Origin of the sequence: Jatrophihabitans lederbergiae, from assembly GCF_031845305.1 — a bacterium.
Taxonomy (GTDB): Bacteria; Actinomycetota; Actinomycetes; order Mycobacteriales; family Jatrophihabitantaceae; genus Jatrophihabitans_A; species Jatrophihabitans_A lederbergiae.
On record NZ_JAVREH010000028.1, the window covers coordinates 1 to 47,201 of the forward strand.

At 68.6% G+C, this 47,201-nt stretch carries 44 protein-coding genes and 3 pseudogenes; 21 read left to right on the forward strand and 26 right to left on the reverse strand.

Translation table 11 applies throughout. The features are described from left to right. Positions 1-367 precede the first annotated feature (367 nt). Entirely contained in the window at positions 368-583 is a 216-nt protein-coding gene (locus RM423_RS16880; protein ID WP_311424215.1) for a hypothetical protein, read from the reverse strand. A 53-nt stretch (positions 584-636) separates the two neighbouring features. Continuing rightward, entirely contained in the window at positions 637-1,293 is a 657-nt protein-coding gene (locus RM423_RS16885) for a response regulator transcription factor (RefSeq protein WP_311424216.1), read from the reverse strand. A 151-nt stretch (positions 1,294-1,444) separates the two neighbouring features. Here RM423_RS16885 and RM423_RS16890 point away from each other — a divergent pair, with 151 nt between their 5' ends. Together RM423_RS16890 and RM423_RS16895 are read left to right on the forward strand one after the other, a co-directional pair. Next, positions 1,445-1,600 (forward strand): DUF6131 family protein, encoded by a 156-nt coding sequence (locus tag RM423_RS16890; protein WP_311424217.1) that lies wholly within the window; start codon positions 1,445-1,447, stop codon positions 1,598-1,600. 163 nt (positions 1,601-1,763) lie between these two features. Then, positions 1,764-1,904, forward strand: coding sequence for a hypothetical protein (locus tag RM423_RS16895; RefSeq protein WP_311424218.1), 141 nt, complete (start codon positions 1,764-1,766; stop codon positions 1,902-1,904). A 249-nt stretch (positions 1,905-2,153) separates the two neighbouring features. Here RM423_RS16895 and RM423_RS16900 read toward each other — a convergent pair whose 3' ends face one another. Then, positions 2,154-3,020 carry a DNA-3-methyladenine glycosylase family protein gene (locus RM423_RS16900; protein ID WP_311424219.1) on the reverse strand — a complete coding sequence of 289 codons (867 nt, stop codon included), beginning with the start codon at positions 3,018-3,020 and terminating at the stop codon, positions 2,154-2,156. 34 nt (positions 3,021-3,054) lie between these two features. Further along, on the reverse strand, positions 3,055-3,426 hold the full coding sequence (locus tag RM423_RS16905) for a VOC family protein (RefSeq protein ID WP_311424220.1): 372 nt from the start codon (positions 3,424-3,426) through the stop codon (positions 3,055-3,057). 63 nt (positions 3,427-3,489) lie between these two features. Between RM423_RS16905 and RM423_RS16910 the strand changes: the two genes are divergently transcribed. Continuing rightward, positions 3,490-3,945, forward strand: coding sequence for a MarR family winged helix-turn-helix transcriptional regulator (locus RM423_RS16910; protein ID WP_311424221.1), 456 nt, complete (start codon positions 3,490-3,492; stop codon positions 3,943-3,945). Positions 3,946-4,222: 277 nt separating this feature from the next. Here RM423_RS16910 and RM423_RS16915 read toward each other — a convergent pair. Together RM423_RS16915 and RM423_RS16920 are read right to left on the reverse strand one after the other, a co-directional pair. Continuing rightward, positions 4,223-4,493 (reverse strand): annotated as a pseudogene (locus RM423_RS16915) (IS1380 family transposase); the annotation flags it as partial. Between the two features lie 41 nt (positions 4,494-4,534). After that, complete coding sequence (locus RM423_RS16920; protein ID WP_311424222.1) at positions 4,535-4,948, reverse strand: winged helix-turn-helix transcriptional regulator; 414 nt, start codon at positions 4,946-4,948, stop codon at positions 4,535-4,537. A 96-nt stretch (positions 4,949-5,044) separates the two neighbouring features. Here RM423_RS16920 and RM423_RS16925 point away from each other — a divergent pair, with 96 nt between their 5' ends. After that, entirely contained in the window at positions 5,045-5,917 is an 873-nt protein-coding gene (locus RM423_RS16925; protein WP_311424223.1) for an alpha/beta fold hydrolase, read from the forward strand. A gap of 38 nt (positions 5,918-5,955) precedes the next feature. On the opposite strand, the gene RM423_RS16930 is transcribed toward RM423_RS16925, so the two are convergent. Next, the gene (locus tag RM423_RS16930; protein ID WP_311424224.1) at positions 5,956-6,609 is read right to left on the reverse strand and encodes a TetR/AcrR family transcriptional regulator; all 654 of its coding nucleotides are present in this window, start codon (positions 6,607-6,609) and stop codon (positions 5,956-5,958) included. A 155-nt stretch (positions 6,610-6,764) separates the two neighbouring features. Between RM423_RS16930 and RM423_RS16935 the strand changes: the two genes are divergently transcribed. From RM423_RS16935 to RM423_RS16950, 5 genes are all read left to right on the forward strand, one after another. After that, positions 6,765-7,103, forward strand: a complete 339-nt coding sequence (locus RM423_RS16935; RefSeq protein ID WP_311424225.1) for a hypothetical protein — start codon at positions 6,765-6,767, stop codon at positions 7,101-7,103. Then, positions 7,031-7,648, forward strand: coding sequence for an alpha/beta fold hydrolase (locus tag RM423_RS25720; RefSeq protein ID WP_396327757.1), 618 nt, complete (start codon positions 7,031-7,033; stop codon positions 7,646-7,648). Before RM423_RS16935 ends, RM423_RS25720 begins: the two co-directional genes overlap by 73 nt. Then, positions 7,645-8,100, forward strand: coding sequence for a cupin domain-containing protein (locus RM423_RS16940; protein WP_396327758.1), 456 nt, complete (start codon positions 7,645-7,647; stop codon positions 8,098-8,100). Before RM423_RS25720 ends, RM423_RS16940 begins: the two co-directional genes overlap by 4 nt. 88 nt (positions 8,101-8,188) lie before the next feature. Continuing rightward, on the forward strand, positions 8,189-8,311 hold the full coding sequence (locus RM423_RS16945) for a hypothetical protein (protein WP_311424227.1): 123 nt from the start codon (positions 8,189-8,191) through the stop codon (positions 8,309-8,311). Next, positions 8,308-8,856, forward strand: a complete 549-nt coding sequence (locus tag RM423_RS16950) for a cupin domain-containing protein (RefSeq protein WP_311424228.1) — start codon at positions 8,308-8,310, stop codon at positions 8,854-8,856. The genes RM423_RS16945 and RM423_RS16950 overlap by 4 nt, the downstream gene beginning before the upstream one ends. A 39-nt stretch (positions 8,857-8,895) precedes the next feature. Here the strand turns inward: RM423_RS16950 and RM423_RS16955 are convergent, their stop codons facing one another. The 8 genes from RM423_RS16955 to RM423_RS16990 form a co-directional block, all read right to left on the reverse strand. Then, positions 8,896-9,183: a hypothetical protein gene (locus tag RM423_RS16955; protein WP_311424229.1), complete on the reverse strand. Its 288-nt coding sequence runs from the start codon at positions 9,181-9,183 to the stop codon at positions 8,896-8,898. After that, positions 9,164-10,078 carry a hypothetical protein gene (locus tag RM423_RS16960; protein WP_311424230.1) on the reverse strand — a complete coding sequence of 305 codons (915 nt, stop codon included), beginning with the start codon at positions 10,076-10,078 and terminating at the stop codon, positions 9,164-9,166. Before RM423_RS16960 ends, RM423_RS16955 begins: the two co-directional genes overlap by 20 nt. Positions 10,079-10,110: 32 nt before the next feature. Continuing rightward, positions 10,111-10,419, reverse strand: coding sequence for a hypothetical protein (locus RM423_RS16965; protein WP_311424231.1), 309 nt, complete (start codon positions 10,417-10,419; stop codon positions 10,111-10,113). Further along, complete coding sequence (locus RM423_RS16970) at positions 10,416-11,384, reverse strand: ABC transporter ATP-binding protein (RefSeq protein WP_311424232.1); 969 nt, start codon at positions 11,382-11,384, stop codon at positions 10,416-10,418. The genes RM423_RS16965 and RM423_RS16970 overlap by 4 nt, the downstream gene beginning before the upstream one ends. Further along, on the reverse strand, positions 11,381-13,390 hold the full coding sequence (locus tag RM423_RS16975; RefSeq protein ID WP_396327759.1) for a dipeptide/oligopeptide/nickel ABC transporter permease/ATP-binding protein: 2,010 nt from the start codon (positions 13,388-13,390) through the stop codon (positions 11,381-11,383). The genes RM423_RS16970 and RM423_RS16975 overlap by 4 nt, the downstream gene beginning before the upstream one ends. A gap of 13 nt (positions 13,391-13,403) precedes the next feature. Further along, a complete protein-coding gene (locus RM423_RS16980; RefSeq protein WP_311424234.1) occupies positions 13,404-14,396 on the reverse strand; it encodes an ABC transporter permease in 993 nt (330 codons plus the stop codon). A gap of 60 nt (positions 14,397-14,456) precedes the next feature. Next, positions 14,457-16,055 (reverse strand): ABC transporter substrate-binding protein, encoded by a 1,599-nt coding sequence (locus RM423_RS16985; protein WP_311424235.1) that lies wholly within the window; start codon positions 16,053-16,055, stop codon positions 14,457-14,459. 130 nt (positions 16,056-16,185) lie between these two features. Further along, positions 16,186-17,574 carry a serine hydrolase domain-containing protein gene (locus tag RM423_RS16990; RefSeq protein WP_311424236.1) on the reverse strand — a complete coding sequence of 463 codons (1,389 nt, stop codon included), beginning with the start codon at positions 17,572-17,574 and terminating at the stop codon, positions 16,186-16,188. Positions 17,575-17,692: 118 nt separating this feature from the next. Between RM423_RS16990 and RM423_RS16995 the strand changes: the two genes are divergently transcribed. The 10 genes from RM423_RS16995 to RM423_RS17040 all read left to right on the forward strand — a co-directional run bounded on the left by RM423_RS16995 (position 17,693) and on the right by RM423_RS17040 (position 30,979). Further along, on the forward strand, positions 17,693-17,851 hold the full coding sequence (locus RM423_RS16995) for a hypothetical protein (protein ID WP_311424237.1): 159 nt from the start codon (positions 17,693-17,695) through the stop codon (positions 17,849-17,851). Beyond that, positions 17,848-19,257 (forward strand): serine hydrolase domain-containing protein, encoded by a 1,410-nt coding sequence (locus RM423_RS17000; RefSeq protein ID WP_311424238.1) that lies wholly within the window; start codon positions 17,848-17,850, stop codon positions 19,255-19,257. Before RM423_RS16995 ends, RM423_RS17000 begins: the two co-directional genes overlap by 4 nt. 67 nt (positions 19,258-19,324) lie before the next feature. Continuing rightward, a complete protein-coding gene (locus RM423_RS17005) occupies positions 19,325-19,468 on the forward strand; it encodes a hypothetical protein (RefSeq protein ID WP_311424239.1) in 144 nt (47 codons plus the stop codon). Beyond that, the gene (locus tag RM423_RS17010) at positions 19,465-20,970 is read left to right on the forward strand and encodes an amidohydrolase family protein (protein WP_311424240.1); all 1,506 of its coding nucleotides are present in this window, start codon (positions 19,465-19,467) and stop codon (positions 20,968-20,970) included. The genes RM423_RS17005 and RM423_RS17010 overlap by 4 nt, the downstream gene beginning before the upstream one ends. A gap of 92 nt (positions 20,971-21,062) precedes the next feature. Continuing rightward, on the forward strand, positions 21,063-24,419 hold the full coding sequence (locus RM423_RS17015; RefSeq protein ID WP_311424241.1) for a serine hydrolase: 3,357 nt from the start codon (positions 21,063-21,065) through the stop codon (positions 24,417-24,419). Position 24,420: 1 nt separating this feature from the next. Then, positions 24,421-25,590, forward strand: coding sequence for a M20 family metallopeptidase (locus RM423_RS17020; RefSeq protein WP_311424242.1), 1,170 nt, complete (start codon positions 24,421-24,423; stop codon positions 25,588-25,590). A 23-nt stretch (positions 25,591-25,613) separates the two neighbouring features. Next, positions 25,614-26,549, forward strand: coding sequence for a GNAT family N-acetyltransferase (locus tag RM423_RS17025; RefSeq protein WP_396327756.1), 936 nt, complete (start codon positions 25,614-25,616; stop codon positions 26,547-26,549). Further along, positions 26,546-27,652: an o-succinylbenzoate synthase gene (gene menC / locus RM423_RS17030; protein ID WP_311424244.1), complete on the forward strand. Its 1,107-nt coding sequence runs from the start codon at positions 26,546-26,548 to the stop codon at positions 27,650-27,652. The genes RM423_RS17025 and menC overlap by 4 nt, the downstream gene beginning before the upstream one ends. A gap of 86 nt (positions 27,653-27,738) precedes the next feature. Then, positions 27,739-29,406 (forward strand): PucR family transcriptional regulator, encoded by a 1,668-nt coding sequence (locus tag RM423_RS17035; RefSeq protein ID WP_311424245.1) that lies wholly within the window; start codon positions 27,739-27,741, stop codon positions 29,404-29,406. A gap of 166 nt (positions 29,407-29,572) precedes the next feature. Further along, positions 29,573-30,979: a serine hydrolase domain-containing protein gene (locus tag RM423_RS17040; RefSeq protein ID WP_311424246.1), complete on the forward strand. Its 1,407-nt coding sequence runs from the start codon at positions 29,573-29,575 to the stop codon at positions 30,977-30,979. A gap of 80 nt (positions 30,980-31,059) precedes the next feature. Here the strand turns inward: RM423_RS17040 and RM423_RS17045 are convergent, their stop codons facing one another. From RM423_RS17045 to RM423_RS17065, 5 genes and pseudogenes are all read right to left on the reverse strand, one after another. After that, positions 31,060-31,680 carry a response regulator gene (locus tag RM423_RS17045; protein WP_311424247.1) on the reverse strand — a complete coding sequence of 207 codons (621 nt, stop codon included), beginning with the start codon at positions 31,678-31,680 and terminating at the stop codon, positions 31,060-31,062. A 442-nt stretch (positions 31,681-32,122) separates the two neighbouring features. Continuing rightward, entirely contained in the window at positions 32,123-32,368 is a 246-nt protein-coding gene (locus RM423_RS17050; RefSeq protein WP_311424248.1) for a DUF2283 domain-containing protein, read from the reverse strand. Between the two features lie 152 nt (positions 32,369-32,520). After that, positions 32,521-33,408 carry an IS110 family RNA-guided transposase gene (locus RM423_RS17055; protein WP_311424249.1) on the reverse strand — a complete coding sequence of 296 codons (888 nt, stop codon included), beginning with the start codon at positions 33,406-33,408 and terminating at the stop codon, positions 32,521-32,523. Between the two features lie 522 nt (positions 33,409-33,930). Beyond that, entirely contained in the window at positions 33,931-34,611 is a 681-nt protein-coding gene (locus RM423_RS17060; RefSeq protein WP_311424250.1) for a DUF6119 family protein, read from the reverse strand. A 67-nt stretch (positions 34,612-34,678) separates the two neighbouring features. Continuing rightward, positions 34,679-35,647, reverse strand: a pseudogene (locus RM423_RS17065) (DUF6119 family protein); the annotation flags it as partial. Between the two features lie 67 nt (positions 35,648-35,714). Between RM423_RS17065 and RM423_RS17070 the strand changes: the two are divergent. Together RM423_RS17070 and RM423_RS17075 are read left to right on the forward strand one after the other, a co-directional pair. Beyond that, positions 35,715-39,830 carry a helix-turn-helix domain-containing protein gene (locus RM423_RS17070; RefSeq protein WP_311424257.1) on the forward strand — a complete coding sequence of 1,372 codons (4,116 nt, stop codon included), beginning with the start codon at positions 35,715-35,717 and terminating at the stop codon, positions 39,828-39,830. Positions 39,831-40,374: 544 nt separating this feature from the next. Beyond that, positions 40,375-41,689, forward strand: a pseudogene (locus RM423_RS17075) (ISL3 family transposase). A gap of 250 nt (positions 41,690-41,939) precedes the next feature. Here the strand turns inward: RM423_RS17075 and RM423_RS17080 are convergent. The 6 genes from RM423_RS17080 to RM423_RS17105 form a co-directional block, all read right to left on the reverse strand. Continuing rightward, on the reverse strand, positions 41,940-42,308 hold the full coding sequence (locus tag RM423_RS17080) for a VOC family protein (protein WP_311424251.1): 369 nt from the start codon (positions 42,306-42,308) through the stop codon (positions 41,940-41,942). Positions 42,309-42,590: 282 nt separating this feature from the next. Beyond that, complete coding sequence (locus RM423_RS17085) at positions 42,591-43,325, reverse strand: phosphotransferase family protein (protein WP_396327760.1); 735 nt, start codon at positions 43,323-43,325, stop codon at positions 42,591-42,593. A gap of 306 nt (positions 43,326-43,631) precedes the next feature. Continuing rightward, positions 43,632-44,885, reverse strand: a complete 1,254-nt coding sequence (locus RM423_RS17090; protein WP_311424253.1) for a tyrosine-type recombinase/integrase — start codon at positions 44,883-44,885, stop codon at positions 43,632-43,634. Positions 44,886-44,959: 74 nt separating this feature from the next. Continuing rightward, complete coding sequence (locus tag RM423_RS17095) at positions 44,960-45,235, reverse strand: helix-turn-helix domain-containing protein (RefSeq protein WP_311424254.1); 276 nt, start codon at positions 45,233-45,235, stop codon at positions 44,960-44,962. Further along, positions 45,232-46,122, reverse strand: a complete 891-nt coding sequence (locus RM423_RS17100; RefSeq protein ID WP_311424255.1) for a DNA cytosine methyltransferase — start codon at positions 46,120-46,122, stop codon at positions 45,232-45,234. Before RM423_RS17100 ends, RM423_RS17095 begins: the two co-directional genes overlap by 4 nt. Then, positions 46,119-46,955 (reverse strand): hypothetical protein, encoded by an 837-nt coding sequence (locus tag RM423_RS17105; RefSeq protein ID WP_311424256.1) that lies wholly within the window; start codon positions 46,953-46,955, stop codon positions 46,119-46,121. Before RM423_RS17105 ends, RM423_RS17100 begins: the two co-directional genes overlap by 4 nt. Between the last annotated feature and the right edge of the window lie 246 nt (positions 46,956-47,201).

The following is a 47,201-nucleotide window of genomic DNA, read 5'->3' on the forward strand; positions in this document are numbered from 1 at the left end:
CTCGACAACCAGAAACACACCGGCACGTGGAACCGGCGCACCGAGCGACCTCGGCCAAACTGTCCTGCCCGCACGGCACAATCGGAAACCACAGAGGCTGCCGCCCCAAGAACGACGATCAACAGGCGCCGCGTGAAAGTTTCGGGTTAGAGCACCAAGTCGCCGAAGGCCGACCGCCTCAGGGCTCGTCAACGCCGCGGATTTCACGCCCTAGGAGCCTTGATGGCGGACGTCGGCTGCCGATTGTGTGGCCATGCCGAGCACGAACGACCAACCCGCTGCGCCGCCACGTCCGAAGAGCCGATCGTCGTCGCTGTGGGACAACACCAAGTCAAGGTGACAACCGGGACGTCGTCTCAAACGCTCGTCATATCGGCGCTTGACGACGCTCCCAGACCCTGTTCCGGTTCAAGAGGGGTGGATCGACGCCGGCATCGTCATCGAGATGGGTCTCAACGCTTTCCCCGGCCACGTCACTCAGGACCGCGCCAAGCTCATAAAGAGCGCCGTCCACGTCGATTACGTCAGTAGGCAGTAGCCGTGACAGTTTCGCATCGCGACCTTCCGGCAGCGGCGTGTACACCCGCCGACCTCGACCGCAACGTAGTCCCTTTCGGTGACCGCGGACCCTCGTGGTCAGCTGCGCCAGTGCTGGATGCGGTCATGGTCGGGGGTGAAGCCGTGGTTGACTCCCCAGAGGACGGCCTGGGTACGACTGGCAACGTCGATCTTGCGGTAGATCGCGCGGATGTAGGACTTCACGGTGTTGGGGCTCAGGAACGTCAACGCCGCAACGTCGGCATTGCTCTTTCCCTGGGTGATCAGGGCGAGGATCTCTGCCTCGCGGTCGGTGAGGCCTTCACCGCGCCCGGGCCAGTCCAGTCCCGGTGCGCTGCGCGTACGGGGTGCCTCGCTGACGACGGTCTCACCGGCGTGCACGGCTTCCAGGGCCGTGACGAGGTCCCGGGCGGGGAGCGTCTTGGACAGGTAGCCGTGTGCTCCTTTGTGCAGTGCGGTGTCGATCAAATCGGGATGGAAGTTCCAGGTGTAGATCACGACGCGGCGCGCCCGGGGGTTGTCGACCAATACCGAGATCTCGCCGCGATCAGACTCGGGCTGGGCGAAGGAGTCGTATAACGCAATGTCGACGACGTCGGCGACGGCTTCGTTGGTGTCGATCTCAGCGATGACGATCCGATCGCGGTAGGGCGAGAGCATGTGCGCAACACCGACAAGCACCACGTCGTAGTCATCGACCAGAGCGACCGTGATCGGGCGGTTCGTCGGGGGCATGCACGGAACGATAACCCCCTTAGGGGTGTGCCGCACCCGCCGTAGGGGTGGTTGAGTGAGCCCTGTTCGAGGTCACCATCTCGGGGCCGCCACGGAACACCATGGCGTCGTACTCCTGGCTCGTACGCCAGACTCACTGAAAGGCACTCTCATGATCATCCTCGGCATTGTGCTGCTGATCATTGGCTTTGTCGCCAAGATCGCGATCCTGTGGACCATCGGGATCGTGGTCCTGGTCATCGGTCTCATCCTGATGGCGTTGGGAGCAGCAGGCCGCGAGGTCGGTGGCCGCAGACACTATTTCTGATCCGGGCCTGGCTAGTCAGCGTTCCCGGAGAGAGCCGCCAGCCGGGGCCGTCACCGCCTCACGGGCGAACTCCAGCGGCGTGGGGAGGCTGCCACAGCGTTGTGGCAGCCCTCCCATCCACGTGATCGATCGGCAGGAAGACGCAACTTCACGCCAGATCGGCGTGCACGCTTTCGACCTCACCACGAGCCACAACTCCGGCATGGTCCAAGGAGCCGCCAACAAGATCAAGTTCTTCAAGCGACAGATGTACGGCCGCGCCAACCTCGACCTACTCCGCAAGCACATACTCCTCGCAACATGAGCCGATCACGAAAAGTGCGCCAGAACCCACGCCCCTCGACCTCCCGTGTACCTTCCCGATTTGCAGGACACCTCGTCGGCGGGACGTTTCTGCTCGTCGACCACGCTTCGCTGCCTCCATGGGCAGAACCCGACGACGTCCTGCCCACCCCGCGAGCTGATCAGCGGCACCGCTGCGGGAGGCAGACCGCCGCCCCCTGAGCGGGTCATCACTGCGCGGGGGCGCATTAAAGGCGTTCAGGTGCCGATGTCAGTGGCCGTTCGGTCCGCCGATCTCGTGGGTCCGTTGCTCGCGCAGCGCGCGCAAGTGGACTGCGGCCCACGTGCGGTAGGGACGCCAGGCTTCGGAAACCTCGGCCAGCGTCTGATCCGTGCCGTAACGCTCGACGATCTCAGCTTCCAGGCGCTGCTCGTGGCGTGGCAGGACGTCGGGAGCGTTGGCGCCACGCAGCACCACGAGTTCGGCCGCGAACGGCCCTAGCCCCTTGATCTCCTGGACTGATCGGACCGCGACATCGGGGTCGACGGCTCGCAGTGCGTTTCCGTCAAGGCGCCCGTCGAGCGCGGCGTCGGCGACGGCCTGGAGGTATTCGGTCTTGCGGCCGGGCAGATCGAGGTCCAGAGTGCGGAGAACTTGCGGGGCCGGGAATGCTCCGTGGTCGCCGTGCCGGTCGACGAGGTCGCCCCGGAGGCGGGCGGCTTGCACGATGCGGATGCGCTGGGACAGCACCGACCAGGCCGCGGCCTCGTACGGTGAGTGGAAACCGCACGGACGCAAACCGGGTAGCTGATCCTGCGCGTCGGCGATGACCGGGTCGCGGCGAGCAACGTTGGGCCAACCACGCGCGTCGACGTCCAGGGAGAGGAACCGGCGAACCTGGTCGGCGGCGGCCTTGAGGTCGCCGTCGCCGGCCATGCTGATGGTCGCGAGGTGGTCGCGTTGCGTGACCTGCGCCTCGGCCCGTGACCAGTCGGCCTCCACCCGGAACACGGTGTGGATCCCGTGTCCCGCTCGCTGGTCGGCCAACGCGGAAGGGTTGAAGCCTTCCCAGAACGCTCGGCTGGTGGTGAGGGACCACGGGCCGAGCACCTCCGCCTCGATCGTGTGTCGTCTCATCACGGTGCCGGTCTGATTGGGAGCTGGTGGCGTGTCAGGCCTGGTCGTGGATGGTGATGGCGTAGCCGTCGGGGTCGGTGAAGGTGAAGGTCCTCCCGAACGGGGAGTCGAACGGGGAGACGGTGATGGGGACGCCGCCGGCGGCCAGGCGGTCGTGCAGGGCCTGGGCGTCGTCGGCGTGCAGCCACAGTGCGACGCCGATCCCGGGGTTGGGACGGGCGGCGTCGAGGTCGACCCCGGGCAACGGTTCCCGGACTGCCAACGAGGCCGGCTTGGTGTCGAACACGACCGCACCGGGCGGGGACATGGGTGTGCGCTTGAGTCCCAGGCGCGTCTCGTAGAACGCGGACGCCCGGTCGAGGTCGCGCACCTGCAGGGCGATAAAGGTCGGTCCGGTCACGGTCATGTGAGGCTCCTCTTGTTTGGTGTCAGTGTATTGACATCCCAGAGTATGTGTCAGAATGTTGACATGAGTCAAGCAGGAACCGTCGGCCCCGTGGACGAGGCGGTGGGATACGTGCTCAAACAGGCCGCCACCGCCCTGCGCGCGGCGATGGACACGGTGTTGCGCCCGCTGGAGCTGACGGTTCCGCAGTACTCCTGCCTCGAAGTGCTCGACCAGCGGCCGGGATTGTCCAGTTCGGAGTTGGCCCGGGCCACCTTTGTCAGCCGGCAGTCCATGAACCTGGTACTGCAGTCCCTGCAGCAACGCGGCCTGCTCGCCCGGGCTGCCGTCGCCACTCACGGCAAGGCACTGCCCACCGAACTCACCGAGGCCGGGCGCGTGCAGTTGCAGGCGGCCAGCACCGCGGTCCGCGCCATCGAAAAGCAGATGCTCGCCCCCCTGGCACCGGACGCTCAACAACGGTTACTTGCCGACCTCGCCGCCTGCACCGCCGCGCTCACCGGGAGATCCCGGGCGTGACTGCGCCAGCAGATGGTGGTACGGACTCGGACCCTGCTCGCGTTTCACGCCCGGAGAAGACGCTACCTAATTGCCGGACGGGTGCGGTGAGGCAACTCGGCGAAGGTGTGTCTGAGTTCGCTCATCGCCGCCCGGAAGGTTTTCGGTAGGTCGAGCTGGTCAGGTTCACTGATCCAGCGTGCGAAGGCGACCTTGAAGACGGCTAGTCCTGTCTCGGCGGCCAGGCTCGCGGCCGGGTCGGGGATGCCGCGCCCGCGCAGCGCGTCGGCCATGGCCGCAGCGAGCTCAGCGTGTGCGGGGTTGGCGCTGAACTTGCCGGAGGGTAGGTGCGCGAGCGTGGAGTTCTTCAGGTCGGCGTGAACTTGCTCGATGATCGCGTGGCCACGGTGGGTGTTGTCGGCGGCCACGGTATCGAGTCGCTCGGGTGGCTGGTGGTGAAGAAGGCGTGGAAAGCGCCAGGTGTCGAACAGCGTCGCCTGGCCGGTCGTGGCTTTCGGGTTGAGGTCGGGGATGCCTCGCACGACCAGCCGTCCGGGCACCTGGTTGGCTTTCTTCTTCCTCGCCGCTTGTGCCGCGGCGGCCGGCGCTGCTAGCTGTTGGCCCGAGCGTCATCCCATAGGGCGGCCGCCTGGTCCACTTCGCCCATGTGTTCCTCTGCCCACGCACGCACCGCGGCCAGGGGCATATCTAGGGACAGGCCGAGTTCGGTGAGCCGGTAATGGACACGCGGGGGAACGGCTGCCTCCACCCGACGCGCTACCAAACCGTCCCGCGCCAGCGCCTGCAGCGTGCCCGACAGCATCTTCTGCGAGACCCCTGGCATCCGCCGCCGGAGTTCGGCAAAGCGAACCTCATCCGGAGCTGCCGTTGCAAGCACCTTGATCGCCATGGAGGTCCACTTGCTGCCGATGCGATCCAGCAGTTGCCGGGTGGGACACGTCGGGTCGAACAGGTCCCCGCGTGCTGCTGGCCTCGCCAAGGTACGCGCACCGGAGGGGGTCACCGCGACCTCACCACCTTCCCCTGAAGTGCCGTCTTCCGGAGCACCGGTTTAGTTCCTAACGTAGACCACGTAACGAATTGATACTAGGAGGCCGCCATGGCATCACAACCGTCGCCAACACACGTCGAGATCCAGCGCGTTGCCGCAAACGGCATTCACATCAACGTCGCTACCGCCGGGACCGGCCCCGCCGTGCTGCTGCTACACGGGTGGCCGCACACCTGGCAGCTCTGGACGGGTCTCATCCCGCACTTAGCGCCGCATTTCCGCGTCATCGCACCTGACCTGCGCGGCCTGGGCGGAAGTACCCATGCGACCGAGGGTTATGACGCGGTCACATTGGCCGCGGACGCGGCCGCCCTGCTCGACGCCGTGGGCGAGGAGCAGGCCTCCATCGTGGCAATCGATGCAGGCGTACCGGTGGCATCCGCACTCGCGCTGGACCAACCTGCCCGGATCGAGCGCCTAGTGCTGATGGAGGCACTCCTGCCCGGACTGCCGGGAGCCGAGGCTCTTTTTGCAAACGGCCCGCCATGGTGGTTCGGCTTCCACGCCACGCCGGGCTTGGCCGAGACGGTCTTGGTCGGGCACGAACCCGAATACATCGACTGGTTTCTCAACGAAGGCACCCTCGGCCACGAGATCGAAGACACCATCCGCCACGCATTCCAGGCCGCCTACACCGGCAGCGAATCGCTGCGCTGCGGATTCGAGTACTACCGGGCCACCGCCACGAACGCCGCGCAGCTGCAATCTGCCACCCGTGCCCGACGCCTCACTATGCCGACCATGGCTATCGGCGCGGCGACTGTCGGAGATGCTCTGCACCGTCAGCTGGAACCGATCGCGGACCATCTGACCAGCCGCGTGATGAGCGATTGCGGCCATATCATCCCCCTCCACCGGCCGCAGGCCCTGATCGACCTGCTCATGCCGTTTCTTACAGTCGCCATCGGACTCGCGGTGTGAACCCTCCTGACACGCGGCGACCGCGCGCGGCACGCGGGTTAGCGCCGGGGGTGGGGCGCGGGTTCGCGGTACTCCTCGTCAGCGGCTTCGACCACCGCTTGGGTCAGGGTCCTGGCGGTGGTCACGGCGCTGGTGATGGCGTCGTCGGGAGCCAGCTCGCACAGGTCGGTGAGGGTGAACAGGGCCTCGGCGCTCATGACGACGGCAAGGTCTCGGCGCAGCTGGGCCAGGGCTTGAGCCAGGGCTGGGGCTTCGGTACGTGCGAGGGTGTCGGCCAGGGGGGCCAGGGCGTGGTCGATCAGCCCGAAGCGTCGCCCTGGGCGCGCGGCGGCGTTCTGCGGCCTGGTGATGGATGCGGAGATGATCGAACGCACCGCGCCCTGGTAGTGCAGCACCTCGCGTAGGAGGAAGTCGGTGGCGAAGGCGACCCGCTCGACCACATCACGACTGTCGGCGACCGGCTGCAGGGCCTTCTGCGCGGAAGGCCACAGGTCGATGACTGCTTCGCGCAGAAGGGAGACAACGTCAGGGAAGTAGCGGTAGGCGGTGGCCTCCGACACGCGCGCGGCGCCGGCCACCGAGGACATCGTGACTTCAGCGCCGGCGCGGATGAGGTCACGAGCGCCCTCCACGATCGCTGCCCGCGTGCGTTCCTTCTGGTTCAGCCGCCCTACTGCGGCGTACGTGGTCACCAGCACATCATCTCCCGGTTCCCGCCCCTTAGCAAGAGGGGTCTCTCTTCGTGAGACTTGACTGGCACGATGCGATTCATCTCTACTAAGGTTTGGGGGACCGAGAGCAGCACTGAGACGGGGCGCCCCGGTCCCACCCCGCGAGGAGACCCGCCATGACCAGCACCCCAGCGACGACCACGCCTACGACGACCACGCGCACCCTCAGAACGGGTGACCTGGCGGGCATCGGCCCGGTGCCGGTGACCTTCACCGAGCGCGGCCGGGGCCGCCCGGTCCTGCTCCTGCATGGCGGGGCCGGTCCGCGGTCCGTCACCGGCTTCGCCGACCTGCTGGCGCTGCGCAAGGGGCTGCGGGCCATCGTCCCCACCCCGGCTTCGACGGGACTGTCCGCCCGGAGGGCCTTGACGGCATCCGCGCCCTGGCCGCGGTCTACACCGCGCTGCTGGAGGAGCTGGACCTGCACGAGGTCACCGTCATCGGCAACTCCATAGGCGGCTGGATCGCCGCCGAGATCGCCCTGACCGGCTCACCCCGCCTCGGCAGCGCGGTGCTCCTGGACGCTGCCGGGCTGGACGTGCCCGACCACCCGATCGCGGACTTCTTCTCCCTGAGCATGGCCCAGATCGCCGAGCTCAGCTACCACGACCCCGACGCCTTCCGCATCGACCCCACGACGTTCTCCCCCGACCAGCAGGCCGTCATGGCCGCAAACGGCGCCGCCCTGGCCCTGTACGCGGGCACGACCATGACCGACCCCCACCTGCGAGCGCGCCTGGCAGCGATCAGCGTGCGACCCTGGTGCTGTGGGGCGACGCCGACCGCATCATCGATGTCGAGGTCGGGCGCGCCTACGCCGCCGCCATACCAGGCGCGCGGTTCGAGCTCCTGCAGGCCACCGGGCACCTGCCCCAACTGGAAACTCCCGAGCAGGTGCTCGCCTCCCTCACCGCCTTCACGGCCTCCCTCCCCTCAGCCGTCGCCGGCCTGCCGCCGGCTCCCGGGGCTGAGGAACCGCGAGCAGAGGAAGCCACCATGACCGACGTCAAGATCACCGGGCCGGACGGCGGTGAGGTGGCACTGTCCGGACCCACACGCCTGCGGATCCTGGAGGACGGCAGCACCACTGAGCACCGCCTGGGCGTAGCGGAGATCGTCATCGCCCCCCACACAGACGGCCCGCCCCAGCACCGCCACGCCCAACACGACGAGGGGTTCTACGTCGTCTCCGGCATCGCCCGCTTCACCGTGGGAGCAGACAGCTACGAAGTGGGCGCCGGCACGTTCGTGATGGTCCCGCCCGGGGCGCCCCACACCTTTGCCAACCCCAGCGACGAGACCACCGTGCTGCTGAACACCTTCACCCCCGACAGGTACGTGCAGTACTTCCGCGACCTGCACGACATGATCGCCGCCGGCCGGCCCCTCAACCGGCAAACCATCGGCGAGGTGATGTCGCGCTACGCCACCGAGGTGGTCGGCGACTCCTGACCCCGCCGGCGCCGCAGGCGACTCCTGACCCCGCCTGCGCCACCGGCGTCGCCGCGCTGAAAGCCGAGGTCGCCAAGGGCCTCCAGCGGTGATGGGCACCACCTGCGTCCCCGAGCACGCCGAGCAGGCGCACCGGCTGCTCCAGGACGACGAGAACCTCGGCCGCGTCGCCCTCGTGATCAACCACGACCACCCCCAGGAGGACTCATGACCACACCCGCGAACACCCCGCCGGCCACCACCGGGGTAGCGCTGCCCCCCGGTGCCGGACGCCGCATCGTGGGAGGCGGCCTGGACGCGACAGTCAAGGTCGGCAGCGACCGGGAGCCCTTCGCCTCGACATTCGAGGTCGTCGTGCCGCCCGGCTACGACGTCGGCGCGCACGTGCACCACCACGGCGAGGAGGTCTTCTACGTCCTGCAGGGGCGCCTGGACGTGCTGGCCTTCGAGCCGGTCGACCGCAGCATGCCCGACTGGCACGAGTGGGAGTCCGCCGACGGCCAGCGCTACCTGTCCGGCGGCCCGGGCGCCTTCCTTCACGTCCCGCCGGGCGTCCCCCACGCCTTCGCCAACACCAGCGGCGCCACCACCCGCGTATTTTTCCAGTCCTCGGTCCCCGGCGGGCACGACAACTACTTCGACGAGCTCGCCGAGGTCCTGCGCGCGGGCGCAGGGCACCCGGACCCCGCAGCGGTCACCGACCTGCGCCGCCGCTACGACATCGAGCAGCTCACCAGCCTGCGCGCCCCGGGCTGACCCGGCCGGCGTCCCGGCGCCGCCCCTCGACCGTCGGCATCAGCGGCCGACGTGGCGATCGAGGGAGCAGTAGACCTCGGCGTCGTCGACGCCGGGGCGCCGGCAGCACGTCGCGTCCGGGCTGACCGAGCACCGCCCGGTGGCCGTGGTGCCGGTCTGGGAGGTACACCAGTACGTCCCGTGCGGGGAGTTGGTGTACTGCTGGAACTCGGTGGTGCGGTCGGTGGAGTCGAGGAGGGCCCGCGCGGCACGCCGGTTGCCACTCGACGGCCCCGAGGGCGTCGGCGCAGCTCTACTCCGGTGAGCTTCATCCCGCGCCTCCTTCACCTAGCGGCCGGGTCGTGTCCCGACAGACGACGTACCAGCCGGCCCGGTCGAACCCGGTGATCCGGGCGCCGCCGGCCATGAGACCGCCCAGGGCCTCCCGCATAGCCACCCGCCATTCCTTCGCCAGGCCAGGCTCGGCGGATCTGATGGCCTCGATGTCGGAGGGCACGGCAACCAGCGAGGTCAGCGCGTCGAGCGACCCCGGCACCGGTGTTCCCAGCGCGGATACGCCGAGCGCGAGGACGGCACCTCGGGCCTGCTCGGCCACGGCATCGCTGGGCCGGCTGTGCCCCGCGCAGGCCGCGGCCACCTCGGGTGCGGCCAGCTCCCAGTGCACCAGCAGCCGGTCACTGTCGTCGGAGCCGTTGATGCCGTCGCGCATGCCGCCGTAGAAGTTCGGCAGGTACTCGACCGGCCCGGCGCCGAGCTTGACGACGTTGAACCAGGCGTTGCGGGCCACGAGCGGGTCGAAGGTCCACCCGATTGTCGACACGCCGCGGCGCAGCGCCCAGGCCCGCTGGTGCAGCTTCAGCGCGAAACCGATGTGACGGCGGCGCGCCGTTTCGGAGACGCCGGCGATGTGGCTGTGCATCGCGCCGTCGGCGGGAGCGGAGAAGAAGCCGACGCAGGCACCGACCAGGGCGGTCCCGTCGAAGGCGCCGACGACGTAGTTGCCGGTCTTGGCGAAGGCGCGCAGTAGCTCGGTGGTGATCGGCGCCCCCGCGTCCCGACGCCGCCAGATGCCGTCGTACAGCCGGCCGACGGCGTCGAGGTCCGTGACCTCGGCGATCTCCCGGATGGCGACGCCGGCGGAGCGCGCGGCGGCAGCGGCGGCCTCTACCGCCGGGTCCACGCACTCGGCGACATCGGGGGGAGTGACATTGGAGTTGGTCACGTCGCTCCTCGTGAAACGCTCCGGTCCACCAGTCATGGTCGCCGGGCACCAGAAGGCGGGGCCGCGTTGGTCGCGGTGGACGGCTGTGGCTCGCGCAGCACGTCCGCCATCAGCGCCGCAAGCAGCGCGGCGCGCCCGCCGAGATCCGCCACGAGCACGTGTTCGTCGTCGGCGTGCGCCCCGCCGCCGGTGGCTCCGAGGCCGTCCAGGGCCGGCGCGCCGATCCCAGCGGTGAAGTTGCCGTCGGACGCCCCGCCGACGGCCGCGCGCGCCAGTGGCGGGAGCCCTGGGGCGCTGGCCAGCCCGAGAGAGTTCTGCATCCGCTCGCACAACGCGGTCATAGCTTCAGGCCACGTCCTTCGGGGGCGAAATGGCAGGCCGCGGCGTGCCGGTGGTCGGCTGACGGCTCGGTCGTGCGGCAGATGTCGCGCTCGGGGTGGACGAGCGGACCGATCGGGCACCGCGGGTGGTACCGGCAGCCGGGGGGCGGGGCGTGCGGATCGGCCGGCTCGGCCGCCGCTACGACTGCCAGAGCGGGGTTGCCTCCGGCCGCGGAGAACCTGGCTTCGTCCGTCCCCGGTATGGCGGCGAGCAGGTCACGGGTGTAGGGGTGCTGGGGATCGGTGAGCACCTGCGCGGCGGGACCGTGCTCGACGATCCGTCCGAGGTACATGACGGCGATCGTGCTGGCCACGTACCTGACCACCGCGAGGTTGTGCGAGATGAACAGCATCGACATGCCGAGCTCACGTTGCAGGGTGCGGACCAGATTGAGCACGGTGCCCTGGATCGAGACGTCGAGGGCTGAGGTGATCTCATCGGCGATCACGACGTCGGGGCGGCCGGCCAGCGCCCGGGCCAGCGCCACCCGCTGACGCTGCCCGCCGGACAGGTGCATCGGGTAGGAACCGGCGCGCCCCGGGTCGAGCTCCACCATCTCCAGCAGGCGGGTGACCTCCCGGCGGCGAGCGGTGGACGGGGAGCCGCGCGGGATCGCCTCGGCGATGCTGTCCCCGATCGTCATCCGCGGGTCGAGGGACGAGTACGGGTCCTGGAAGACCATCTGGAGGGGACGGTGGCCGGTCCGCTGCCGCAGCGGCTCGCCGTCGAGCAGAATGCGGCCGCTGTGCAGCGGCGTGAGCCCAACCGCGGCACGGGCCAGCGTCGACTTGCCCGACCCCGACTCCCCCACCAGCCCGACGACGGAGCCGTCGGGCACCGTCAGGTTCACCCCGTCGGCGGCGGTCATGCCGCGCCGACGGGATCCGTAGCGGATCGTGACGTCCTCGAAGCGCAGCTCGCTCATGACGGTTCACCCGCGCCGATGATGTCCCGTGCCATGGCCTTCTCCTGCCAATCGTCGGGGATCGGCTCACCCGCGTGCCAGCAGGCGACCCGCCGCCCGGCCTCGTCAGCGACCAGCGCGGGATCCTCGCGGATGCACCGCTCGCCGGCCAGCGGGCAGCGGGGCGCGTAGGGGCAGCCGACCGGCTGGTGCGCCGGGTCCACCGGGCGGCCGGGGATCACCGGCAGCGGCCGGTTCAGGTCGACGTGCATGTCCGGGACGGCGGCGACGAGGGCCCGCGTGTAAGGGTGGCGGGCCGCGGTGGACAGCTCCGCCGCCGGGACGTCTTCCACGATGCGTCCGGCATACATCACCAGCACCCGGTCGCAGACCTGCCGGACCACTGCGACGTCGTGGCTGATCAGCAGCAACGCGACGTTGTCCGCGGCCCTGATCGACTGCAGGAGCTCCAGCACCTGCCGTTGCACGGTGACGTCGAGTGCGGTAGTGGGCTCGTCGGCGATGATCAGCGCCGGGTCGCCCATCAGACCCATTCCGATCATGGCGCGCTGCCGCATCCCGCCGGAGAACTCGTGTGGGTACTGCCGGACGCGCCGCTCGGCGGCCGGCACCCGCACGGCGCGCAGCCGGTCGACGGCGCGGGCCAGCGCCTGCTGACGGGTCATGCCCTGGTGCTGCCGGGCGACCTCGGCGAGCTGATGCCCGATCCGCCGGGTCGGGTTGAACGAGGTCATCGGGTCCTGGAACACCATGGCGAACGACGTGCCCAGAAGCTGGCGGTGCGCCCGTGCCGTGCCGGCCAGCAGGTCGGTGCCGAGGAACTCCAGCCGGTCGGCCGCGACGTGACCGGGCTCCTCGATCAGTCGGGCGACCGCCAGCGCCGTCAACGACTTGCCGGAACCGGACTCGCCGACGACCCCGACCGCCTCGCCGCGGCGGACGGCGAAGCTTACGGCGCGCACCGGCCGCACCGGACCGTCGGCGCCGGGGAAGGTCACCGACAGGTTCTCGACGGCGAGCACGGCGTTCGGGGCCTCCTCCCGGTCCTGTGCAGGGATACCTTCGTCCGGCGTCGCGGCGGCGGGCTGTTCGGCATCCGTGCCAGCGCTGAGTAGCGGTATGCGGCCGATCGTGCCGGTCAGGCCGATGCCCTTGGCCACCGATTCACCGAAGAGGTTGAAGGTCAGCCCGGCGACGACGATCGCGACACCGGGGGCGAGCGCCGCTGCCGGGTGGAGGTAGATGCCGCTGAGCCCGTCCTGCAGCAGGCGCCCCCAGTCGTAGCTCGGTGCCTGCACACCGAGGCCGAGGAAGGACAGGCCTGCGAAGGACAGCAGGGCGCCGCCGGCGCCGATCGTCGCGTTCACCACGAGCGGCTCGCCGATGTTGGGCAGCACATGGCGCAGCAGCAGCCGGACGCGGTTGACGCCGGCGATGCGGGCCGCGGCGACGAAGTCCCGCTCGGCGATGCCGGCGGCCAGCGTCTGGGAGAGCCGCGCGAAGGTGGGTGCGCCGGCGAAGCCGATCGCGAGCACAGCCCCGGTCCTCCCGATCCCGAAGATCACCGCGAAGAACAGGGCCAGCAGCAATCCGGGAAAGGCCACCGCGATGTTGACCACTGCGGTCACCAGCCGGCCGGCCCGACGGCCGACCAACAGGGGGGCTGTGCCCAGGATCAGCCCTACGACCACCGCGATCGCGGTTGCCAGCAGGGCCAGCCCGATGGACAGGCGGGTCGCGACCAGAACCCGGAAGAACAGGTCGCGGCCCAGGTTGTCGGTGCCGACCCAGTGTGCACTGGACGTACCCTCCAGGACGTGGTTGGTGTCGACGGCGTTCGCCTGGTGCGTCCAGAACAGTGGCGCGAGAATCGCCAGCAGCAGTACGCCGACCAGCAGTACGCCGGCGCTCGCCCCCACTGGCGTGTGCAGCACCGCGAGCCAGCGGCCCCGGCGCCGGCGCGGGCGCGGGTCCGCGGACGAGGGCTGCGCAGTCGGCGTCATCATTTCGGCCATGGGGTCAGCTCTCTCGGATGACGGAACGCGGATCGAGCAGCGCCAGCGCCACGTCGACGGCCAGGTTAATGATCAGTACCCCTGCGCCGTAGACCAGCACCACGCCTTGGACGACGGGGTAATCCTTGGCCAGGATGGACTGGACGATCGTGCTGCCCAGGCCGGGCCACGCGAACACCGTCTCCACCAACACCGTTCCGGCGACCAGCGCGCTCAGCAGCAATCCGCCAAGGGTGATGACAGCGGTGAGCGCGTTGGGCAGCGCGTGCCGAAGATAGATCTTCGGCGCGGGAAGCCGCTTGGCCCGCGCGGTACGGACGTAGTCGGCTTGCAGCACCGAGAGCATCTCCACGCGCATGATCCGGGCCAGCGCCGCCGCGGGGCCGATGGCCAGCGACAGGACCGGCAGGATGTAGGACTCGGCGCCTGACCGTCCGGCCACCGGCAGCAGGCCCAGGCTGACGCCGAACACGTACACCAGTCCGACACCGAGCAGGAACTCCGGGATCGACCCGAGAACCACGCTCGTGCCGGAGAACGCCAGCTCTGCCCGGCGGGCGCGACCGCCGCGGGTCACGACGCCCATGACGACGCCGAGTGGAACAGCGAGGGCGATGGCGACCAGGAAGGCCAGCACCGCCAGCTCGACGGTTGCCGACAGCCGCTGCCCGATCACCTGGGACACCGGCAGCTGGGAGGTCACCGACGTCCCGAGGTCGCCGGTGAACACTCCGCGCAGGTAGTGCCAGTACTGGACCCATATCGGGTCGTTCAGGCCGAGCTCGGCCCGGCGCGCTGCCACCAATGCCGCCGGTGCGGTCGGGCCCAGGGCGGCCCGGACCGGGTCGCCGGGGATCAGGTGGATCATCAGGAAGGACGCGGTGATCAGCACCCAGACCGAGATCACGAACTGACCGGAGCGGCGGGCCGCGAACCGCACCCAAGGGTTGTCGACCAGTCCGGTGAACACGCTAGGTGACGCGGTCAGGCTCGACACTGCCAGCAGCTCCCTTCCCTGACGCCATTGCTCTGGCTCTCCGCTCGTCCGGTCCGGCGCTCAGCCGGCCAGCATCCGAATGCTGGTCGGGACGACGGCGGTCTGGCCTGAGTCGAACCGGGCATTCTTGCCGAAGGTGCTGATCACCCGGTTGGCGAAAGGAATCACGTCGGCGTCCTTGATCAGGTTCGACTCGGCCGCGAGCCACGTGCTGCAGCCCTCCGTGCCCTGCATGGTCATCGCCTTGGCCACCCCGGCCTGGTAGGCGGCGTTGGCGATGTGTCCGAAGTTGCTCCCGGCGGGAGCGGCCGGGCCCGACAGGAAGGGCACCAGCTGGTCCGGGCTGTTCACGTTGAGCTGCAGCCAGGCCACGTCCCAGTTCCCGCTGCCTCCTATTACGGTCTGCAGGATCTGCGTGTCGTCTTGGCCTTGCATAGTCACCGTGGCGCCCAGCTGCTTCCACGTGGACGTGGCAAGCTCGGCCGCGGCCGAGCCGCCGGATCCGTAGGCCGTGTCGTAGAGGAAGGTGAGGTGCAGCGGGGTTCCGTTCTTGGTTCGGGTGCCGTTGGGGCCGGCCTTCCACCCGGCGTCGTCGAGGGTCTGCTTGGCCTTGTCCAGACCGTGCGGAGGCAGCGCGCTGCTGATCGAGTCGCCGGGGCAGGCGACCGGAGGCGCTGCCGCGAACGTGGTGCCCGGCCTGCCGCTGTTGGAGGTGAGCACCTTCTCCAACTGGGTGAGGTCGACGGCCTGGGTCAGGGCCTTGCGGACCGCCGCGTCGGCGCCGGGCCGGCTGGTCGCGTGGTTGAACCACATCTCGCCGAGCAACGAGTCTTCCTGCGCGGCGAAAAGGTTGGCCCCCTTCAGCCGCTGGGCGTCCGGGCCGATGACGCTGGCCGCGTTCAGCCCCCCGGACAGCAGCAGGTTGGCCGCGGTGGTCTCGTTGGACACGATCTTGACGACAACCGTGTCGGGCATCCCCGGGGTCGCGGTGGTCGCGCCACCCGGGCCCCAGGTGTAGCCGGTGCGCTTGGCAAAGGTGATGTGGTCGCCGGCGACGTCCTCCTTCAGCGTGTACGGACCGGTCCCGCGGGTCTGGTGTGCCAGCACCGATCGGTTGGTCATGCCGGTCTTGCAGACCATCGGCACGTTCGACAGCCCCTGCAGCACGAACGGAGCCGGGGACGCCAGCGTCAGAGTCACCGTCGAGCCGCTCGCGCTGGCCTTGACGCCGGCCGGCAGGAACACACCGAGGAACGGGCTCTTGTTCTTCGGGGCGGCTATGTAGTTGAGGTTGGCCACAGCGTCGTCGGCGGTGAACGGGGTGCCGTCGGAACAGGTGATCTTGTCGCGCAGCGTCAGGGTCACCTGATGACCCGTTGCCTTCCAGGTATCTGCGAGGCCGCTGGACAACTTGCCATTTAGGTCGACGTTCGTCAGCGAGTCGTAGGCGAAGTGGCTGACCTGGAACAGACCCGTCGACGCGGAGGCCTGCGGGTCGAGGTTCCCCGGGTCGGCGGTGAGCGCCATGGTGAACGTGCCACCGTTGACCACCTTGCCGCCACCGGTGGCTTTCCCGCCGTTACTTTTCCCGCCGCATCCGGCGAGCACGGTCGCGGCGACGCAGACGCAGACGCCGGCGATGGTCGTGGTGAGCCTCATCGTGTGTGTCCTCTCCCTGGAAAGGGGCTTTGCGAGAAGGGTGCCGCCTGGTGGGCCCCCGGTGTTGGTGGAGTACGGACGAGGTTGCCCCGTCATCTCCGTGGATCGGACTACGTTGTCCGCCGGGCCGTTACCCGTCAGCGCGGGGCATCGCCCGGCCGACGTGCAGGTAGCGGGCGCGGCCGGCCCCGTCGTCGCCGACGAAGACGTGCGGCAGATGCATCCCGTGATCCGCTTTCAGCGGGATCAACGTGTCGTCGGCGAAGTGGACGAGCTCCTTGCAGTCGCCTTGCTCACCGAGCTCAGCGAAGACGTCCTTGGGCCGTGTCTCCACCCAGATTCGGCCGTCGTCGTCCTGTGTGACCCTCAGGTCGGCAACCCGGCTGGAGAAGACCCCGACGTAGCGGGACCCGTCGATGCGCGGCGGGTCGGCCGGCGGCACGGGGGGCGCGGGCAGGTCGACGCCGGCGAGCTCAGCGAGCGCGTGTCCGACGACGTCGCGGTACAGCGCGTACGCATCACCGCCGTTCGTCAGCAACGCCACCGCCACCCTCCGCTCGGGAACCAGGCGCAGGAAGGCGGCTTGGCCGAGCGTGTTGCCGTCGTGCCCGATGACCACGGCGCCCGGCGCGTCGAACAGCTCCCAGCCCAGACCCCACGCGTTCCCCAGCACGCGCAGGTCGGGCAACTCGACCTGCCATTCCTGCATCGCCTTGATGGTGCCCGGACCGAGCACGGTGCTGGCACCGGAGCCCGTTCCCGCGTTCATATGCAGCTGACCGAACGTCAGCAGGTCCCGTGCCCGCATCGCCAGCCGGGAGCCCGCCGGCGCGTTGGAGCGGGCCAGCGCCCAGATGGGCGCGGGTTCCTGGTCGGCCTCGGGCGCCAGCCGCATGTGCCCAACGGCCGCACGGAACATGATCGCCTCAGCGGGACCGGTGGCCGCGTGGGTGAGCCCGAGCGGGGCGAACAGGTGCTCGCGCAGACAGTCGTCGTACGGCTTACCGCGGAGCACCTCGACGAGCCGGCCGAGTAGACAGTAGCCGGCGTTGTTGTAGGAGAACAGGTCGCCCGGCGGAAACAGTTGCGGTACGTCGCCGAGCTGGGTGACGTACTTCTCGAGGCAGTCCTCGCCCGTGCCGGTGTCGGTGAAAATGTCGCCCTCGAAGCCCGCGGTGTGGCTCAGCAGCTGGCGCACCGTGATCGCCCTCGCCGCGGCCTCGTCGGCCAGGCAGAACTCCGGCAGATGGCGACGCAGCGGCGCGTCGAGGTCGATCCGCCCCTCCTCGACCAGCTGCATCACCAGGGTCGCGGTCCACACTTTGGTGATCGAGCCGATCTGGAAGACGGAGTCCGCGGTCGCCGCCACGCCGGTCGCCGAGCTCAGGAGTCCGGCCGCCGCGTCGATCACCTCGGTACCCGCACAGACCGCGACGGCCGCGGCCGGCACGTCGTGTGTGGAGAGCAGCACCGGCAGCCGGTCGTTGAGCCACGCTCCGAGCTCATCCAGCTTCGTCATGGAGGAAAAGGTAGTGACGGCGGTCGCCGCGGTGTTCGTAGTTTCCGCCAGTGCTGGCCGGGTTCTTTCGTCCGTACGGACGGAGATTCCCTCCGAACCCGACGGCATGCTTTCACCCATGATCCGACCGCTGGCGCTCGACGACATCGCACCACTGCAGCTGCCGAGCGAGCCGACCCTCTCACCCGACGGGCGCCAGGTCATCTACGTGGGGCGCACGGTTGACGGCGGCGAGGTCGAGCGGCCCGCATCCTCGACTGGACGGAGCAGCACGTGACCGCGACGACCGCACGACCTCGCATCGACCAGGATCACTGGCAACAGCGCCTCGGCGAGCTCGCCGAGCGGCATCAGGTAGTGGGCGCCACCCTGGCGATCCTTCGCCTCGGGAACGGCTCCGCAGACGACGAGCTGATCGAGGCCGCCACCGGCGTGCTGAACAAGGCCACCGGCGTCGAGGTGACCACCGACTCGGTCTTCCAGATCGGCTCGATCACCAAAGTGTGGACCGCGACCCTGGTGATGCAGCTGGTCGAGGAGGGGCGGATCGACCTCGACGCCCCGCTGATCGAGGTGCTGCCCGAGCTGCAGCTCAGTGACCCCGACGTCGCCAAGCAGGTGACCATGCGGCACCTGCTGACGCACACCAGCGGCATCGACGGTGACATCTTTACCGACACCGGTCGCGGCGACGACTGTCTGGAAAAGTACGTTTCCGCGCTCGCCGACGCCCCGCAGAACCATCCGCTCGGCGCCACGTTCTCCTATTGCAACTCCGGGTTCTCCCTCGCCGGGCGGGTGATCGAGGTGCTCACCGGGAAGACCTGGGACGCCGTGCTGCGCGAGCGGATCATCGAACCGCTGGAGTTGACGCATACCTCCACGCTGCCGGAGGAGGCGATCCTGCACCGCGCCGCCGTGGGACACATCTCCCCCGACCCAGAGCAGGAGTCGCACTCGGTGAAGTCGTGGGTGATGCCCCGCTCGGTCGGCCCCGCCGGGCTGATCAACGCCACCGCTCGCGATCTCACCTCGTTTGCCCGATTGCATCTGCGCGGCGGGCTGACTCCCGGTGGTACGGCGGTGCTGTCGGCGGCATCGACTGCCGACATGCAGGCCGAGCACGCCGACCTGCCCGACAAGTACTCCCTCGGCGACTCGTGGGGCCTGGGCTGGATCCGGTTCGACTGGAATGCCGAGCGCCTCTACGGTCACGACGGCTCCACGTTCGGGCAGAACGCCTTCCTGCGGGTGCTGCCCTCGCAGGGCCTCGCCGTCGCACTGCTGACCAACGGCGGGCACGCGGGCGACCTTTACCGCGACCTGTACCGGGAGGTCTTCGCTGAGCTGGCCGACGTCACCGTGGCTGATCAGCTGGAGCCGCCCGAGCAGGCGCCAGAGGTGGAGCTCGCCCGCTACGTCGGCAGCTACGAGCGCAGCTCGGTCACCACCGAAGTCTTCGAGCGCGGCGGCGGACTCGTCATGCGGGTGATCCCGACCGGTGCGATCGCCGAGGCCTCCGGCGCGACCACTCGGGAGCTCGAGCTGCACCCGGTCGAGCAGGGCTTGTTCGCCGCCCGGCCGCCGGATCAGGAGAGCTGGATGGCGGTGACCTTCTACTCGCTGGCCGACGGCAGTGCTTACGTCCACTACGGCGCGCGCGCCAACCCGAAGCGGAGCTGACATCTCAGCGACGCTGGCGACCTGTCCCGGAAGATGTTCGACGACGGCGGCCGCCGAGCAGCAGCGGGTGGCGACGCTGGACGGCCTGGGGGCAGTGGGCGGCCGGCTGCGCCCCACCAACAAGCATGTGCTCCGCGCCGAGCCGCCGCACGCCGTGCGGGCCGGACTGATCGACGCCGCGCTGCGCGCGCCCGAGGGGAGCCCGTCATGACCGCGTCCTCCCTTGGGACACAGTGCGATTTGGCGCTCATCGGTGCGCGGGTGATCGACCCGGAAACCGCGTTGGACGCGGTGCGTGCGGTCGGGATCACCGACGGCACAATCGTGTCGGTCGGCGAGACCGCCCCTCCGGCGCGGGTCACCTGGAACGTCGCCGGCACCGTCCTGGCCCCCGGGTTCATCGACCTGCACAGCCACGCCCAGACTATTACCGGGCTGCGGTTGCAGGCGCTCGACGGGGTCACCACAGCGCTGGAGCTGGAGGCCGGAGTCCTCCCGGTGGCCGCCTCCTACGCCGCAGCGGAGGCCGAGGGCCGGCCGGTCAACTTCGGGTTCTCCGCCGGCTGGGTCCACGCCCGGATGCAGGTCCTCGACGGCGTGGAACTGCATCCGGACAGCCGTGGCGGATTGGCTGCCTTCGCCGCCCACCAGCGCCACCCGAGGTGGCGCGGGCCGGCCGACGACCGGGAGGTGGCCAGGATCCTCGGCACCCTCGAGGAGGCGGTCGGCGAAGGCGCGCTGGGAATCGGCGTCCTGGTCGGCTACGCCCCCGATAGCGGGCGGGCCGAATACTTCCGATTGGCCGCGCTCGCGCAGCGGCTGGGGGTACCGACCTTCACCCACACCCGTTACATCTCCACCGAGGAGCCGAACACCTCCCTGGAGGGTGCGCTGGAGGTGATCGCGGCCGCCGCCGGAACCGGCGCGCACATGCACATGTGCCACGTGAACAGCACTTCGAACCGGATGATCGACGAGGTCGCCGACGCCGTGACCGCTGCCCGCGCGCAGGGCGTGCGGGTGACCACCGAGGCGTATCCGTACGGCGCGGGCTCCACGGTGATCGGCGCCGCGTTCCTCGCGCCGGAAGTGTTGCACCGGATGGGCATCACTCCGCGATCCCTCACCTACCTGGCCACCCGCGAGCGGATCTCCGATGCCGACCGGCTGCGGGAACTGCGGGCGACCGACCCGGGCGGGCTGGTCGTCGTGCACTTTCTCGACGAGCAGGAGCCGGCGGAACTCGCCATCCTGGAGCGGTCGTTCCTACTCGCCGAGACCGCGATCGCCACCGACGCCATGGCCCCGATCGAGCCCGGCGGCGCGGTCGCGGCCGACCGGTGGCCGCTGCCGACCGGACTGGTCGCCCATCCCAGGACGGCCGGGTCCTACGCCCGGACACTGCGCTGGCTGGTCCGGGAGCGGGGCCTGCTCACACTGACCGAGGCCATCCGCCGCTCGTCGCTCCTGCCGGCACAGATCCTCACCGCCGCAGTCCCGGCCATGCGGCGCAAGGGACGGGTCCAGGTAGGTGCCGACGCAGACCTCGTGATCTTCGACCCCGCCACGGTGACCGACCATGCGACGTACACCGATCTCATGCCGTCGACAGGCTTCCGCCACGTGTTGGTGGGCGGCACTCCCGTGGTCCGCGACGGCGAGGTCGTCCCGAACGCGCTCCCCGGGCGGCCCGTGCGCAGCGGTGACGTATGAGGCTGTCGCCCGCCACCGAACGCCCGCGTCAGCGCAACCGGCGCACACTCCATCCCCAGCCCTATTAAAAGCCCTATTACCAGGAGCCAGTCGTGACCAGACGTATGCGCATCGATGATCTGACCGATCTCGCGCGGCCGGAGCAGCCGTCGCTGTCGCCTGACGGCGCGCAGATCGCGTACGTGCTCCGCACCAGCGACCTGGACACCGATCGATCCGTGCGCAACCTGTGGCAGGTTCGGACCGCCGACGGTGTGGCCCGGCAACTCAGCCGCGGTGGCTCCGACTCGTCGCCGAGGTGGTCTCCGGACGGGACGCAGCTGGCATTCGTCCGTGCCGAGGACGGCCTCGGGCAGCTGTGGCGATTGCCGGCCGGCGGCGGTGAGCCCGAGCAGCTGACGACGTTGCCGCTCGGGGCCGGCACGCCGGTATGGAGTCCCGACGGAAGGAGGATCGCCTTCGGCGCGCCGGTCGACCTCGCCGCCGTACCGGGCGAGGACGACGCGGCCCGAGCCCGGCGGTCGAGCGCCCCGATCGTCACGGACCGGCTGGACTACCAGGCCGACGGAGCCGGCCTGCTGCGGACGATGCGCACGCAGCTGCACGTCCTCGATCTCGAGACGAAGCAGTGCCGCCAGGTGACCGAGGGGGACTGGCACGCCGGGGACCCGACGTGGTCACCGGACGGTGCGAAGCTGGCCTTTGCCGCAGCAATGGATGCGCGCGCCGACCTGACCTTCCGGGCACCGGTGTACGTCCTGGATGTGCACGACCCCAAGGCGACGCCGGTGCCGGTCGGCTTGGCCGACGGAGCGGCCGGCCCGGCCGTCTGGACCGCGGACGGTGCCGACCTGCTCGTCGTCGGCTACCGCGGCGCGCCGGTCGGCCACGCCGGCCTGTTGCGGGTCGCGGTCGACGGTGGCGCCGTCACCGACCTGGCCGCGTCGCTGGACCGCAATGTGATGCCCGGCGGTCCGGGCTACCCGGGGGCGGTGCCGGTGCTGGTCGACGGCGGTCGCACCGTGCTGTTCTGCGTCCGGGACCAGGGGTGCACCCACCTGTACGCGGTCGCCGTCGACGGTGGTGAGCCGCGACTGGTGCTCGGCGGAGACGGGCGCAACGTGTCGGGTTTGGCCGTGGCCGGGACGACGGCCGCAATCGTGCTGAGCACGCCGACCTCGTTCGGGGAGATCGTCACGGTGGACCTCGAATCGGGCGCCGAGACCGTGCGTACCGCCCATGGCGCGAACCACGCGGAGACCGAGTTGTACCCGCGGACCGAGCGCACGTTCAGGATCTCCGACGGCACCGCCGTGCAGGGCTGGCTGATCCGCGACCCGGATGCGGACTCGGCTCAGCCGCTGCTGCTCGATATTCACGGCGGCCCGCACAACGCGTGGAACGGCGCGGCGGATGACGCTCACCTCTATCACCAGGAGCTTGCCGCCCGTGGCTGGTCGGTACTGTTGCTGAACCCGCGCGGCAGTGACGGCTACGGCGAGAGCTTCTACAACGCCGCGCTGGGCGAATGGGGCCTCGCTGATGCCAAGGACTTCCTCGAACCGTTGGACGAGCTGGTAGCCGAGGGCCTCGCTGACCCGAAACGACTGGCGGTCACCGGGTACAGCTACGGCGGCTTCATGACCTGTTACCTGACCGGTCGTGACAGCCGGTTCGCGGCGGCCGTCGCCGGTGGCGTGGTCAGCGATGTCACGAGCATGGCGGGCACGTCGGACTCCGGGCACTTCCTCGCCGAGTACGAGCTGGGCGGCCTGCCCTGGGTGCAACGGTCGCGCTACGAGTCGATGTCGCCGCTCGCCCAGGTCGAGCAGGTGAAGACGCCGACGCTGATCCTGCACGGCGCTGATGACGTGCGGTGCCCGGTCGGTCAGGCCCAGCAGTGGCATACCGCCTTGCGAGAGCAGGGTGTGCCGACCCGGCTGGTGCTGTACCCGGGGGCGTCGCATCTGTTCATCCTCGACGGCGCGCCGTCGCATCGACTGGACTTCAACCGGCGGGTGGTCGAGTGGGTCGAGCAGTATGCGGGCAGTGTTCGCCGGCCGCATATCGACGCCGCGCACTGGCAGCGCCGGCTTGCGGTACTGGCCGCCCGGCATCGGATTCCCGGTGCCTCGTTGGGAATCCTGCGGGTACATCCCGGCGGCGGCGACGAGCTGACCGAGGCGTCTTTCGGCTTGCTCAACAAGGACACCGGTGTTCAGACGACCGCGGACTCGCTGTTCCAGATCGGCTCGATCAGCAAGGTGTGGACGGCGACGGTCGTGATGCAACTCGTGGACGAGGGGCTGCTGGACCTCGACGCGCCTATCGCCGAGATCCTTCCGGAGCTGCGCCTCGCCGACCCCGACGTCACCAAGCAGGTCACCATGCGGCACCTGCTCACGCATACCAGCGGCATCGACGGTGATGTCTTCACCGACACCGGTCGCGGGGACGACTGCCTGGAGAAGTACGTCGCCCGGCTCGACGAGGTGGCACAGAACCATCCCCTGGGTGCCACCTGGTCCTACTGCAACTCCGGGTTCTCGCTGATTGGACGAGTTGTCGAGAAGCTGACCGGGACGACCTGGGATCAGGCGATGCGCGAGCGGATCTTCGTCCCGCTCGCCCTGGGGCACACCGGGACGCTGCCCGAGGACGTGCTGCTGTACCGCTCAGCCATCGGCCACACCGCGGAAGGGACCGCCGAGCCGGCCAGGGCGCCGGTCTGGGGCCTGCCACGCTCGCTGGGGCCGGCTGGCATCATCAGCTCCACCGCCGCGGACGTCCTGGCCTTCGCACGGCTGCATCTGAACGCAGGGCGAGCCCCGGACGGCAGCCAGGTCCTGAGCGAGACGGCGGCAGCGGCCATGACGGACAAGCACGCGGACCTGCCGGACAAGCACACCCTGGGAGATTCCTGGGGCCTGGGATGGATCCGGTTCCTCTGGAACGGGCATCGCCTCATCGGCCACGACGGCAACACCATCGGCCAGGCCGCGTTCCTGCGGCTGCTGCCCGAGCAGGGGCTCGCGGTCACGTTGCTCACCAACGGGGGGGATGCCCGCGACCTGTATCAGGACCTGTTCCGCGAGATCTTCGCCGAACTGGCCGACGTCGCGATGCCGTTGCCACTGGCGCCGCCCGCGCAGCCACCGAGCGTGGACGTCCATCGGCACGTGGGCACCTACGAGCGAGCCGGCGCGCGGATCGAGGTGCTCGAGCGCGCCGATACCCCGGTGCTGCGGGTGACCGTCACCGGCCCCCTCGCCGAGCTCATGCCCGATACCGTCGAGGAGTTCGACCTGACACCCGTCGACTCGACCGGCGACCTGTTCGCGATTCGCGATCCCGGCGCTCAGACCTGGACACCGGTGACCTTCTACGCGCTGCAGGACGGGCAGCGGTACCTCCATTTCGGCGCGCGGGCTACTCCGAAGGTCGACTGAGATGGCGTTGCCCGCCGTCCTCGACCGGCTGGAATCGATGTTGCCGGGCATGCTGAGCGACCTGGAAACGCTCGTTGCGTGCGAGTCGCCGTCCGCTGACCTGGCCGCGGTGGCGGCCAGCGCGGAGGTCGTGGCCCGGGTCGGCTCCGCCCGGTTGGGTGTGGAGGCCGAACGAATCGTCATAGCCGGACGCACCCACCTGCGGTGGCGAGTGGGCGCCGGGCCGTCGCGGGTCCTGGTGCTCGGCCATCACGACACCGTCTGGCCGATCGGCTCCCTGGCCAGTCATCCGTTCTCGATCATCGACGGGGTGCTGCGCGGGCCCGGCTGCTTCGACATGAAGGCAGGCGTGGTGATGGCCTTCCACGCGATCGCCGCGCTGGCCGACCCGTCCGGCGTCACGCTCCTGATCACGGGGGACGAAGAGGTCGGCTCGCCGACGTCACGTGCGCTCATCGAGGCCGAGGCGGCCGGGTGTGTCGCCGCGTTCGTGCTCGAGGCGTCCGCGGACGGCGGTGCGGTCAAGATCGAACGCAAGGGGGTGTCGCTGTACGAGGTCGGTGTGCGGGGCCGCGCGGCGCACGCCGGGCTCGAGCCGGAGCGCGGCGTGAACGCCACCACCGAGCTGGCGCACCAGATCCTCGCGGTCTGCGCGTTGGCCGACGCCGATCGAGGGACGAGCGTGACACCGACCCTGCTCTCGGCGGGCACCACCTCCAACACTGTTCCGGGCGCGGGGTGCCTCAGCGTCGACGTGCGGGTGCGCCAGGTGGCCGAGCAGCTGCGGGTCGACGCGGCCATGCGCGCGCTGCAACCGGTGGTCGCGGGCGCCCGCATCGAGCTGAGCGGTGGCCCCAACCGTCCGCCGCTGGAGCGCGCCGCCTCCGCCGAGCTGTTCGGGCGCGCCGTGGAGGTGGCCGACCGGCTCGGATTGCCACCGCTCACCAGCGCCTCCGTCGGAGGGGCCTCGGACGGGAACTTCACCGCGGGAGTGGGAACGCCGACGCTGGACGGCCTGGGCGCGGTGGGCGGCGGTGCGCACGCCGACGACGAGCACGTCCTGGTGTCCGAGCTTGCCCCCCGTGCGGCGTTGCTGGCCGCACTGCTGGCCGATGTGCTCACGTCGCGGACCACCAATGCCCACCACACCTCTGGTGCGAACCAACCATGACCGGAACCGGCGGGTGGGCCAGCATGGAGCCTGTGACTGATCTGCATTGCGACGCCGCCGGCACGCCGTTCGGCGCCGACGTGGCTGCCCGAGCTCCCGATGCGGCTGTGCGGGCTGCCGATGCGGCGGCGCGCGCGGCCGGTGTGCAGGTCCGAGAGATCAGCCTGCTCGGCGAACTCGACGCGGTGTACCGGCTGTACGCCGACATCTGGCGGCCGGAACCGAAGAACCCGCCGGTGACCAGCGAACTGCTCCGCGCGTTCAGCAAGGCCGGCAACTACGTGGCGGGCGCCTTCGACGGCGACGCGCTGGTGGGTGCGTGCGTCGGTTTCTTCGGTGCCCCGGCGGACGGGACGCTGCACAGCCACATCGCGGGTGTCCCGGGCGCGGCTCGCGGCCGGAACGTCGGCTTCGCGCTCAAGCTGCACCAGCGGGCGTGGTCGATGGTGCGTGGCGCCTCGACAGTGGCCTGGACGTTCGACCCGCTGGTACGCCGCAATGCCTACTTCAACCTCGTCAAGCTGGCGGCACGACCCGCGGAGTACCTGACCAACTTCTACGGCGGCATGCACGACGCCATCAATGGCGGTGACGACAGCGATCGGCTGTTGGTGCGCTGGCACCTCGACGCCCCGTCCGTGGTCGCGGCCTGCGCCGGCACCTCGACGGCCGCGGACGCCGGCACCGAGCGTGCATCCGGTGCCACGATCGCGCTGGACGTCTCCCCGCTCGGTGGTCCGGTGCTCGGCACGCCGGACTCCCAGACAGTGCTCGTCGGGGTACCCACGGACATCGAAGCACTGCGGCTCAGCGATCCGGGATGCGCCAAGGACTGGCGCATTGCGGTGCGTGAGGTGCTCGGGCACCTCATCGCAGAGGGCGCCCTCGTCACCGGATTCGACCGCGCCGGTTGGTACGTCCTGCACCGGCAGAACACAGCGAGTGGGGACAGTAGATGAAGCTGACAGGCGTCGAGCTCCGACGCATAACCATGCCGCTGGTGGCACCGTTCCGTACCTCGTTCGGAACCCAGACCAGCCGCGATGCCCTGCTGTTGCGCGTCGTCACCGGCAACGCCGAAGGCTGGGGCGAGTGCGTGGCCATGTCGGACCCGCTGTACTCCTCGGAGTACGTCGATGCGGCAGCGGATGTGTTGCGGCGCTACTTCATCCCCACGCTGGCCGCCGCCGACCGCCTCGATGCCCATGCCGTCGCGCCGGCGCTCGCGAAGTTCCGTGGCCATCGGATGGCCAAGGCCGCGCTGGAGATGGGCGTGCTCGACGCTGAGCTGCGGGCCGAGGGCCGCCCCCTGTCGCGCGAACTCGGCGCGGTGCGCGAGCGCGTCCCGTGCGGAGTCTCCGTCGGCATCATGAGCTCGATCCCCGAACTGCTCGACGCGGTGGCGGGCTATCTCGACGCGGGTTACGCGCGCATCAAGCTGAAGATCGAGCCGGGCTGGGATGTGGCCCCGGTGGCTGCGGTGCGAGAGCGCTTCGGCGACGAACTGCTGCTGCAAGTGGACGCGAACACCGCGTACACCGTCGGTGATGCTCGGCACCTGGCCCTGCTCGACCCCTTCGACCTGTTGCTGATCGAGCAGCCGCTGGACGAGGAAGACCTGCTCGGCCATGCCGAGTTGGCTCGACAGATTCGCACCCCGGTCTGCCTGGACGAGTCCATCACGTCGGCGCGCACCGCGGCCGATGCGATCCGGCTGCAAGCCTGCGCGATCGTCAACGTCAAACCGGGGCGGGTGGGCGGTTACCTGGAAGCTCGGCGCATCCACGACGTCTGCGTCGCGCACGGCGTCCCGGTGTGGTGCGGTGGCATGCTCGAGACCGGACTCGGGCGGGCCGCGAACCTGGCGCTGGCCGCGCTGCCCGGCTTCACGCTGCCCGGTGACACCTCCGGATCGGATCGCTACTACCGCACCGACATCACCACTCCGTTCGTCGTACGGGAGGGTCAGCTCGACGTGCCGACCGGGCCCGGGATCGGTGTGGAGCCGCTGGCCGCTGAGCTGGCTGCCGTCACTACCAGCACCGAGTGGCTGCCGCTCTGAGGGATCCATCCGAACGGACCAAGTTCGCTCCCACCCTTGTGACGATCCACCAACTAGGCTGCCTCCGAGACTCCTACGGTCAGGAGGTGCTTGCCTCGGTGAACATCACCCCACGTGCCAGCCTCGGTCGGGTGATCGACGACCTCGGCGCAACCTTGCTCGACCTCGTACACGGCAAATCCGACAGTCGGGAAGACATCGGCGGCATCGTCATCCATGACCCGGTCGATGCTCCCGTCCTGCCGCGGCATGCGCTGGTGCTCGGTGTGGGGCTGCAGGATCCAGCCGAGATCGCCCTGCTGCTCGATGAACTCGGCACGCACGAGGCGGTGGCTCTCGTCCTGCGTGCTCCGGTACCGGTCGATGGCGTGGTCGCCGCCGCCGCCGAAAGCTCGGGGGTCGCCGTGCTCGCACTGACCCGCGGCGCGTCCTGGGCACAGGTCGCGGCGATGCTTCGCGCGCTGCTCGCCGAGGGTGACGTCGGCGTGGACGGACCCGAGACCCTGGGCGGCATGCCCTCCGGCGATCTGTTCGCGCTGGCCAACGCGGTCGCCGCGCTGCTCGACGCCCCGGTCACCATCGAGGACCGGAGCTCGCGGGTGCTGGCCTTCTCCGGCCGGCAGGACGAAGCGGACGCTTCCCGGGTCGAGACCATCCTCGGCCGGCAGGTCCCCGAGCGCTTCTCGCGGTTGCTGACCGAACGCGGAGTGTTCCGCGACCTCTATCGCAACGACGAGCCGTTGTACATCGAACCGATTCCACTCTCTTCGGACGAGTTCACCCTGCCGCGCGTTGCGGTTACGGTCCGCGCCGGCGACGAGGTGCTCGGTTCGATCTGGGCCGCGGTGCGCGAGCCGCTGAGCGAAGAGCGCTCGCAGGCTCTGCGTGAGGCCGCCAAGCTCGTTGCGCTGCACATGCTGCGCATCCGCGCCGGTGCCGACGTCGAGCGCCGGTTGCGCGCTGATCTGGTGAGCACCGCGCTCGAAGGCGGGGGCGGCGCGCGGGAGGCCTTGAATCGGCTCGGGCTCTCCGGTCAGCCGGTTGTGCTGCTGGCGCTGGCAATTCTCGATCGTGCGGACGACGAGCCGTCCATCGACGGCGACACCAGCCTGGCGACCGAGCGACAGCGCCTCGCCGACGCGCTGGCCATGCACCTCAGCGCGGTGCATCCCCGTTGTGCCGCGGCACTGGTCGGCGACGTCGCCTATGGGCTGGTGCCTGTGCAGGGTGACCAGGTCGATGGCGAGGTACGAGCGGTGCGGATCGCCAGGGACTTCATCGACCGCATCGGCGAGCGGGTCAGCGCGGTGGTCGGCGTCGGGCCGGTCGTGTTCGACGCCGCACAGCTCCCGCATGCCCGGTCCAGTGCCGATCGCGTGCTGCGGGTCTTGCGCACGGGGCACCGAGCACAACGGGTAGCTCGGCTGGCCGACGTCCACGTCGAGTCGCTCGTACTCGAACTACGCGACCTCGTCATGTCGCGCGGCGACGAGCCGACAGGCCCCCTTGCCCGGCTGTTCGACTACGACGAGCAGCACCACACGAATCTCGTCGAGACGCTGCGCGCCTGGCTGGATGCCTTCGGCGACGTCGCGGCGGCAGCGGCCTCGGTTTACGTCCATCCCAACACCTTCCGCTACCGGCTACGCCGGCTCGGACAGGTGGGCGGCATCGATCTCAGTGATCCGGATGCGCGGTTCGCGGCCATGCTCCAACTCAAAGTCATCTCGCTGAAGGCTGTGACCGACGGTTAGTAGCCGGGAACCAACTCCGCCGGATGCCTTCTGCGCGACGCACATATCCCGCATCGCGCCCCGGTCCCACCATTGAGCCAGCGCTGAATCGGCGTCGTGGCCACCAGTGCCACCCGGGTCAGCTCGTCGGCTTGTGTGCCGGCGATCGCAACGTCGAGGAGAAGCTGTGACACCACCAGTCCAACAGGATGCGCTCGTGGAGCGGGTGCGGGAATTGGCGACCGAGCTCGAGGTGCCCGGCGTCTCGGTGGGTGTGGTGATCGACGGCGCGGAGCAGTATGCCTACCACGGAGTGACGAGCACGAAGAACCCGTTACCCGTCGATGAAGGCACTCTGTTCCAGTTCGGCTCGACCGCCAAGACGTACACCGCGACGGCGATCATGCTGTTGATGGAGCGCGGCGAGCTGGAGCTCGAAGCGCCGGTGCGCCGTTACCTGCCGGAGTTCGCGCTGCAGGACGAGGACGTCGCGCGCCAGGTCACCGTGCTGCACCTGCTCAACCACACCGCCGGGTGGGAGGGCGACCTGTCCGACAACACCGGCGACGGGGACGACGCGTTGGAGCGCTACGTCGCGCTCATGAAGAACATCCGGCAGGTCGCGCCGTTGGGCGCGACGGTGTCCTACAACAACGCCTCGCTGTCGGTTGCGGGGCGCATCATCGAGAAGATCACCGGCACCACGTACGAGGCCGCCATGCGTGAGCTGGTGCTGTCCCCGCTCGGCATGGACGACACGCTGTTCTTCATGACCGAGATCATGATGCGCCGGTTCGCGGTGGGGCACTCCCAGGAGGATGACGGCACCATCGCGCCGGCCCGCGTGTGGGCCATCCCGCGCGGCAACGCCCCGGCCGGTGGCATGGTCGCTACAGCGGTCGACCAGATCCGTTGGGCCCGGTTTCACTTGGGCGACGGGCGCACACCGGACGGCACCTCACTGCTGAGCGCCGAGTCGCTCAGGCGGATGCAACAGCCCACGGTGTCGATGCCGGGCAGCGCGATCGGTGATCACGTCGGCATCAGCTGGCTGCTGCGCGACGTCGACGGCACGCGGCTGGTCACCCATGGCGGCACGACGGTCGGCCAGCATTCCGAGTTCGTCCTGTCCCCCGAGCATGGTTTCGCCTTCATCTCCATGACCAACTGCGGTCCCAACGGGCCGAAGTTCAACGACGAGCTGCGAAAGTGGGCGCTCGAGCACTACGTGGGCGTCACCGAGCGGGAACCGGAGCCGGTCCGCCTCAGCAACGATGCCCTCGCCCCGTACGTCGGTAGCTACGAAACCATCGTGATCAACTGCGAGGTCGCCATCCAGGACGGTCAGCTGGTAGCGCGTATCAAGGTCAAGCCCGAGATGGCCGAGACGCTTCGCGAAGCGGGGCAGGATCCCGACGAGCCGCAGCCGGACCTGCCGCTCGGAATGCTGTCGGAGGCGGGGGACCGTTACGTCATCACGGACGGGCCGGCCAAGGGCATGAAGGGCTACTTCTCACGCGATGCCGCCGGCAACGTGAACGGTGTCCATCTGGGCGGCCGCCTGGCCACGAAGGCGACGAGCCTGGTGTCCTGAGTAGAACTTCCTGAGTAGGACTTTCCTGAGCTGGACGGTCGCTTCTCCCTCGTGCTCGTCGCCACGGCACGCACGAACCCTCAGCGCGGCGCTGCTCGGTAGCGGTGCACCGGCCTGCCGGTGTTGCCATACTCCAACTCGAGCACGACCAGCCCACGACGTTGTAGGTCAGTGAGGTAGCGCTGGGCGGTCGGCCGGCTGACCCCGACCGTGCTCGCCACCCTGGACGCCGCCATCGGCTCAGCCGAATCGAGAACCACCTGAAGGATCTTGGTCATTGTCGGGGGTAGTCGGAGTCTGGCCGCATCCGATGGTGACGGTCCGCGCAAGAGGTTGTACAGGTTGTCGATTCTCGCCTGGTCGGCCTGGCCACCGCCAGCCGACGATACCTGTTCGCGCCACTGCCGGTACGACTCGAGCTGGTTCCGCAGTTGCGCGAAGCCGAACGGCTTGACGAGGTAGTACACCGCGCCCAGGCCCATCGCCGCTCGAACGGATTCCAGATCGCGCGCGGCCGTGATGAAGATCGTGTCGGGGGGCTGCCCGGCCGCGGTCAGCGAACGCAGCAGGCTGAGACCGTCCTCATCAGGCAGGTAGATGTCCAGGATCAGGAGGTCCGGTCGCTGCTGTTCGATCAGCATGCGCGCATCGGCAGCCGAATGTGCCTCGCCGACGCACTCGAAGCCGTCGATGCGTTCCACGCTGGCAGTGTGGGGGTCAGGGGTTCGAGTCCCCTCAGCTCCACCACTCGATTTAGACCGGTTTAAGCCGGTGTATGCGTCCGGAATCTTGCCTTATGTCTGATTACACATGCGCCCGATTCGTCCGTGTTACTCGCCGGTACTGGAGCGAAACTGGAGCATGGGTTTCTGCCACCTTTCAACAGGGTCAGGAACTCGGCGAAACAGGGTCAGCAATCGGGAGCAGTCGCCGTGATGTCGGCTTGCATCACCGGGGCCGGCAGGACGCCGGTGGCTCGTCCAGCTCGGCAAGATCCAGTCGACTTCGGACCCCTCGCCCTTAGTCGAAGTTCAACCTTGCCGGCGTCGAGGTGTCGAGGCGTTGCGCCGTGGAGCTACGGGGGCCCTGGCACCTTGCCGATCGCGCCTTTGAACCATGGCGCTCGAGAACGGCTCCTCTCTGTCAAGCGGTGGCCGTTGATCTAGCTGTGCTGGTGTCTTCGGCTTGGTCGAGGAGGTCTTGGTGGAGCGTTTGGTCGGCGTCGAGGACCTCGATGCCGACGAGCCGGCCGTCTTTCCAGTCGAGGATTGCTGTCGCGCTGCTGCCTTGCGGGGCGGCTGCGATGACGGTGTCGCGGCCGGCGCCGAGTTCGTCGCCGGTGAGGTGGATGTAGGCGGCGTTGGCGTCTCGGTCGTAGGTGATCCGCACGCCTTGATTCTGCTCGCTTGGTCGGCGAGAAGCTGGCGATAGACGACGTCGGAGAGTCGTCGCTTGAGGCAGCGCAGTGCTTCTTTCGGGGTCTTGCCCTCGAGGCGTTTGTGTTCGTAGTAGCCCCGGCCGGGGCTGTTCGGCTGGCGGATCTAGGTCACGGCCATCATGTGTAGGGCGTGATTGATACGTCGGTTTCCGGCTCGCGAGAGCCGGTGCCGGACTTGCTCTCCGGAGGAGGCGTCGATCGGCGCAGTGCCGTTGTAGGAGGCGAAGTGGTCCTTGGTGGGGAACCGCTCGACGCTGTCAACCTCGGCGAGGATGCGCCCGGCGATGACCGGTCCGACGCCGTAGAGGTCGGCGAGGTGAGAGCCGGTGCTGGCGACGAGATCTTCGATCTGGCCGCGGATCGTCTTCATCTTGGCGTCAAGGGCGCGGATGTCGTCGAGGTGCTGATGGGCAAGGTGCAGGCGGACGAGGGCCACGGGGTCCTCGGGGCGGAGTTTGTCCAGCAGCTGCTGGGCTCTGTTGGCTTTGAGACCGCGGTGGGTGCCGCCCGGGGTGAGCTCGGCGAGCAGGCGATGGAAGCGGCACACGGCCTGGGTGCGCAGCGCGCCGAGTTCGTCGCGGCGGTCTGATAGCAGCCGCAGGCTCGTCAGCGTGCCGTCGGCGCGGACGGCGGCGACGCCGCCGCTGTTCAGCGCCGCCAGGCCGATCGAGACCGCGTCATCGACATCGGTCTTGCGGCCGTGGCCTTGGGAGTAGACCCGCACTCGGGCTGCCAGCTTGGCCGGCACGTCGAGCACGAGCTCGCCGTCGCCGACCAGACGTTGCGCCAGGGACCGGCCGGCGCCGTGGCATCCCTCGACCGCCCACCGCCGTTGCTGCCAGCGCCCGCTGAACTCGCGTAGTTGCCGGTAGCCGGCAGTGGTATTCGCGAACCGCTGAGTGGCGATCATGACCTTGGTGACCGGATCCATCACCGCCGCTGTGTTGCTCGCCTTGTGCGGGTCGACGCTGATCATCACATCGTCATCCACGCTCTCACCTACTGAATCGATCGGACAGGGCTTGGCGAGGAGGGCAATGCAACTACCGGCAGAGCAAACCTCTCTTGAGCCACAACCTCACGGGGTGGACCCGGACGGGCCGCAGGCCGTTCGTGAGCCAGAACGCCACCAGGACGACGGCAGCCGATTCGCGAGCGAGCCCGACCAGGTCCAACGCCTGAGGGTGCTGCTCCCAGGCTCCCAGTGTCGAGTAAAACAAGTTGCCGACTATGCGCGGGCCCGCTCGTCGCCATGACGAAGGCCGCGACGTCGATATGCGCGGTCTGAAGACCAACGATTGCGCGCGTGGGTCATCCCCCTCGACCGAGTACGCGCGGCCATCGCCGTCCGTCCACGGCCGTTTCGGACTCTCTCGCCATTGAATCGGCGCGGCGTTAGCAGGAACAACTGATTCGGATCTCGTTGCGGGCTTGGTGTCGGGGAACGATCGGAATCGCGGCCGAGCGTCGGTCCCCGGAACGCCTAGCGCGCCTACATACACCGCCTCGCTCCTCAGTGCGCGTCGATCTTGCTCAGTGTCACGCGGAAGCCCATTTCCTGTAGCCGAGCGACGACCTCGCGCAGATTTACCTTGCTGAAGAACGGCAACGCATCGACCGGCGCGCGCCCGTTCCATCGTTCGGCGATTGCGTAGGCCACCTCGAACTGCGACGTCTGGATCGGCTGTTCGGTGATGAAGGTGAACCCGGACTTGGTGCCGCGAACCTCGCGGATCTTCTGTTGGGCTGCCCGCCGGAAGTCAACGCTGGACTGGAGAAGTTGGGCCGACACCAGTCCCTGGGCGAAGAGGTGGCTGAGGTCGGCCGAGCCCAAGTGCCGTTTGACGTGGATGAGCTGGCGATCGGTGCTCAACAGGTCGCAGATCTCGATCGCGGTGGTCCGGGCAGGGATGCGGACGGTCTGCTTATCCAGCAGCAGCAGCGCCGGATCGTTGGCGGCGGCGATGTTGTAGTCGCCTTCGACGGTAGTGCGGGTGGTAGGCGTTAGCACTCGACTGGAAGGCGCGATCGCGCTGATCGCACGGTCGAGTTCATCCACGTAGTCGCTGCTGACTCGGTAGAAGTCGCCCTCGTCCAGGACGTAGGTGCAGCCACCGTGCTGGATCTCGGCGACTAGGCACCGCCAGATACCCCACTGGTACGTGCTGTCGCCGTTCTCGTCGACCGCGTGCACCTTCTTCGGGCGGCAGCCACTCGGCGTCGAGTTCGTCGGGGTCGAGCGAGCGGAACAGGCCCGTCAGGTAGTCAAGCAGCCGCAGGTCGGGCCGGATGACCGCCGCGCGGGCTCGGCCCTGGGGACGGTCGAAGTGGAACCGGAACCCGACGACCTGGTCCCAGTCGACGATCTCTGGTGGGGCCAGGGAGACGCGGGTGGTGTCCCCGGCACGCAGATCCGCGACGACCGCCTCCTCGAGCTCCGGCCTGATGATCGGGTCGGTGACTGGTTGCAGGTCATCGATCCAGCTGAACCGGTCATTGTAGTCAACGCGGCGGCTCGCGGTCTCGATGTCGCGGCACAACCGGCCAATCTCGCCGATGGTGATATCAGAACTGAGGGTCACGGAGTCACCGCCACCGACACGGCGGCCCCAGGAGGCGTGATCGGCGGGAAGCCCGTGCGCCTTGCTAACGACATCGCGCAGACGGTTGACGTCGAACACCTCGAAGTCGGCGAGATCGCTGGACTGATCGCGCGAGCGCAGCACGGTCGGGCCTCGACGTTTGCTGTCCACCGCCCGCAGCCGCGCGCTGTCATCCGCCCCGCGCGGGTACATCAGGTTCAGTGACGCCCGCAGCCCGTACCCGCGCTCGTAGGCATCGGCACGCAGCAGATGCCGGCCCATCGGTCCGAACGCGAACGCGAACAACACCGACCGGCGGCGGTAGCGCGGGTCGCGGATTCGGACGACCAGCAGCGCCGAGGGCGACCCGCTGCGGCCGAGCGCGAGATCGGCGAACCCTTGCTGCAGGAACGCCGCCCAGCCCGGCACGTGCGTCTGGGTCGGAGCCGAGTACACGACGGCGGTGAAGCCAGGGCGCCGCAGCGCCGGCGAGCGGACCACACGGCTGGCCGCTTCATCGGCCAGCAGCGTGTCGAAGTCGGACACCACCGCGCCGTCGACGAACGGGCGGATGCGGTAACACGTCAGTGCCGGCATCGCTTTCCCCCGCAACTTCGCATCGTGTCGAAGACTCAAAGCGGTCACCATACCAGTTTGATCTGGTACTACCAGACTTAACTGGTACGATTGGGCAGTGGAATCTTTTGCGGCCCGAGTGGAAGGAGCCCGTGTCCGCCTAGCCCTAAGCCAGGAGGCCTTAGCTGCGCTCGTAGGCGTGAGTCAGCAGACGGTCAGCAACTGGGAGAAGGGAGTCGCCCAGCCGAGGGCGGCAAAACGCGCCAAGTTGGCTGACATCCTCAATCTCGATGCGGATGAGCTTGCCGTTGCCGACTCCGATCAGGTGTCGACGCTGCCGATTGAGGCGGTCACGGCGGTTTCACCCGCTAGTCCGTCGCTCCCGGTTCGCCCCCTCGCGCCGGTCTTGCCATTCAACGCCGGACTCACCGCCGACGAGTTCGAGCGCCTCGTTGCCGATTTGGCCGCCCGACACTTCGCGGGCAGTCAGGTCGCACAGCTTGGCGGTCAAGGAGATGACCAGCAGGGCTACGACGTCTTGGTCGTAACCGCGGACGGTCAGCGGATTGGCATCCAGTGCAAGCGTGAGGAGAGCTTCGGTCCGGCCAAGGTCATGAAGGCCATCGGCGAGGCCGAACTAGCGGTCGATGAGTCGGTCATCGCTCTTGGGCGGACGGTGACGGCCGCCGCCAGGTTCGAAGTTGATAGGCACGCCCACTGGCAGATGTGGGACCAGGCCGATCTGTCGAGGATGATCCGGCAGCTCTCGCCCGACGTCGCACATCAGGTCGTTCGTACCTACTTCCCGAGTCACGTCGAGCCGTTCCTTGGGATCAAGCCGGCGAGTCCGTGGATGACCGCGGACGAGTTTTACCGTCCGTCGCCTCGGACACCGCTGGATCATCGTCAGCCTCTGATTGGCCGTCAGACGCTCGTCGAAGCGATGGCGGCATGGGCGACGGGTGCGGCGTCATGGCCGGTGGGCGTCATGTATGGCCGTGGCGGTCTCGGGAAGTCCAAGCTTCTGTGGGAGGTTGCGACTCGTCACTACGAGTCCGAGGTCAACTTCCGCTTCCTGGCGGTCGGCCAGCAACCGACACCGTCCGACTTCGAGCTTTTGCCTCGTTCTGGTCGGCTCATCCTTGTCCTTGATGACGCGCACGCCGTCGATCGCATCGCCGGCACCGTCTCCCAACTCTGGCAGTTCCGGTCCGACGCACTCTTCCTGCTCGCGTCGCGTCCGTACGGCGAGACCCAACTGCAAACGGAGGTGTGGGCGCTCAACCAGAAGTTCGATCCGTCGGCGACGTGGAAGCTCGACGATCTAACTCAGACCGAAGCCATCGAGCTAGTCTCCGGCCTCCTCGACCGCCCCGCGACCGACCCGTTCACCAAGCAACTCGCGGCCATCAGCGCTGATTGCCCGTTCCTGGCCGTGGTCGCGGCCGATCTTCTGAAGCGGGGAGAACTCGCTGGCATGACGCTGGCCTCGGATGCCGCTCTGCGCGACGAGGTTTTCCAACGCTTCTCCGTCCAGATGACCGGCGGTACGACCGGCGCGGAGGCGGCCCAACGTCGGGATGTTCTCACGGCCATTGCCGCGTACCAACCGGTGAGGCTGGACGATGACGACTTTGTTGCCGCCATCTCCACCGTGACCAAGATCGAGTCGTGGGACGTGGTCAACGGCCGCATCTACGAGCTTGAGGACGCCGGACTAGTCCTCCGTCGCCGAACGAACGCTGTCCGAGTTGTGCCCGACATGTTTGGCGACATCTTGCTCGGGCAGGCCGCTTACGACACGAGGTCAGAACGCGCGACCACGTATACCTCGCGCGCCCAAGAGGCGGCCTCTGGCGCTCCTCTCCAACATTTGCTCGTCAATGCATCCCGCATGGACTGGCAGGTCCGAGACGGTCGTCCGGCGCAGGCCGACATGGTTGGCAGTCTGTGGGAGACCTTGCGGACAGAGGTGCTCGGGGGCTCGTTCGACCAGCAGGTGTCGCTCCTCAAACTCGTTGCCAAGATCGCCTACTACCAACCGGACCGCGCGCTGGGATTGGTGCAGGATGTCCTCGCGCTCGATGTACCCGAGCAACCGGACGTGAGCAGCTCGGAGTGGAAATGGGCGGCAACCCGCATCGACGTGGTTCAGGCTACGGTGCCGGTGCTGCGCAACGTGGCGTACCACCTGGAGCACTTGCGCCCCGCGCTTGAGATTCTCTGGTCGCTGGCGCAAGAGGACACTCGGCCGACGAACCAGTACCCCGACCACCCGCTGCGGGTCCTGCAGCACATCGCAGACCTCGGCACCGGTAAGCCGTTCGTCTACATCCACGAGGTTGTCGACGCCGCGACTGAATGGTTGGACTCCACATCCGAGTTGTCGCCTCTTGAGGTCATGAATCCGATCCTCGCGACCGAAGGAACAGATGAGTCGTCGAGTGATCTCACGCTGACGTTCCGGACCTACGGGATCGATCCCTCGTCGGTACGGGATGTACGGGATCGGGTAGTAGAGCTGGCCTTCGAACAGGCGGTCGGCGAGGGCGTGTTGGCTGCCGATCGGGCGATCAAGGCTCTAGAGCAGGCGATCAGGTTCCCGATGGGCATGTTTGGCCGGCAACCAAGCCTCTCTGAACGCGAGGATTGGGGGGCGACTTTTGTCCCGATCATCGAGCGCCTCGGTGAGATCGGTGCCGATCCTGCCCACGACCCCGCGGTACGCATCGCCATCCGCCAGGCGGTCGGCTGGCATGCCGAGCACTCCAACATTGTCGCGACGAAGGCGGCCGCTCAGGCAACGCTGGATGCGCTGGTACGGACGCCGGAGGACGATCTTGCGCTGTGTCTTCACGATGGCTGGGGTCATATGGCGATGCGGAGCGGCCTGAGCTTCGAGGAGGCCGATGCCGCGCGGGTCAAAGAGTTCCGGCGAGTCGCGGAGGTCATCTCGACCGACCAGACCAAGCGAGAGGTTCTCGATCAACTCGAACGTCGGCTCCAAATCGAGCACGACACCTCGACCGGCAACAGTAGCGCCGGACGCTTCCTAGCTGACTTCTTTGAATTCAACCGCTCTGCTGCCACAGCCCTATGCGGGTTGGTCGCGGACCCCGGTGCCTACCCGCAGCTGCGCGGTTACGCGCAGCTTGCGCTGGGAGCGCTCGCCAACGCCGATGACCCACGAGCCATCGAGTTCGCCGCGTCCATGCTGCGTGGGGACGACGCGCGACTCCAATCAGCGGCCGCCATTGCGCTGTCATGGAATCGTGGTCGCCGGAGCACGACCTTGCCGGGCGAGGCCGAGCTTCTGGGTCAGATGGCAGCTCATTCGAACGACAACGTCCGTGCGTCAGCTGGGCGGGCAGTCTTCTTCATCGGGGTCGTCGACAAGGCGGCAGCCCTCGACCTGCTCTCAAAGATCGAGTTCCGAGGTAATCCAACGATCGCCGCCGAGGGGCTCACTGCGTTCGGTCCGGGTGCTCCGCTGTCGTGGTCCGACACCGACAGACCCCTCCGGAGGAGCGTTCTTAAGCAGCTCCTGGATTGCGCGAACCTGAATGAGTACCAGCTAACGAACGCGATCAGTCAGCTCTCGGCGATCGACCCCGTGCGTGTCACCAAGTTCCTCATGGCGCGCGTTGACGAGCGCGCCAGGCGGCAGGACTACAACTACGACGCGTTGCCGTATCACTGGGACCCAACGCTGAAAGTCCACGAGACCAACGAACTCGCGCGCTGTCTCACCGAAGTTCGGGAGTGGATGACGAAGCGAGGCCACGACCGGAAGCACTACTTCATGCAGGACGACGCGGCCGACCTGTTCAAGCTCGTTGCCGGTGGCTGGAACGACCAAGCGTTGGTTACACTCATCAACCTTAGCGAGCCGATCACCGAAGAGAAACTGGTGGCGGTCGCGCGCATCATTGGCCACGCTCCGGTCGCCGTTCTCCTCAGCCAAGTCGACGTCGTATCCAAGTTGCTACGACGCGCCGACTCCCATAGCAAGGCGACGGGTAAGCTGGTGGCAAACGCCCTTCTACCAACAAACTATGGCGTCTTCACGATGTGGTCCGGAGAGCCTCCGGCCAAAGACGTGCAGGAGCGCGATAAGGCTCGCCAGCTCGCCTCCGAGCTGGCACGTGGCTCGGTCGAAAGCCGGTTCTACAGCTCACTCGCTGATGCGGTCGAGAACCGGATGAGGTTCGCGGAGCGTCAGGACGAGCCACGATACGACGGGAGGGACTGGTGATCCTCACGGCCGACACCGCCGCCATCATCATCTTTGTCTTGGTCGCTGGTCTGGTCGTGCTGTGGCGGCGTGGTATCTAGGCGCCCGATGCCTGAGGTTCCTTTGTCATGTGCGTCCTGCGCGGGGACGATGAGACCCGGCCGAGTTGATAGGCACAACAAGTAAGGATTGATTGCGGGACGGCGCCGCCGCCCGCGTTGAGCGGCGCGGTTTATTTGGCGCCCGGGAAAGCATCGAGCCGTCGATCTGTGCGGCCTGGGTAGCGCGAGTGCGGGCGCGATATCGACGGTTATCGCCCTCCCGAGGCGGCCAATATAACCAATCGCTACGCGGGTCGGTCCCTGCTGCTGACAATGTCCTTCGCTTCCCCGAGCCCAAACGCTTGTCGGTACGAGGAGAGGAACGATTGCCGTGCGCTCTGTCGTGCGGCGTTAAGGGGCTCATCCGGATTGAGGGTGTAGCTGTGGGCGCGTCGGTGCGGGGGTGAGGGTCGAGGTCTTCCGATGATGGAAGTTCTCACGCTGCCCAGCCGGAAGACCTCGACGTGCCTGACGCTACCTTCGTTTGTCCTGATCTGGACTCGTTCTGTCGGCTTGATGAGCTGGGTCTGCTGGTTGTGGGTCAGCGTCTGGATGCTGATCGTGCGGTGCTGGCCTGCCGTGTCGTCGAGGGTGAGTTCGATGGGTGGTGTCGACGCTGCGGCGGCGAGGGTGCTGCGCGGGACACGGTCACCCGCGAGCTGGCTCACGAGCCGTTCGGTTGGCGGCCGACGACGTTGCTGGTCACGATCCGTCGCTTCGGCTGCGTGTCGTGTCGTCACGTGTGGCGGCAGGACACCAGCCGGGCGGCCGAGCCACGGGCGAAGCTGTCGCGTCGGGCGCTGCGGTGGGCGTTGGAGGCGATCGTGTGTCAGCACCTGACGGTCGCCCGGGTCGCCGAAGCTCTCGCGGTCACGTGGAACACCGCCAACGACGCGGTCCTGGCCGAAGGAAAGCGAGTGCTGATCAACGACGCTGACCGTCTCGACGGCGTCAGGGTGATCGGCGTCGATGAGCATGTGGTGCGCCACACTCGCCGTGGCGACGAGTACGTCACCGTGATCATCGACCTGACCCCGGTGCGAGACGGCGCTGGGCCGGCGCGGTTGCTGGACATGGTGCAAGGCCGCTCCAAGCAGGTGTTCACGGGCTGGCTGCAAGCCCAGACACCTCGGTTCCGTAACGGGATCGAGGTAGTGGCGATGGACGGGTTCACCGGTTTCAAGACCGCCGCCGACGAACAGCTGCCCGACGCGGTCGCCGTCATGGATCCCTTCCACGTCGTGGCACTGGCCGGCGACGCGCTCGACCGCGCCCGGCAACGCGTCCAGCAGCAGACCTGCGGACACCGCGGCCGCACCGGTGACCCGCTCTACGGCATCCGCCGGGTGCTGCGCACCGGCGCGGACCTGCTCACCGACAAGCAACGTGCCCGCCTCAGCGCTGTATTCGCCGACCAGCGGCACGTCGAAGCCGAGGCCACCTGGGGCACCTACCAGCGCATCGTCGCCGCCTACCGCGACCCCGACCGTGCGGCCGCAAAGAAGGCCGTGACCGCGGTGATCACCTCGATCAGCGCGGGTGTCCCGAGACAGCTCACCGAGCTGATCACCCTCGGCCGCACGCTCAAACCTCGAGCCGCCGACGTCCTGGCCTACTTCGACCGCCCCGGCACCAGCAACGGGCCCACCGAGGCGATCTGGCGCCTGGAACACCTCCGAGGCTCCGCCCTCGGCTTCCGCAACCTCACCTAACTACATCGCAAGATCACTACTCGAGACCGGCGGCTTCAGACCGCGACTACACCCTCAATCCGGATGAGCCCCTTAAGGATCATCTGTGCTGCGTTCGAAGGGAGTTCCGCCTGCGCAGATCGACGGCTATGGCATGCCGGTGCATGCGGCGAGCCAACGGTCGGACGCTCAAGTCCGAAGCGCGGAGGGATGAGGCTGACGGATTGTGCAGTAGTCGCGTCCGCGGCGTGATCGTTTCGAGTGGCCGCCGCGGGCCCCGGACCTCGTAAGCGTCTTAGCGGCGCGGCAGCGACAAGCTGACCGCCGAACGAACTAACTCAGTCCCAGCACAGGCAGAACGGGTGGCCAGCCGGATCGAGGTAGACGCGGAACGTGTCGCCCGCCGCCTCGCCCGGCTGCACCGCATGCTTCGTTGCTCCCAGGCCAAGCACCTGGGGCTCTACCGCCTCGACATCGTCGACGGTCGCGTCAAGGTGAAACTGTTGTGGCCGCTCGCCCGTCGGCCAGGTTGGCGGAGCAAACTCCTCAGCGAGCTGGAACGGCAGTCGCAGACCGTCGACAGTGAGGACGACCCAGTTGTCCTCGGCGGCGGTGATCTCCCCGCCAACAACAGCCCGATAGAAATCAGCCAATAACCGGGGATCGGGACAATCCAGAACGACAGATCGCATTCGAGCCAGGGCCATGGTCAGACACTCTGCCACGCGTCGACGACGTGTTTGGGTGCGTCCCCCAGAGTCAGCCCACCGCGCGCCGAGAAATCCATCGGCGCGACTGTCGGCACGAGTGTTGGGGGAACAGATCGACGGTTCGGAGGTCCAAAGCGCCGGCTGACGTACATACCGCGGCATGCGAGCGCGGTAGCGCACAGGCGGATGATCGGATGAGGGCCAGCGGAGGACGGCATCTCGAAGGGTGGCCGGCTCAGTGCGCCTACGGTAGTCGTAGCTGTGAGCCTTGCGCCGGCCTCAGGGCTGGGAGTTCAGAACGGCGACTTCTGGCGCTGGGTCGAAGCGGTGTTCAACCAGCCAGCGGATCGCCCGCAGGCTTCGCAATGACCACCAGGCGCGGATGACGTCGAGGTCGAGGTCGATGTCGCTGCCGTAGCCGGTGAGGACGTCGTTGAGGTGCTCCTGGTGTCCGAGGGTCAGGGTGGCGAGGTCGAATAGGGCATCGCCCCGGCCTGCTTCGGTCCAGTCGATCACGCCGGTGATCTCGTCCTTGTCGAGGAATACATGTGCGGCCTGCAGGTCGCCGTGCACGAATACCGGTGTCCACGGCCGGAGCGCAGCTTCAGCGATCCGGCGGTTGCGCATGACCTCGGTGGTGGGAAGGACGCCGCTCGTGACGAGCCACCCGCATGCGTCATCGAGCTGCGATTCCAGCTCGTCAGGGCTGCGGCCGGGCCATGGCGGCAGTGGCGCGTCGTGCAGCATCCGGGCGGCGGCACCCGCGTCGGCCCAGGCCGCCGGTGACGCGGTCGACGGCTCGCCGAGGCGGCCGAGTGCCGTCCCTGACAGGGCCGCGAGCGCGAGCACCGGCGGCTTTCGCCACAGGACCTCCGGAGTCGGGATGGGCGCCATCGCCATCGCCTGGACCTCGACGTCGGTGCGCCGCTGATCAGCGTCGATCTTCAGGAACACGTCACCGACGCGCACGGTCGCGCAGTCATGATGGGCAACGACGACCTCGACCTTTTTCACGTCGCCCATCATCGCGGGGATGATCCTTGACGTCACCGGATTTACCGCCTACTGCGCGCGGTTGTACGCGGCCCGCTCGAGCGGCACAAATCTGACAGACGTGGGACGTTCTCCTTCGGCACACACGTCGTTATAGACGGTGACCGGCGTGATCAAGGAACTCACCCTTCTACTCAGCGAGCGCGAATAGGCCCCGCAGGTCGTCGGCAAGTTGGCTTGTATTGGCTGCTTGGCCGGCCCAGCAGAACGACGGACCTCGCGTCTGCCACCGCCGACGCCCCTGGTGACCCTTGACGCAGGCCGGGCTCAGGTGTGCCGCCACGGGGCGTCATCACACGACGAGTTGGCGATGGCCTTGTCCCAGCGGTCTTGTAGGGCTTGGAGGAGGCGGTGTTCGACTTCGTCGGCGACGTGGGAGTAGGTCTCTTGGATTTTGTCGGGGAGAATGTGGCCGAGTCGGCGGGATTGCGCGATCTCGGGGAGGCCGTCGGCGATCATCCAGGTCTTGTGGCTGTGTCGCAGGCCGTGGAAGGTGAGCCCGGGCACGACTGGCTCGGCGATGACGGCGGGTTTGGCTGGCCGCCCGTTACGGGTCGTACCGGTGTCCGTGGCCTCGGCCGTCGCGGCGGCGGTCGGTTCGGTCAGCGTGCGGCTGCGGGTGGGGGTGCCGTCGGCGGCGGGTCGGGTGGCGCGGCGGGCGAAGTTGCTGCGGCGGTGCCATTGCCGTTCGGGGGTGACGAACACGTATTCGGCGTCGACCTGGTCGAGGTGGCGGCGTAGCAGGGGGATGAGGAACGGGGGGAGGGTGATCCGGCGTGCGGAGGTGGGGTTCTTGGGCGGGCCGAGCCACAGCTTGCCGCCTGCGCTTTCGTGTAGCGTGCCGGTGTCGGGGTTGATGGTGAGGTACCCGCCGTCGAGGTGGACGTTGCGGCGGTGCAGGCCGGTGACTTCGCCCCAGCGCATCCCGGTCCAGGCGGCGGTGGCGATGAGCATCGCGCCCCACGGGTGGTAACAGTCCGCGGCCTGGTCGGCGACGGCGAGCGCCTGCTCGGGGGTGGCCCAGACCTTCTCGGCGGGGCGGCCGGTCCGGCCGCGTCCGCGGCGTCGTAGCTGGGCGGGGTTGTAGGCGATGAGCCGCTCGGCGACGGCGTCAGCAAGGATCATCGTGAACAGTTTGGTGATCCCGGAGACGGTGGCCGGGGCGAGGCCGTCGCTGCGCAGTGTCTTGGCCCAGGCGGTGACTTTGATGCTCGAGATGTCGGCGAGGCTGGTGGCTCCCCAGCGGGGCAGGATGTGGCGGCGCAGCATGCCGCGATAGTTCTCCTCGGTGCGGATGTCGACGTCGAGGGCGGGCAGCCAGTCATCCACCCAGTCGGCGAGGGTGGTCTTGCCGCGGTGGGGGTCGATGAAGATGCCGGCGCGTTGCTCGGATTCCATGTCTGCGGCGGCGTCCTGGGCTGCGGTCTTGGTGGTGAAGCCGTAGACCGAGCCGACGGAGCCGTCGTCTTTCCAGTACCGGACTCGCCAGGAGCGGGCGCTGACGCGTTCTGCCCAGGCCATGTGGTGCCTCATTTCGTTGTGGTGTGGGGCGCGGGTGGCGCCGACGTCCATGCACGCTCGACCTGCCGGGAAGGTCAAGTCCCCGCGCAGCGGTTTCGCCGGCCGATGGTGGTCGGTCGGGGTAGGCGGGCGCCGGCGTCGGCGATCGCGGTCAGATCGCGGCGGGAGAAGCGCAGGTGTTTGCCGAGGAACGTGCAGGGGATCAGCCGCTGCCCGGCCCGCTTGCGCAGCCAGGACTCGGGCACGCTCAGCAGCCGCGCCGCCTGGGCCGGGGTGTAGAGCAAGGCCGCGTCGGCAGCTGCGGGTTCGCCGGGCTTGGCACTGGCGGTGGCTGTGGGGCGGGGGTTCACGCCGCCGCCTGCTGGGCGTGGCCTCCGGTGGCGGTTGCCGGCGCGTGTGCGATCAGCGCGCGCAGGGCGGCGGTGGCTTGTTGTGGGACGACGCCGTTGCCGAGGATGCGCAGTTGGGCGGTGCGGGGCAGGTCCAGGTTGGTGACGTACCCGTCGTCCAGGCCCATGAGCCATTCGACGAACCTGGGTGCGAGCCGGGGTCGTCCGGCCCGGCCGGGTTCGACCGGGTCGGGTGCGGCTCGTCCGAGGACGGTTTCCCAGCGGCGGATCGCCGGCTCGTACGGGCCCCACGCGATATTGCTGTTCGCCTCGGTCGGTGCGGTGGGGAGTGGTCGGGGTTGATGCAGCGTTCCCGTAACCGTTCGGAGGGCGCGGGTGGTGGTGGGGTGTCGGGGCCAGGCGAGCAGGAATACGCGTGCGCGGCGGTGGGGTGCGCCGATGTCGCTGGCGCGCAGGCTGGTCCAGAAGCAGTCATAGCCTGCGTGGTGGAGTTCGGCCAGGACGATTTCCAGGCCGCCGCCGCGCCATCGCAGCGCGGCGACGTTCTCGATCACCACCAGGCCGGGTCGCAGGGTGTGGATGGCGCGGATGACGTCGAAGAACAGTCCGCTGCGGGTGCCTTCTTTGATGCCGGCTCTGCGGCCGGCGGCGGAGATGTCCTGGCAGGGGAAACCGGCGGTCAGCACGTCGACGCCCGGCACGTTGTGCCAGTTGACGGTGCGGATGTCGCCGAGATTCGGCACCCCTGGCAGCCGGGTGTGCAGGAGGGTGCTGACGTGGGGGTCGGGGTCGGCGACCCAGGCGACCCGCCCGCCGCCGAATGCGGCGAGCGTGGCGTGGTCGAGTCCGCCGTAGCCGGTGCACAGTGACCCGACGGTCACGCTCACCGTTCCATCTCCCCGACGCGCCCGGTAGGTCCGGCGAGTGATTGGGCGACGCCGGGCAGGAGAAGTTCGTGGGAGCGGGCGCCGGAGCGGGACCGGTGCCCGCCGAGGGCGTCGGCGACGCTCGGGGTGGGCAGCAGCCGCGCGGCGTCGGTGAGCGTGACGCACCCAGCGGGAATCGCCCGGCCCGAGTGCTGCACGGTCTGGATCGCCGAGGCGCGGGCGTCGCCCGCGGTGGGGGTGGGCAGCAGGTGGACCGCGCTGCTCAGGGTGAGGTCACCGGAGCTGCCGTGCTGGTGCGGGCTGCCCTTGGTCGCGTCGCTGGCACGCGGGGTGGGCAGCAGCGCGACGGCCTGGTTGAGGTCGACCCCGTTCGGGTTGGGGTCAGCGCCCTTGCCGTCGCGTGCCCGGGGTGTGGGCAGCAGGGTGCGAGCGACGGCCGTGGTGAGGTCGTCAGCCCCGGCGCCAGGTCGTGTGGCGCGGGCGTAGTCGGGGCCAGCGTCGGCCAGTTTCGCTTGCGGGGTGGGCATGAGTGCCCGGACCTGGTTGCCGAGGCCGGAGGTGTGCGAGCGGCGGTGGCTGCCCGCGTTCGGCGCCTCTGGTGAGGTGTCCGGTGTGGACAGGCAGTGCCCGTCGGTCGGCGGCGTCGCGAGGACAGCTTCCGGCGCGGGGAGTGCGTACGCGGCGGTGCCGTGCATCGCTCCGTGCGGCGGCCACGACGTGCCGCGCGTACCAGTCCGCCGCCCGGATCGCGAGGGTCCGGGTATGCCGGTCGGGATGAACGCCCGGCCGTGCAGGCGAGCGAACGGGACCGTCGGGTTCGGGGTGCCGGTCATGTGAGGCACATCCCGGCCGTGCCGCGGCCGAGGGAGAGCACCGCGAAGCCCCCGCTCACGCTGCCTGCCCCGACGACTCAGAGCGCGCACGGCCGGCCGTGCGGGTCGCGGTCGAGGCCAGTACGACATCACCCGGGTTCGTTCGGTTGCGAGTTGGGCTTGAGTGCCGCTTCTTCGGCAGGAACCGAGTGTCTGGCTGGTGGGACATGCGGCTGCTCCGTTGCGATAGTTCTTCGGAATTTGTGA

Coding starts and splice junctions, on each gene's coding strand:
- RM423_RS16885 (WP_311424216.1), bottom strand. CDS start 1,293: ATGCCCCCGACGAACCGCCCGATCACGGTCGCTCTGGTCGATGACTAC.
- RM423_RS16890 (WP_311424217.1), top strand. CDS start 1,445: ATGATCATCCTCGGCATTGTGCTGCTGATCATTGGCTTTGTCGCCAAG.
- RM423_RS16900 (WP_311424219.1), bottom strand. CDS start 3,020: ATGAGACGACACACGATCGAGGCGGAGGTGCTCGGCCCGTGGTCCCTC.
- RM423_RS16905 (WP_311424220.1), bottom strand. CDS start 3,426: ATGACCGTGACCGGACCGACCTTTATCGCCCTGCAGGTGCGCGACCTC.
- RM423_RS16910 (WP_311424221.1), top strand. CDS start 3,490: ATGAGTCAAGCAGGAACCGTCGGCCCCGTGGACGAGGCGGTGGGATAC.
- RM423_RS16925 (WP_311424223.1), top strand. CDS start 5,045: ATGGCATCACAACCGTCGCCAACACACGTCGAGATCCAGCGCGTTGCC.
- RM423_RS16935 (WP_311424225.1), top strand. CDS start 6,765: ATGACCAGCACCCCAGCGACGACCACGCCTACGACGACCACGCGCACC.
- RM423_RS16940 (WP_396327758.1), top strand. CDS start 7,645: ATGACCGACGTCAAGATCACCGGGCCGGACGGCGGTGAGGTGGCACTG.
- RM423_RS16950 (WP_311424228.1), top strand. CDS start 8,308: ATGACCACACCCGCGAACACCCCGCCGGCCACCACCGGGGTAGCGCTG.
- RM423_RS16965 (WP_311424231.1), bottom strand. CDS start 10,419: ATGACCGCGTTGTGCGAGCGGATGCAGAACTCTCTCGGGCTGGCCAGC.
- RM423_RS16970 (WP_311424232.1), bottom strand. CDS start 11,384: ATGAGCGAGCTGCGCTTCGAGGACGTCACGATCCGCTACGGATCCCGT.
- RM423_RS16975 (WP_396327759.1), bottom strand. CDS start 13,390: ATGATGACGCCGACTGCGCAGCCCTCGTCCGCGGACCCGCGCCCGCGC.
- RM423_RS16985 (WP_311424235.1), bottom strand. CDS start 16,055: ATGAGGCTCACCACGACCATCGCCGGCGTCTGCGTCTGCGTCGCCGCG.
- RM423_RS16990 (WP_311424236.1), bottom strand. CDS start 17,574: ATGACGAAGCTGGATGAGCTCGGAGCGTGGCTCAACGACCGGCTGCCG.
- RM423_RS16995 (WP_311424237.1), top strand. CDS start 17,693: ATGATCCGACCGCTGGCGCTCGACGACATCGCACCACTGCAGCTGCCG.
- RM423_RS17010 (WP_311424240.1), top strand. CDS start 19,465: ATGACCGCGTCCTCCCTTGGGACACAGTGCGATTTGGCGCTCATCGGT.
- RM423_RS17020 (WP_311424242.1), top strand. CDS start 24,421: ATGGCGTTGCCCGCCGTCCTCGACCGGCTGGAATCGATGTTGCCGGGC.
- RM423_RS17025 (WP_396327756.1), top strand. CDS start 25,614: ATGGAGCCTGTGACTGATCTGCATTGCGACGCCGCCGGCACGCCGTTC.
- menC (WP_311424244.1), top strand. CDS start 26,546: ATGAAGCTGACAGGCGTCGAGCTCCGACGCATAACCATGCCGCTGGTG.
- RM423_RS17080 (WP_311424251.1), bottom strand. CDS start 42,308: ATGGCCCTGGCTCGAATGCGATCTGTCGTTCTGGATTGTCCCGATCCC.
- RM423_RS17090 (WP_311424253.1), bottom strand. CDS start 44,885: ATGGCCTGGGCAGAACGCGTCAGCGCCCGCTCCTGGCGAGTCCGGTAC.
- RM423_RS17105 (WP_311424256.1), bottom strand. CDS start 46,955: ATGACCGGCACCCCGAACCCGACGGTCCCGTTCGCTCGCCTGCACGGC.